The sequence below is a fragment of the Mycobacterium sp. IDUB_5 genome (genome assembly GCF_055419565.1).
In genome coordinates this window covers 449,459-505,083 of record NZ_JBVAXX010000005.1, presented here as the reverse complement: position 1 = coordinate 505,083, position 55,625 = coordinate 449,459, and the positions used below count along the sequence as shown (strand labels likewise).

The window sequence follows — 55,625 nt, the reverse complement described above, 5'->3', positions numbered from 1 at the left end:
ATCGGTTGCGGTCGCTGCCGGAGCTCCTGCAGGCGGGCCCACCGGTGCCGGCGCAGTGCCGGCACGGCAACGTACCGGCCTGATCGGAGCGTCAGTACAGCTTCGGCGTTCGGTTGTCTCGCTCGTGCTACACATGCCTTCGTAGCCGAACATGAGGAGACGTGATGGCACTCGGTCGGACGGCGCGATCTGGTCTCCGTGCTGGGCGCGCGATGATGCGGCTGGTTCTGGCTCCGACCGTGGTCGTCCTATCGGTCATGCTGTCAACTTCGGTGAACGCTCAGCCGGCGGGCGCGAGTTCGTGTGCCTCGGCCGACCAGCAGTGCGAACTCGGGGGTCGTCTGGAGATGGCAGAGAGGTACCTGGCCGGGCGTCCTGGAACGACCGGGTTCGTGCTGCGCGATCGAGCCACCGGTGCCCGGTATCGCAATGGCGCTGCCGGAACACCCATCTGGACTGCCTCGTCGATCAAGCTGGCGATGGTGGCCGATCTGCTCGCCCGGGAGGAGTCAGGTGGGATCCGCCTGACTGCGACGGACAGGCAACAGATGACCGACATGCTGCGCCGCTCCGACAATTCGGCCGCCGACGCGCTGTGGTCTCGCTACGGAGGCCCGTCCGGCGTGTTCAACGCCGACTTCGTCCGATACGGGATGTCAAGCGTGCAGCCGCAGGCCGGCTTCGGTGACGTCTATCCCTACTGGGGCTTTCAGAAAGCGGCGGCGGACGACTTCGACGCGATCATGAATTTCGTTCTCACACGACTCGATCCGACGAACACCGCCGCGGTCGTCGCCGAGATGCAACGAGTCGTCGATGACCAACGCTGGGGAGTGTGGGGAGCCGGTGCGGGCATGACGCCCGGCAGCAAGAACGGATGGTCCTCGGAAGCGGGTGGATGGGTCGTCAACTCCGTCGGTTTCGCCGGACCGCAACAGCGCTACACCCTGGCGATCATGAACAACCTCGCGGGCGAAGGCGGCTACGACGACGGAGTGCAGACTACAACCGGTCTGAGCCAAATCCTTCTGGGCGCAATCTAGCCGACTCGGTCGTCGAGGCCACGTCGCCGCGTCCTGTAACCTACTAAGTGAAATAGTAGATCGAGCGAGGGGCGACGACGTCGATGCAGCAGAAAGCGCGGTGGTGGCTCACCGGCATCGTCGTCGTCCTGATCGTCGTCGTCGGGATAGTCGTGCTGAACGTGCGGAGTTCACCGGCGCCAGGTCGGGTCGAGGCACAGAGCCAGGCTGCAGCCGACCCGCTGCCGCGCGATTCTGCTCCACCGGGGGAAGTGGTTCGCGAGAGCAGCCGTCGGCTCAACACCGTTCCCGACAGTGACGTGACGTTCGTCGAATTCCTCGATTTCGAGTGTGAAGGGTGCAGAGCGCTGTTCCCGGTGATCGAACAGTTACGCAGTGACTACGGAGATCGTGTCAACTTCGTCATCCGGTACTTCCCGTTGCCGGGGCACTTCAACTCGGAGCGAGCCGCACGAGCAGTGGAAGCAGCTGCGCAGCAGGGCAAGTTCGAGGACATGTACAAGAAGATGTATGAGACACAACAGAGTTGGGGCGAGAAGCGCGTCCCTGCCGACGAGGTGTTCAGGGGATTCGCGGCCGATATGGGTCTCGACATGACCGCCTACGACGCTGCCTACAGCGACCCAGCGACAGCCGCTCGTGTTCAGCTCGACGTCGCCGACGGCACAGCACTCGGCGTTGCCGGCACGCCATCGTTCTTCCTCGATGGCGCTCGTCTGCAGCCGAGGAGCTATCAGGATCTGACCGACGCACTGGACAAGGCGCTCGCCAGCTGACTCTGCCGAGTTCTCGTCCGGCAGGCTGCCGGCATGAGCATCTACTATGTGGGTACGTAGATCAACAGGGTTGGCCGACACGACGGAATGCGTGGGATGCACGTGCGATACAAAGGCGGGATCGTGGCCACGAGTATTGCCCTCGCTGTGGGCGTGCTCGTCACGGTGTCCCAGAGTTCCGCGACGCGTGGTGTCACCGGGTCCGGGCAGTCGCCGGAGACCAGTGAACGCCAGCCGTCGATGCCCATCTCGATGCCCATCTCCATCGCCATCTCGCCGCCAGCTGGTGTACTGAACGTCGGAGTCGTCGGAGCGGCACAAGTGACCGCGAGGTCGGGCGCATTGACCGATGTGCGCATGCGCAACGAAACTGGTCGGCTGATCGCGGGGCGGATCATCGGTGGAGGCCGCGAGTGGGAGCCAACGGAAAAGCTCGGATACGGCCGGACGTACTCGATCGTCGCCACCGGCCGCGGCACCGACGGACGCATCGCGACCGCGGAATCGCAGTTCTCCACCCTTACGCCGCGCCAACAGGTGGCCGTGGCGTTGAGGACCACCTCTGGCGCGCAGCTGGCCGAAGGGGGAACATACGGCGTCGGAACCGTCATCGTTGCCGCGTTCGACCGACCGATCGTGGATCGAGCCGCCGCCGAACGGAGTCTGACGGTGCGGACTTCGCCGAAGGTGGAGGGGGCGTGGAACTGGATCACCGATCGCAAGGCTCATTGGCGACCTCAGAAGTATTACCCTGCCGGCACTCGTGTGTCCGTCGACGCGTCCCTATACGGAATCGATGTAGGCGGTGGGACTTTCGGCGCGGCGGACCGCACGGTCGAATTCTCCATCGGCCCCTCCAGGATCACGATCGCCGACGACGCGACCAAGCAGGTGAGCGTGTACGAAGACGGGACGCTGCGGCGCGTGATGCCCACGTCGATGGGCCGCGGAGGCACGGAAGCGGTCGGTGGCAAGACCATCGCGTTCTGGACGCAGCCCGGCGTGTACACCGTGATGGACAAGCAGAATCCGGTCTTGATGGACTCGTCCACCTACGGACTGCCGGTCGACCCGCCGTCGGGGTACAAGATCAGCGTCCCGTACGCCGTCCGCATCAGTCCCGACGGCATCTACCTCCACGAGCGGGAGGCCACGGTGTGGGCGCAAGGCACCACCAATGTCTCCGCGGGATGTCTGAATCTGAGCCTCGACAACGCGAAATGGTTCTACGAGCTGTCCAGACCCGGTGATGTGGTCGAGATCCGGAACACCGGCGGTGCACCGCTGGAGCAATGGCAGAACGGTGACTGGAGTGTGCCGTGGACGCAGTGGGTCGCCGGGAACGCTCTGCGGTCCTGAACGGTGCTGCCGTGTGGCACCCACCGCTACCATGAGCGGAAACGCAACCCAGAACGCGAGGAAAGATCAGGTGCAGCAGCGAGGATTCGGCGACCTGGAAGCTGCGGTCATGGACTGCATCTGGGCATACGACGGTGAGGTCACCGTTCGCGACATCTTCGACGAGATGACAACCCAACGAGATATCGCCTACACCACGGTGATGTCCACGATGGACAATCTGCATCGCAAAGGTTGGCTGGATCGTCGGCGCGTCGGAAAGGCGTACAGCTACTGGCCCACGATGACGCGCGAAGAGCGGTCGGCCAACCTCATGCGTGATGCGTTTCAGTCAGGCGGCGATGCCGATCTCGTGCTGAATTTCTTCCTCCGGCAGATGGACGACGACGAGGCCGCCCGGCTGCGCGCCGCGCTGCGCAAGGTCGCGCGCCGTTCCCGCACATCATGAACGCCGCGCTGTGCGTTCTTCTCTACGGAGCAGTCGTGGTGTGGTTGGCGCCGCCGCTGCTGCGCAGAGTCTCCCGCACGGCAGGCAGCCCTCGGCTGCTCATCTCCATGTGGCTGACCGCCATCGTGGTGGCGCTGGCGTCGTGGGTGGTCGGCGTGGCCGGCATGACCACGGAGGGTCTGGGTCGCCACGCGGCAGGTCCGTTGCGTCACTGCCTCGACGCGCTTCTCGCGGTCAACGATCTCGGCTGGGCGGGCCACCTCGTCGTCCTCGCGGGAAGTGCAGCCGTCCTCGCCGCCACCGTGGTGGTCGCACGCCGTCTCGTTCTGGCCATCAGCAGGTTGGTGGCAGGGAGTCGTGAGCATGCTGATGCCGCGCACATCCTCGGCACTCCATCCGGAATGCCCGGTGTCGTCGTCGTGCACAACGACTGCGCGGCCGCGTACTGCGTCGCCGGGCGCCCGGATGCCATCGTCGTCACCAGTGCAGCGGTGGCCACGCTGGCAGAGCGGGAACTCGATGCGGTGCTGGCGCATGAACGTGCACATTTGGCAGGCCGCCATCCTCAGGTGATGATGGTGCTTCGCGCGCTGGCGGGCTCGCTTCCCCGGCTGCCGTTGTTTCGGTCAGCTAGCGAGAGGGTCGGCTCACTGTTGGAGATGCGCGCCGACGACGCAGCCGTCCGGCGGCACGGCAGTGAGTCCGTTCTGGGCGGTCTCATCAGCCTTGCGGGTGCACCACGCGCATCAGGTGGGGCGCTCGGAGCAGCTGACACTGCGGTTCTCGAGCGGGCTCAGCGTCTGGCCACTCCTGCCGCGGCGCGGGCGCTTCTGGCCGAGCGCGTCGTGTCGAGCGTGACGATGATCGGACTCGTCGTGGCACCGGTGCTCATCTCCCTGGCGTGCCACCCCTGAAGAATCTGCGCCTTTCGGGCGCGATCTAGGTGCGGGCGCTCCACTCCGGTGTCCGCTCAGGAGACGCTTCGGCCAGCGCCGTCACGGTCTTCTCCACATCGAAGTCTTTGCCGTACACCGGAGTTCCGGGCTGTTGCCGCCACGATTGGGAGATCGGGCCGGCATCAACGGGGTCGAAGCCGAGATCGTCGACGATGCCGTGCACGAGGTCGCGGCCGGGGCCCTCGTCACCTGCGACCGGGAGTGCGATCCGATCGGCCACTCCGCTGGGCTTGCCGCTTTCGAGCAGATGCTTCCACCAGATGCCGTTGAAGACCTTGAAGACGGGCGCCCCGATCTGATCGGCGACCCAGGCGCTTTCGACCTGCCCGTCTTCGATGGCGGCGATCTCACCGTCGCGCTGCTGCGGGTAGTAGTTGTTGGTCTCGATCACCGGGGCGTCCGGCTTTCGCGCATCGACGATGCCGTCGGCGAGGTCCGGAACGTTCTTCTGCGGGATGCTGATGATCACCAAGTCAGCATCGCTCGCGGCGTCACGCGCCCAGACTGCGGTGGCGCCCGTCTCGGTCGCGAGGTCCGCGAGAGTCTCCGGTGATCGTGAGTTGGCGACGTACACGTCGTGACCGAGTGCTCTGAGACGGCGAGTCAGTGTTCCGCCGATCAGGCCTGCTCCGATGATTCCGATCCGCACAGTGATCCTCCTGTTTGCGTCGACCTCGTGGCGCAACGTCGGATGGGTGGGCGCTATTCCGTGGGATCGGCCGTGTTACCTACCTGTTGCGGGAAAAGGGTCGAACACGGACCGACGGAAATGCACCCGTATTCCCGTCATAACCAGTGCGCAACAGCTGAGCCGTCTAATGGCTCTCAACCGAATCGTTCTTCGGTCCACGTACCCCGGCGGATCACTGTGACCCGTCGGCAACCTCGACATCAACATCGGAGCGCCCCATGGCTTTTGACGCATCAATCGCAGACAACATCGCCACCTCGCTGGCCGAGATCCCCCATCCGTCACTGCCCAAGGGCAGCAACATCTACGGCGGCACCAAGATCTTCCCGAACTACCAGGCCGAGGAAGGGGAGAGCTACTTCACCCTCGTGCACGGCATCGCCCACGAATCGTCGGTGAGCTTCGTCGCAGTGCTGCAGGCGACCCGCGCGCTGCGCAAAGGATTCGAGTCCGCCATCTACTTCTACGGCCCCGGCGCCATCAACTGCCTGGCCACCCGCGGCTTTCCCACGACCGGTGACTCCGGTTTTCCCGGTGAGCAGAACATCAACGACGCGCTGGCCACATTCATCAAGGAGGGCGGCACCGTGTTCGCCTGCCGGTTCGGCCTGGCCCTGCACGGCGGCCGCGAAGAAGACTTGATCGAGGGTGTCATCCCTGCACATCCCCTGGACGTGCAGGATGCCCTCATCTACTACGCTCGCAAGGGCGCCATCATCAACTCCACCTACATGGTGTGACGACGAAATGACCACTATTGCAGCGGCTTCCGCGAACTTCACCCGGGATCTGGAACAGAACTACGCTCTGATCACGTCGCTGGTCGACGAGGCTCGCGACCGTGGGGTCGATTTCCTGGCGCTGCCCGAAGCGGCCATCGGGGGGTACCTGTCGTCACTGGGGAACCATGGGGACACCGTAAAGACCACCACTCGCTCGCTGCCGCCGGCCATCCGTGTCGACGGACCCGAGATCCGTCGGGTGCAGCAGCTCGCCGGTGATCTGGTCGTGGCTATCGGATTCTGCGAACTCTCCGATGACGGCGAAAACCGTTACAACGCAGCGGCTCTGCTCGATGGCGGCACGGTGTACGGGGTGTATCGCAAGGTGCATCAGCCGTTGGGGGAGGGCATGTCCTACTCGGCGGGAGATCGCTACGACGTCTGGGACACCCCGGCCGGTCGGATCGGACTACAGATATGCTACGACAAAGCGTTTCCCGAGGCGGCACGAATGATGGCCCTCGACGGCGCACAGATCATCGCCAGCCTCTCTGCGTGGCCGGCGGCCCGCACAGCGACCGCTGAGAATCTGCAGGAGGACCGCTGGACGTACCGGTTCAACCAGTTCGACATCGCCCGCGCCCTGGACAACCAGGTGTTCTGGGTGGCTGCCAACCAGAGCGGTACCTTCGGGTCGTTGCGCTACGTCGGCAACGCCAAAGTGGTCGACCCGGGCGGCAACATCCTCGCCACGACGCTGCTCGGCAGCGGTATGGCAGTGGCGGAGGTCGATATCGACGCGACCTTCCGCACGATGCGCGCCGGCATGTTCCACCTGCGTGACCGCAGGCCCGACGTCTACGGTCCGCTGACCGACACCGAGACAGCGAAGTGGGCGGGGCTGGCCCATGCCTGAGATGACGTTCGACATCCGTTGGCCAGACGGCTCCACGCAGTCGTGCTATTCCCCGAGCCTGGTGATGTACGACTTCCTGACCGCGGGCGAGCGCTACACCGTCAGCGACTTGCTGAACCGTGTAGGTGTGGCGCTTCAGGAGGCCAGCGACAGAGTGCGCGCCAAGTACGGGTTCGCGTGCACGTCGGCATCGGCCACCAAGGAGCAGATCGTGCATGCCGGCAGCCGGTTTCCCGCCGACGCAGAGGTCGTCATCACCGAAATGCGTCCTGCATCGGGGTGGGCATGACAACCCCGCCGCATGTGCCGGTCGCCATCATCGGCGGCGGGCAAGCCGGGTTGTCGGTCAGCTGGTACCTGAATCGAGTCGGCATCGACCATGTGGTGCTCGAAGCCGCCACCCCGGTGCACGCCTGGGCCGACAGTCGTTGGGACAACTTCACCCTGGTCACTCCAAACTTGCACTGCAAACTGCCCGGCTACACCTACGACGGTCCGGATCCCGATGGCTTCATGACCCGCGACGAGGTGGTGGCCTGGCTGCACGGCTGGTTGGAGACGTTCGACGCGCCGCTGCGAACCCACACCCGGGTCACCAGGTTGGCGCAGCGACTGGACAGTGGATTCGAGCTCACCCTCCAGACTCCCAGCGGGACAGAGATTCTGACGTGTGAGAACGCGGTGATCGCCACGGGCGGATACCCGCTGCCGGTCATACCGGCCTACGCCGCGTCACTGGCCGAGGGCGTCACTCAGTTCCACTCTGAGCAGTACCGCAACGCCGATCAACTGCCCGACGGCGCGGTGCTGGTCGTGGGGACCGGACAATCGGGAGCGCAGATTGCCGAGGATCTCCACCTCGCCGGCCGCCAGGTGCACCTCGCCGTGGGGAGCGCACCTCGCGTCGCACGGTTCTACCGCGGCCGTGACTGCATGACGTGGCTTTCCGACATGGGGCTCTACGACCGAGCTGCGCAACAGTATCCGGGTGGAAAAGCCGCGATCGAGAAGACCAATCACTACGTGACAGGACGAGACGGTGGCCGCGATGTGGATCTGCGGCAGTTCGCCTTGGAGGGCATGAAGCTCTACGGGGCGCTGTCCGACGGCAAGGACACCTTGCTGTGCTTCGAGCCCACCCTGCGGGCTGCCCTCGACCATGCCGACGCCGTCTACAACTCGATCTGCTCGGACATCGACGCCTACATCGAACGCGAGGGCATCACCGCGCCGCCGGCCACCCGCTATGAGCCAGTATGGGAGCCCGAGGCAGAGCCCACCACACTGGATGTGGCCGCCGAGAACGTCACCAGCATCGTGTGGGCCATCGGCTACCGGCCGGACTACCGGTGGATAGAGGCCAGCGCGTTCGACGGTGGTGGCCGGCCGATGCAGACTCGTGGGGTCACATCGGTGCCGGGGCTGAGCTTCGTCGGTCTGCCGTGGATGCACACGTGGGGATCGGGCCGGTTCCTCGGCATCGACCGCGATGCCTCGCACATCGCCGCCACCATCATCAGCGGCTACCACGAGTCAGTGCTACGACTCGCCGTCGGGAGCTGACGCCATGACATCCGCACCTACGGCACATCGACGTGCCTTCCACGCACAGAAGACCGCACGAGCGTAGGAGGCATTTCATGACTGTATCCACCCGAGTTGATCTTGCGCTGTTGGGTTTTCGGGGCACACCACCCGTGAGTCGCACGGCGGGTGCCGGGCCCAGTGCTGACGGTCACCTGGTCATCGACGGCCTCAATGCCGCCATTCCACGTAACCCGGACAGTCCCTTCGTCTTCGACGGAACGCGAGTGATGCTCGACGGTGAGGACACCGGGCTGGACGTCGAGGTGGTGACTCGGCCACGGTTCTATGACCTGTGCACGGTCGACGGTGTGCCCTACGAGAAGCTGGCCCGCCTGCACGGCCGCGACGTGCTGGCCACCACTGTGGTTCAGACATGCATCCGGTACGCCGAAGACCAGCGGTGCCGGTTCTGCACGATCGAGGAATCGCTGCGAACGGGGGCCACCACTGCGGTGAAACGGCCCTCTGAGCTGGCCGAGGTGGCCGCTGCGGCCGTGCGTCTGGATGGCGTCACCCAGATGGTGATGACGACCGGCACATCGGCGGGCAGCGACCGCGGTGCTCGCCACCTGGCCCGCTGTGTCCGTGCGGTCAAGGGTGCGGTGCCGTCGCTGCCCATCCAGGTGCAGTGCGAGCCGCCTGCGGACCTGGAGGTGTTGACCGAACTGCGCGAGGCCGGCGCCGACGCCATCGGCATCCACATCGAATCGCTCGACGACGAGGTCCGGAAACGATGGATGCCCGGCAAAGCCCAGGTCACTGTCGAGCGCTATCGGGAGGCCTGGCGTGAGGCGGTACGGGTATTCGGGCGCAACCAGGTGTCGACCTACCTGCTCGTCGGACTCGGGGAAGACCCGCAGGAGTTGATCGGTGGCGCAGCAGAACTGATCGACATGGGGGTGTACCCGTTCGTCGTCCCGTTCCGTCCGCAGTCTGGATCGCTTGCCGTCGACGTCGATGGTGCTTGTGCCCCAGAGGCATCGGTGGTCGAGAAGGTCAGCCGCGAAGTCGCCCTGATGCTGCAGTCAGCCGGCATGACAGGAGCCGACCAGCGGGCGGGGTGCGCCGCATGCGGAGCGTGCAGCGTCCTGCAGAACCTGGGGGCGTGATGATCCCGTTCGCAGCGAGCGCGCACGCCCCTGTAGGACTGTCGATCCTGTCCGGCACGCCGCGCCCGGCAGCTCCGTTCCTGATCACCCCGGCGTCGAGCTCGTCAGAGATCACGGCTTACCGGCACCTGCGCCGAGAAGAGTTCGTCTCCGCTCAAGGCCTGTTCACGGGTTCCGACCGCGACGACATCGACGACGATCCACGCACAGTCGTCCTGCTGGCCACCGCCCCCGATGGGAGTGTGCTCGGGGGAGTGCGGCTGGCCCCGGCCACCGACCCCGACATCGGATGGTGGACCGGCAGCAGGCTGGTGGTCCACCCCGGCGTTCGGTCCGACGGTGTAGGGCCCGCGCTGGTGCGGGCGGCCTGCGCCCATGCCGAGTCGGCCGGCGTGCTGCGATTCGAGGCGACCGTGCAACGGCGGTACTCCCGGTTGTTCGAGAGCCTGGGATGGCATCTCGTCGGTGGGCGGGTGGTCGCCGGACAGGAGCACGCCTGGATGCGATGGCCGATCACATCGATCCAACGAGTCGCCACCGCCACCAAGTCGTTTCTCGGTGATGCGTTGGCGCCCCTACGAACTGTGCCGGGAGCACTCGGGCCCGCGGGTTTCGTCGGTGACGACGGCGTGCCGGTGCCGGGAAGCGACCTGATTGCCGCGTGCGACGCGATCATCCCGTCCATGGTGGAACGGGACCCTGAATGGGCCGGCTGGTGTTCGGTTCTGGTCAACGTCAACGATCTGACCGCCATGGGAGCGCGCCCGATCGGTCTCCTCGATGCTGTGGGCGCTCCTACCCGGGCCCTGCTCGACAAGGTGATCGCCGGCGTCGCCCGGGCGTCGGCGGCCTGGCAGGTACCGGTTCTCGGCGGACACACCCAGCTCGGTGTGCCGGCAGCCCTGTCCGTCACTGCGCTGGGACGCAGCAGTGCCCCCGTTCGAGCCGGAGGAGCCGCAGTGGGGGACACGGTGCGGTTGACCGCAGACACCTCGGGTCGATGGCGGCCGGGATATCACGGGCGGCAGTGGGATTCGGCCGGCAGACGCAGTAGCGCCGACCTGGTGGCCATGACGGGCCTGGTGGCGCAGGCGTCGCCGAAGTCGGCGAAAGACGTGAGTATGGCCGGCATCGCCGGCACCCTCGGCATGATGGCCGAAGCGTGCGGCACCGGAGCGGAGATCGACGTTGCGTCGGTCCCTCGGCCCACTGATGCGGCGATGGGGGACTGGCTGACCTGCTTCCCGGGGTACGGGATGCTGACCGCGGGACCGCAGTCGGTGCACGCCCCGCCCGCCGGCGTCGACAGCGCCGAATGCGGTGTGCTGACAGCCGAACCCGGCGTGCGGCTGCGGTGGCCCGACGGAATGGTGACGAACGCGCTCGCGCCTGCGGTGACGGGGCTGGGGCCGTCGTAGGCTACAGCCGATGACATCGGTGACCCTGGCTGCGGTGGCCGCGCACTTCGGGCGCGACCTCCCTCGCTGTGTCGAGAAAGTCGTCGGCATCATCGCATCCGCCCGACAGGACGGCGTCGATCTGCTTGTCCTGCCCGACGCGTGCCTGGGTGGGTACATCGGCGACTTCCGTGCCCCCGACCCGGCGGACCCGCCGCCTGCGCTCGATCCTGACGGTCCCGAGATCGCCGACGTCATCGCCGCGGCAGGGCCGATGACCGTCTGCTTGGGATATGCGGAGGCAGCCGCCGGTGGCGGCCGGTACAACGCCGCCATCTGCGTCACCGGCGACGGCGTCCTGGGCACCTATCGCAAGGTGCACCAGCCGGCAGGCGAATCACTGACCTACCTTGCAGGTGAGGACTTTTCGGCATTCGACACCCCTGTGGGGAGACTCGGGATGTTGATCGACTACGACAAGACCTTCCCGGAAGCGGCGCGCACCCTGGCGGCCGAAGGCGCGCACGTCATCGCCGCTCTGTCGGCGTGGCCGGCCAGTATCACCGATCGCGCCTCTCGGCTGCCCGCCGACCGTCAGTCACGTCTGTTCGACTTGTACGATTGCGCTCGCGCCGCCGAGAACCAGGTGGTGTTGGTGTCGTCCAATCAGACTGGTGTGATGGGCAATCTGCGTTTCCTCGGTCAGGCCAAGGTGGTGGGGCCGGGCGGGGACATTCTGGCGACCACCCGAGCAAAAGGGGGGCTCGCGAAGGCGGAGATCGACGTGGACGCCGAGATCAGTCGCGCCCGCAAGGTGCTCAACCACCTCGCGGAACTGCGCCCGGACACCTACCGGAGCGGGTCGTGACGATGCGTGTCGCCCTGCTGACGTACTCGACCAAACCGCGCGGCGGTGTGGTGCACACGCTGAACCTGGCCGAAGCGCTGGCGCACCGCGGGGTCGATGTGACGGTGTGGTCGTTGGCGCGCGCCGGTGATCGCGGCTTCTTCCGTGCCGTCGATCCTGCCGTGACCGTCAATCTCGTCGAGTTCACCGATCTGCCCGGCGACACCGTCACCGATCGGATCGTGCGTTCGATCGCGACACTGCGAGACGCGTTCTGTGCGAATGATTTCGACATCGTGCACGCGCAGGACTGCATCAGCGCCAATGCGGTGGGGCGGTGTATCCGCACGATCCACCATCTCGACCAGTTCACGACCCCCGTCCTCGCCGAATGCCACGAGCGCGCCATCGTCGAGCCATACGCCCGGATCTGTGTCTCACAGGCGGTGGCCGACGAAGTCCGCGCCTGCTGGGGTCTGTCGCCGACGGTGATACCCAATGGTGTTCAAGCGCAACGGTTCATCGATGCATCACACGATGTGGCGGCGCAGCAACGGTGGCACGCAGAGCTCGGTCGGTATGTCCTGGCGGTCGGGGGGATCGAGCCCCGCAAAGGGACGGTAGATCTGGTCGAGGCGATGGCTGTGCTTCGGGCGCATGAACCGACAGTCTCGCTGGTGATCGCTGGTGGTGAAACGCTTTTCGACTATCGCGACTACCGGTCCGCATACGACGAGCGCTGCGCTGAACTGGGCGTCTCCCCAGTGATCCTCGGTACCGTCGAGAACGACGCACTACCGAGTCTGGTGGCCGCATGCGAGGTGTTCGCCTTCCCGTCCACCAAGGAGGGGTTCGGTCTGGCCGCCATGGAGGCGTTGGCCGCGGGCAGACCCGTGGTGGCACGGGACCTTCCCGTTCTGCGTGAAGTGTTCGGAAGTACCGTGACCTACGCGTCCGAACCGGTGGGTTTCGCCACTCGGCTCCTGGAAGCAATCGCCACACCACCCGACGCGGCGCCGGGTCGTGCGTTGGCGTCGAGCATGACGTGGGACGCCGCGGCTGCCGCGCATGTCGACTTCTATCGGCGTGCGGCATCATGATGGTGGACGTGACGTCCACACCGACATGAAGGAGACCACCATGAGACTCGACGCCGACGCGCGCGCCATCATCGGCGACGGTGCCGACGCCACGCTGGTCACTCTCAATTCCGACGGCAGTCCACAGGTGTCGGTCGTGTGGATGGTGCTGCAGTCGACGCCCGACGGGGACGAACTGGTCACCGCTCATCTGGCGGAGTATCAGAAGACCCGCAATATCCGTCGGGACCCGCGCGTGGCGGTGACCATCTTGTCCAGGCAGCCCCATCCCGGAGCTCTGACCTCGTATTTGACCGTGACGGGTGAGGCCAGTGTCGTCGAGGGTGGCGCCCCCGAACTGTTGACCGAGTTGGCGGAGGTCATGCTCGGCTCCAGCGAACATTTCCCACCGAAGGATGCCCCGCCCGGCCTGCTGACCAGAATCCGTATCACCAAGGCGCGCATCATCTGAGCTCGGTGTCTCGAGTGAGCAAGACGGCCCCACTTGACTGATGAACGACACCGTTCGCTGACGAGCCGGTGCCTGCGTGGGCAACGGGTTTCGGAATGTCGTGCAGAAGGGCTGACCGGACGCGGTCAGCATCGGCGCCGCTCCGAGCAGTCCGACGTCGCGCTCACGTGCCGAGAGGGCAGGTGGTCGCGGTCGGTGTGATGCCCCTAGTGCCATGATCTTCGGGTGACCGAAGAGGCTTCTGCACGCGCGCCGGGCCAGGCGAGCGCCATCGCACCGCTCGACATCGCAGGCTCGGGTGTGTTGCCGCCGGTCGATTCCAGGGTGCGCCGGGCGTTCCGGTGGTTGGAGCGGCTGGCGCCGTGGGTGGGGTCGCGCTGGGCGGTCGAGCTGTGGTGCACACCGCCGGTGCTGGAATCAGCTCTGCGTATGCCTCCCGGCGTCGGTCCGGGTGAGCCCATCGACGCCTACTGGGGTGACGGACACCGGGTGGTGGGCGAGCAGTGGGGCGACGGGCCGCCGGTGTACCTGGTGCATGGCTGGGGCGGGCAGCGCGCGCACCTTGCGGTATTCGTCAAACCGTTGATAAAGAGTGGCTTTCGAGCTATTGCTTTCGATCTACCCAGCCACAACGCATCCGAGCCGGGGGAGCTGGCGCCCGGGCGCACCACCGCCACTGAGTGCGCCGACGCGATTGCGGCGATGATCCGGGCACACGGTCCCGCCCACGCGGTGGTGGCGCATTCGTTGGGGGCCAATGCGACTGCACTCGCTGCGGCAGACGGTGCACCCGTCGGGCGACTGGTGTTGTTGGCTCCCATGGGTGACTTCCCTTTGTACCTGGATCTTTTCGCTGCGCGACACGACTTCGGTCCCCGGATTCGTGGCGGTTTACACCGTCGTCTGGAGAGGCGGATCGGCATGCGGCTGGCCGAGACCAACATGTCGCACCTCGGCCGCCGCGCGAACTATCCGCCGTTGCTGCTCATCCACGACCCCGATGACCCGGATAGCCCGTACGCCGCGACGGCGCGACTGTCGACCATCTGGCCGGGCGCTCAATTGATGACGACCCGGGGGCTTGGCCGGCTGGCGCACTACCGAATCCTGCGGCACCGTCCGGCGATCGACGCCGGGATGGAGTTCATCGGCTCGCCCGGCTAGGCCCGTCGAGGATGGACTGACAAACCGGTCACTGGGGAGCGTTCTCCCATGTCGCGGGTGTTGTCCTCGACGTGTATGACACTGCAGCATTCGCGATGACCAGTTGCGTGCACCGCGGGATGCAGAGTCCTCGCTGCAGAACGAGAATGGAATACTCGCTGGATATCCAATTCAGTTGTGATTCAACGTGGTTTTGGAGGGGCGGGCGTCAAGACTTGCCGGGGGCTGTTCGAGCCGGCACCGGCGCGGCGAGCTGCCAGATTGGCGCGATAGCCACGCTGGCCCAACGCCCTTCAGGCCGGTCCCGAGGCGCCGGCCTCGCCGCTGCTGCGCAGGCGGACGTCGGGGCGCACACCAAAGATGACACCGGCCCCGATCGCCAAGGCCGAGCGGATGTATGACTCGCGCCAATTAGCCGTGGGTGAGATCGCCGCTTCCTGCTCGGTCACCCCGACGATCAATTATCGCCGCTTCAAGGCCGACCAAGTCGGCCCAAATCCGCGAAATCCGATCAAGTTCAACAATGTCGGCGACAAGCATTCAGCGCAAGTCGACGCGCATGTCTAGCGACTAACCGCGGCCTAGAGTGTCTGCCACCGACAACCTGCCCTATGGGCCGTGCGTGCGCAGTCGAAGCTTTCGCGGACGTCGTCTCGGTGCCTGCGCCGGATGTCGCTCGCGGCCGTGTGCAGCTACCCCCGGAGGAGCTCGTCGAGGCGACGCAGCGGAAGGGCTGGAAGTCGGTGGCCGTCGCGGCCCGTCATCTCCTCGTTGACCACCATCGAATTGATAATGGCTTCTTCGACCGCTTGCACGGCGGCGGTGTAAAGATCGTCCATACGTCCCCAGGGGATGAAGGACAACGATTTCACATCCGGTTCGCCTCGCGGATAGTCGCTCGACAGTCCCGGCGCCGGCGCGGTTGAGAAGGCCAGGAAAATGTCCCCTGAGAAGTGGCTGCCCGTGGTCCCGGTCCTAGCTATTCCCAGGGGGACTCGTCGCGCCAGAGCCTTGCACTGGCCAGGGAGCAGCGGCGCGTCGGTTGCCACTAGGACGATGAGTGACCCTGCGCCGGGTGGAACAGGTGTTGTGGGATCTGCTCCGTGCCACGGCTCGGCGATCGGATTGTCCTGTGCGAGAGAAGGACCAACATGCGTTCCGGAGATGGTGAGTTCGGTGCGGACCCCGAAATTCGTCTGGGCGAACACCGCGACCGTGTAGGACGTGGTGCCGTAAGCCACCAGCCGCGACGAGGTGCCGTTACCGCCGCTGTAGTCATAACAGCTCATTCCCGTACCGCCGCCAACGGACCCTTCGGCGACCGGTCCGCTTGTCGCGCCATCGAGTGCTGCGCGAACGTGCGCCTCGGTCACGTGGTGTCCGTTGATGTCGTTGAGGTAACCGTCGTAGGTCTCGGCGCAGATTGGAAGCAGCCACCGCCGTGACAACCGCGGATCGACGTCGTTGGCCCAGGCGATGACGGCCGCGTGGCAGGTACCGATGGCATGCGTATTGGAAAGCACCACCGGCATGTCCAGGTAGCCTGCCTCGTCGACCCATGTAGTGCCGGTCATCTCGCCGTTGCCGTTCAGGGAGTACCAGCCGGCCGCGCAGGGTTCTCCAAGGCCGGATCTGCCGCGCGGCAGGACAGCGGTAACGCCGGTTCTGACTGGGCCCTTGCCTACCACCAATGAGCCGTCCCCTTCGATCAGGGTGGTGGTACCCACCTCGATGCCGGGAACGTCGGTGATGGCATTGAGGGCACCGGGATCGCCTCCGAAGGAGATGCCCAGTGCGCGGGCGCGCGGACGTCCATCGGGGGAGTGCGTTGCTGTCACGATCGGTCCTGACTCTTGGTTCGGAGTGGCCCGCGCGGTCCGCGAGGGGCGCAGTCCTTGACGGCGCGGATTCCATGATGCAGCATAAAGGCTCCGAACAAGAGCCAAAGAGCCTTTGTTTATAGGGGAGCGTGACGATGAATCTTCGAGCTGTCGCGACGGTCTGTCTCGCGATGGGGCTGGCCTTATCGGGCTGCAGTCCAGCATCCATTCGCAGCGGTGGCGCGGGGGACACCCTGACGATGTCACTCGCCGCCCCGGTCGACACACTGGACCCGTCTGTGGCCTATCAGACCGGATCGTTCGCCGTTCTAGCCAACATCTTTCAAACGCTGGTCGCGCTCGACCCCAAAGGCGCCATCGTTCCCGGGCTCGCCACCAAGTACGAAGTCGACGCGCCAGCGCACACCATCACCTTCGCCCTGGACCCCGCGGCCAAGTTCTCCGACGGCAAGCCGGTCACTTCGGCCGACGTCGCTTTCTCGGTCGACGTGTGGAAGCAAAGCGCCTCCTACGGTTCCTGGTACGCATCCATCGACCGGGTTACCACTCCGGATCCGCACTCGGCGATCCTGCACCTCAGCTCCACCGGCCTGGCGTCATTGGGGGTCTTGGCCATCGGCACGGCGTCGATCCTCCCCAAGGACTTCGCGGGGATGTCGCGGGAAGACTTCTTCCGAAAGCCGGTCGGATCCGGCCCCTACGCAGTTGAATCGGCCCGATTGTCCGAGCAGGTCGTAGTCGTTGCCAATCCCCACTACGGCAGGCGCGACGACATGTTCTTCAAAAGGGTCGAGTTCGACGTAATCCCCGATGCCAATCAGCGCCTGGTGCAATTTCAATCGAAACAGCTCGACATCGTGAGCGAGATCAGCCCGACCGACGCGGTGCAGTATCCGCAGGAGGTTTTGCGGCGTTCTCCGTCGTTCTGGCAAGATCTGCTGATTGTCAACGTGCGCGATGCGGTGCTGGCCTCACCGGATATGCGCCGAGCCATCTCGTTGGCGGTCGACCGCGAGGCCCTTGTTTCGAGCGTTTACAAGGGTGAAGCGGTATCCGCGACAACCGTTGCGCCACAGATCGTTCCCAACGTCATGCCATGCCCGACGTGCGACTGGGGTCGTCATGACGTTCCAGAGGCGAAGCGACTCGTCAGCTCAGCCGGCTACACCGGCCAGCCCATCACCATCCTCACCGGCGGCGGATCGACCGATCTTGCCGGCCAGGCGTTGGTCCCCATGCTGGCATCGGTGGGCATCAACGCGGTGATCGAGAAAGTCGAAGGTGCGACGCAAACTGACAGGTTGACCAAGGGGGAGTACCAGCTGGCACTGTTGGAGAACACCGCGCTGGCGCCCACCCCTCTGGACCCGGTCGGATTCTTGGCCGATACGGAGAACTATTACGCCGGTGACGACGCCACGGCGGCCCGTGCTGCTGTTCAGATGCTCTACGACGCCCAGAATCAGAACGAGCTACAAGCCGCGAGCGAGTTCTACGAGCGGTGGGCCTACGACAGCGCTTCGGTGATACCGCTGGTCTCCAAGAAACAAACCTTCGCGGTGCAGGCTGGCATCGAGGGTTTCGAAGCACCTGTGTCAACAGGCTTTTCGGTCGCTCCGCTCAGCCGCGCCTCCTCCTGACCGCATCCCGCCCTAGTTCAGAGTCGCGGCGCGGGCAGCACACAGGCCACTTGGTGGTCGGATCCGGCGGAGCGCAAGACCGGGTCGTGACTGTCGCATCCTGTGATGGCTTCCGGGCAACGAGGGTGGAAACGGCATCCGCTCGGGATGTCGAACGCGCTCGGCAATTCACCGTGCAGGACTTCCGAGGCCGGCGCATCAGCTGTGGTGCGGATCGTCGGTGCAGCGCGCAGGAGCGCTCGAGTGTACGGATGTCCCGGCGACCGGAAGATTTGATCGGCCGGCGCCACCTCGACGACGCGACCCAAATACATCACGGCCACGTCGTCACACACCGCGCGGACGACACCCAGATCGTGCGAGATGAATACTAGTGTCAATCCCAACTGCTCCTGTAGTTCGACCAGGAGATTGACGATGGTTGCCTGAACCGACACGTCGAGGGCCGCCACCGCCTCGTCGGCGACCAGCACGTCGGGCTCGACTGCGAGGGCCCGCGCAATCGACACTCGCTGTCGCTGTCCCCCGGAAAGCACTCTGGGCCTTTGCTCGAGCACGTACTGGGGTAGCCCCACCAGGTCGACCAGTTCACGAACGCGTGTGTGGAGAGCGTCGCGGCTTCGATGGCCGTGTGCGACGAGCAGTTCGCGCAGCATAGAGCCCACGGTCATGCGTGGGTTCAACGAGGAGGTCGGGTCCTGGAACACCATCTGGATGCGGCGACGTTGCTCCCTCGAGCGGTGTGCGCCTGCAGGACTACCGTCTATCAGCACCTCGCCCGCGCAGGGTTTCTGTAGACCGACCATGACGCGCGCCAAAGTCGATTTGCCACAACCAGACTCGCCGACAATACCGATGGCCGTTCCGCGGTCAACCGCAAAGCTGACCTCGTCCACCGCGGTGAGTCCGCTAAAGCGCACGCACACGTCGTTCAGCTCGATTATCGGAGTCATCGCACCGCCTCTGAGACGACTTCCTGCCGCCGGCAGGCTGATTGGTGCCGTTCTGCAACAGTGCGCAACGGCGGCCTCGCGGTCGTGCATTCCTCCTCGCTCATCGCACAGCGGGGAGCGAAGACACAACCCGGGGGCCGGGAACCGACATCGGGCGGAAGGCCGGGAATGGTGGTCAAGCGGCCCTTGGGTCGACCGGCGTCCGGAGCCGCCGAAAGAAGACTCCGGGTGTACGGATGGCGGGGGAGGGTCAGCAATTGCGACGCCGCACCGACTTCCACGAAGCTACCGCTGTACATGACCGCCACGTCGTCGGCGATGCGGGAGATCACCGCCAGGTCATGGCTGACGAACACCATGGCCAGGTCGCGCTCGACACGGAGCCTCTCCAGCAGCGACAGTACCTGGTCCTGGATCGTGACATCGAGCGCCGTGGTCGGTTCGTCACACAGCAACACCTGCGGCTCCACCGACAACGCCATTGCGATCATGACGCGCTGCCGCAGACCGCCCGAAAGTTCGTGAGGCCAGCTGTTCGCTCGCCGCCGCGGGTCGGGTACGCCCACCTCGGCCAACAGTTCCAGTGCTCGGGCACGCAGCTTCGATCTCGGAACCCGTTGAGCACGAAGACCTTCAGCCACCAATTCACCGACACGCATGGCCGGATTCAGAGCGCTCATGGCGTCTTGGAAAATCATCGAGAGCGTCCCGGCCGCGACCGTCCCGGCGGTGATTCGTGCCGGCGCCAGTCCCATGATCGCGCGCAGGGTCATGCTTTTGCCGCTGCCGGACTCACCCACGATGCCCAGGCAGCGGCCCGCATGCAGCTCGAATGTCACGTTCTCGACGATTCGGGCGCGCCGAGTTCGACCAGCCGCGACCGTCAACCCCCGCACGCCCAGCACCGGCACGGTCATACGTTCAGCTTCCTTTCAGCCGGTCGTCGAGGCCGTCGCCGATGAGCGCCAAAGCGACACCGAGAACGCAGATCACGATGCCGGGGGCGACGACGAGCCACCAACTGGTCACCATCGCCTGACTGCCGTCGGCAATCATCGATCCCCATTCCGGCACTCCGGGCGGCACGCCTAGGCCGATGAAGGACAGGGTCGACAGGGCCAGGATGGCAAGGGCGATGTCCACGCAGGCGTAGACCAGAACTTGTCCGATGCTGTTGGGCAGGACGTGCCGGGCGATGATACGAGGAACCGGCAGCCCACCCGCTCGGGCTGCTTCGTAGTAGCCCAAGGACGTGACCCGTCGCACTTCTGCGTTCAAAAGTCGCGCATAGACCGGCCATCCCACCAACGCGAAGCCCAGGAGCACAGGCGCCTCACCTGGCCCGAGGAAGAGAACGCCGTCACCAGGCCCCATCAGACCCACCAGCACCATGAACAAAACGAGAACAGGGAAAGCAAGCACGACGTCAGCGAGCCGCATCAGAGCGGCACGAACCCACGGGTGAGCCATCCCTGCGATCAGGCCGACGGTACTGCCGATGACCATCGGCAACACCGCACCCAGCACCCCCACCCGCAAGTCCACCCGGGTGGCGTATACCAGGCGCGAGAACACGTCTCGGCCGAGGCTGTCGGTGCCGAGCAGGTGCTCGCCATCCGGTGCTACCAGCGCATTGGCGAGGTCCTGGTGCATCGGGTCGAAAGGCGCGATCAGGCTCGGCGCCGACGCCACCACCAGGAACGCCGCGACGACGAGTCCGCCGGCGAGCAACTTTCCCAGTCCCCGCGAGCTGCGGCGACTTTCGGGCACCATCCGCCGAGGCCCGGTGGTGCGATCTGCGGTTGTCGTCATCGCGTCCTCTGTCGGGGGTCCAGCCACTTCGCCGCGCCGTCGGCTAGGGAGTTGGCGATGACGACGGCTACGGAGAACAGCAGCGCGAGTCCCTGGACGACGGAGACATCTCTGTGGCGGGCTCCGTCGATCAGCGCCGAGCCCAGCCCGGGAATGTCGAAGGCGTATTCGATGACGACCACGTCGAACAGGAGCAGACCGAAGAGCACGGCAAGAATGGCGATCGACGGTCCCACGGCATTGCGCAGGATGTGGTGCGTGGTCAAGCGCCACCGGCGGACCTTGAGAGCACGCGCCACTGCGACGTAGTCGGATTCAAGGATTTCTATGAGACTGCTCCGCAGACTGCGAACCAGCAACGGAGCGGTGGTGAAGCCGATAGTCAGCGAGGGAAGTACCAGGGAGCGAACGAGGTCGTCGGGCGTCGAACCCAACCCAGAGACGGGAAACCATCCGGTCTGGAGGGCGACGAACCGAATGGCGATGAACGCCACCCAGAACGATGGTAGGAAGAGGGCCACGAGAGCCAGCGCTCGAATAGTTTGGTCTGCCATGCGATCTCGCCGCGCGGCGGAGATCAGGGCAAGGGGAACGGCGATCGCTACACTAGCCGTTAAGCCACCGGCCAGCAGCATCAGGCTCAGCGGTGCACGTTCGGCGATCAGAGCCGCCACCGACCGGCCATCCCAGGACTGACCGAGATCACCGCGAAGAACGCCGGCCATGTAGCTCACGTACTGCACGAACAAGCTTCGATCGAGTCCCATCTGCGAACGAAGCTCTGCCAGCGCCGGCAGGCTGGCGCGGGGACCGAGTTTGATTTGGGCCGGATCGCTGGGCAGTACACGGGTCGCCACGAATACCGCGACCGACACGATAAGCAGAACCACCAGCAGCTGGGCGAACCACCGCGCCACGGCGATCGATGTGCCGCTGCTGACCGTTGGCCGGAAGGCGCCAGCTCGGGCGCGGCCCGCAGGCGATGGTGAGACGGTGTGCACGCTCAATTTCCTAACAGGGTTCCGAAGAATCACGAGGCGCTGGCGATTAAAGGCTCCAATGCAAGTCCATTAAACCTAGGATAGGAGCGGCCGTGCGTCAACCTTCGAACAGTCAGCCGTGTGCCGCGCCCGATGCAACGACGGCGCCGATGGATGCCTGCAGAGTGTCCAGTCCGCGATGCAGGTCGGTCTCGGTGATGGTCAACGGCGGGGCGATGCGGAAGATGCCGCCCATCCCCGGAAGTTGCACGATGTTCATGTGCAGACCACGCGACAAGCATTCCGCGGTGATCGTGGCTCCGAGCCGATCTGCAGGAGTCTTGCTGTGCTTGTCGCGGACCAGTTCCACACCTTGGAGAAGTCCACGACCCCGTACGTCGCCGACGACTTCGAATCGGTCGCGGATCTCAATCAGCCGTTGAGTCAGCTGCGCACCAAGCTGCGCCGCGCGGGCCACCAGCCCCTCTCGCTCGATGACGTCGAGAACAGTGAGTGCGACCGCGCCGGCAAGCGGGTCGGACACGTGTGTGGTGAAGAACAAGAAACCCCGGTCATGGCAGCTCTGTTCGATCTCTGCCGTGGTGATCGTGGCCGCCACCGGTAGGCCGGCCCCCAACGTCTTTGACAGCGTCAGGATGTCGGGGACGATACCGTCCCGCTCGAAGGCGTACATGGAGCCGGTCCTGCCGAGGCCGGTCTGGGCTTCGTCGACGATCAGCAGCATTCCACGCTGCTCGCACATCGACTTGAGCTCGCGGAAGTAGCCCGCAGGCGGTTCGATGATTCCGCCCGACGACAGGATCGGCTCAACGATGCAGGCCGCCAGACTGCCTGACGACTGGCGGTCGACCAACGCGAATCCGTAGGCGAGTTCGGCTTCCCAGTCGTAGGACTGGTCGGGCTTGCGGAACGGCGACCGGTAGGCATTCGGCGTGGGCAGCGTGAGGTTTCCCGGGACCGGTGGGCCGTAACCTCGGCGCCCAGCAGAGAAGGTAGCCGCCGCCGCCCCGGAAGTCATGCCATGCCAAGACCGGTCGAACGAGACCACCTCGTACTTTCCGGTGTAGAGCTTCGCAATCTTGAGCGCGGCTTCGTTCGCTTCGGCGCCGGTGGTCAACAGCATGGACTTTTGCAGGGGAGCGGGAAGCGTCGCCGCCAGTCTGGTGGCCAACTGCACCACCGGCGCGCTCAACATGCCGCTGTAGAGATGGTCCAACGACGCAATGGCACTCGAGGTGGCAGAGACGATCTCCGGATGGCAATGGCCAAGAATGGAACTCATCTGGCCGGAGGTGAAGTCGAGGATGGCCTCGCCCGCCGAGTCATAGACGTACGAACCCTGTGCCCGTTCGATCACACGCGGAGTAAATGTAGCCCCGTAGCGAATGACGTAGTCGTCGACGGCGTTCCAGAATGATCCCTCGGCCACCAGATGCCACCTTCCAAAGTCTCTCCGCGGTTCAGCAGCATTCCGCCTGCATGGGCACAGGAGCTCTGCCAGGCCCCTGGCTTTGCGGTACCAATTGCGTACCATAAACGGATGTCTACTGTGGACGAAGGCGGCGCACCGACACAGAACAGGGAGCCGTTGATGGCTTTCACGCCGATCGAACCGGTGCGTGCGCATGAGTACGTGGCCGAGCAACTGCGCCACCACATCCTGCTCGGGCTCATTCCGGTCGGTGCAGCACTGCCAACGGAACGTGACCTCGCTCAGATGCTGCGAGTCGGTCGCAACACCATCAAGGCAGCCCTGCACATCCTCGAGTTGGAGAAGTTGATCGAGACACGCCGCGGCCGCTCTGGGGGGACCTTCGTCACCGACCCTCGTCTAGATGGCGACGGCCACGAGCGGCGGTTGCTGGAGATTCGACTGGCAGGCGACGAGCTCGAAGATGCTGTCCGATTCCGCAGGATCATTGAGGAAGGCGCAGCTGCCGAAGCCGCACGAACCGCAGACTCGGACTGCCTCAATCGGCTCAGAGGGCTGATGACGCGGATGCGCGAGACCGACGATCCTCTCCAATTTCACCAGCTGGATACGGAATTCCATATTTTGATCGCCAAATCTACTGGCATCGAACACCTTGCGGCAGCCGTGCGGCAAGTGCGCATCACCCTCAACCAAGCCATCTGGGCGCAACCCGGAACTGCCATGTGGCACGAACGGATCAACAGCGAGCACGAAGCGATTCTCGACGCCATCTACGCCTCCGATCCGGTTCGGGCAGCGCGAGCCATGGGCGAGCACCTCGGACCAACCGAAGCCGGGGTTCGGGTCCTGATCGGCACCTCCAGCTCCTACCGCGCCAAGGGCAGCTGAGCACCGTCAGCCCGGGCTCGACCGGAGATGCCGTGAGCTGCGTTAGTCTATGGCTTTAATAAGGAGCCATAGAAAGGTATTCATGTGCCTCGCCCCGGAGCCGTCATCGCCGTCTGCACGAACCTGGAACGCGCTCGTTGGGGCTTCTGGGACGCCGAGGCGGCCATCGCGCCCGGCAACTACCTGCGCGCCATATCCAGGTCCCACGCACTGTCGGTGCTGATTCCACCGACATCCTCATCCAGCGCACACGTCCATACCGTGCTGGATCGGGTGGACGGCGTGCTGCTCATCGGTGGTGTCGATGTGGACCCCGCGATCTACGGCGCGCGGCGCGAAGAACACACCGAAGCGAGCAATCCAGAAAGAGACGAACACGAACTCGCCGTCGCAGCGGCTGCGCTGCAACGTGACATTCCCCTGCTCGGAATCTGCCGGGGCATGCAGATTCTGAACGTCGCCCTCGGAGGCACACTGATTCAGCATCTCGACAACGCACAGCGTGCTGTTCACCGTCGGGCACTGGGCACTTTCTCGGGAACGGAGCACACGGTGGCGGTGCATGCCGGGTCTGCCCTATTCGACGCTATCGGCGAGGCGGACCACCAAGTCCACTGTCACCATCACCAAGCTGTCGACCGCCTCGGCGATCATCTGCGTGCCGTCGCGCACGCTGGCGATGGGGTCATCGAAGCGGTCGAGTCGAGCAGGCACACCTACGCCGTTGGCGTGCAATGGCATCCGGAAGCCAATGACCGGAGCCGAGTCATTGGGAGCCTGATCGACGCCGCGCGACGCCGTCGTGGCATCGGTTCCCCGCTTTCGTGGCGGGAAACGCCGGGCAGCTGACAGCCAACTCCTTCTAATGTTGACACCCTCGCCGGGCCATCGTAGATTTGGCCTCGTTACGAGGCCATAAAGCCGAGCTGTGGTGCGTATCGATTGCGCGACCGGCCCAACGATGGGAACAACATGACGCGGCCAGAGCACGCTGCGCTCTTCGAACCACTTGCCATTGGACCGAAGATCTTGCGAAACCGCTTCTATCAGGTACCCCACGGGCCTGGATTCGGTACGGAAAAATACCGAACGCGCGCCCGTTACGCCGCCACCCAAGCCGAAGGGGGCTGGGCCGCAGTGTCGACGGGCATCTGCACGATCAGTCCCGATGCCGACATCACGCCCGTGCGTACCGAGCGGATGTGGGACGACGAAGACGTCGCGCGGCTGGCTGTGTTCGCTGACGGGGTTCATCAGCACGGAGCCTTGGCGGCGATCGAACTCGGCCACGGCGGTGCCGACGCCAGTGCCAGGGAATCACGGTGGCCGTTGATCGGACCGAGCCAGCTGGCCAGCGATGCCCACGCCACTCGTGTACCCAAGCAGATGGAACTCACCGACATCCGCCGGGTTCAGCATGATTGGGTCGAAGCAGCGCGCCGGTCGAGGGAGGCCGGCTTCGACATCGTCTACGTCTACGGTGGCCACACCCATCTGCCGACACAGTTCCTGTCCCGGTTCTACAACCACCGCACAGACCAGTACGGCGGGAACCTTCGCAATCGCGCACGATTCTGGCTCGAGACCACCGAGATGGTACGCGCCGCGGTAGGCGAGGACTGCGCGATCGCAATTCGCATGGGGGTAACCCCGGAAGGGCCGGTCGGAGTCGGTATCGAAGAAACACTCGAATTCGTCTCGCTGACAGATCATCTGGTAGACCTGTGGGACATTCACGTCGGAACCCAGGTCACCTGGTCCCTGGATTCGGGGCCGTCTCGCTTCGTCACACAGGGTTCCCAACTGCGCTGGTCTAGCCAGGTCCAAGCAATTACTCCCACGCCCGTCGTGGGTGTGGGGCGGATGACCAACCCCGATGAGATGGCTCGCATCATCCGCACGGGTGAACTGGCACTGATCGGCGCGGCCCGCCCCTCGATTGCCGACCCCTTCCTACCTCGCAAAGTCGAGTCGGGTCATATCGACGACATCCGCGAGTGCATCGGGTGCAACGTATGTATCGCCACTGGGAACCTGGGTCACCTCTCGTGTACGCAGAACCCAACGGCAGGAGAGGAATACCGCCGCGGGTGGCACCCGGAGACGATGGTGTCCATCGCCGCACGGGACACGCCGGTGCTAGTAGTGGGCGGCGGTCCTGCAGGGATGGAATGCGCGATGGTGCTCGGCAAGCGCGGGCTTGATTACGTCCATCTTGTCGACGCCGGTGCGCACCTCGGTGGAGCGCTTCGATGGATGTGTCGGCTACCGGGCCTCGGAGAGTGGGCTCGCGTGTGGGAGTGGCGGGAAACCCAGCTGCGTCAACTGCGCAACGTCCAAGTGGCCTGTGGAAATCGGCTGGAACTGGCGGACGTCCTTGACTACGGTGCGCAGATCGTTGTGATCGCCTCGGGTTCTCGCTGGGCCACTGATGGAATGAATCATTTGACACACGAAGCGATCCCCGGCTGCGACGCCCGGTGCGACCACGTGCTGACACCCGAACAGATCATGGTGCAGGGCAAGTTACCCCCAGGGCGTCGGGTCGTGGTCTATGACTCCGAGGGATACTTCATGGGCAGCGCGCTCGCCGAACTCCTGCACGATGAAGGCTTCGACGTGCAGTTCGTCACGCCGTTTGCGACAGTGGCGCCTTTCGCCGACGAGACGCTTGAAGGTGGCTACGTACGGCAGCGACTGCGCCGTCTTCAGATCGAGGTGCGGCGAGACTGCCAGCTGCGTCGAGTCACGCGCTCTGGAGTCGTGCTCGACGAATATGGTGTGCATTTTGCTGTGCCCTCCGACGCTGTTGTCCTGGTGACGCAACGACTTTCCGAAGATGCCCTTTACCATGAGTTGGTCGGCGATGATCAACGGTTGGCCCGCTGCGGCATCACTGCGGTGTACCGGGTGGGGGATTGCGTGACTCCGCGACTGATCGCCGATGCGGTCTTCGATGGGTCCCGGCTAGCCCGCGAGATCGACACCGCCCGACCCTGGTTGCCCAGTCCCGTCCGTCGCGAAGAGGCGGCGGCGAGCCCCGTCGGCCGTCGAGGCACAGCGCTGACCGCACCGGGGCAAAAGTGATGAGTCAACATGGCGTCGTCAATCCGGCCACCGAGGAGGTGATCACCACCGTGCGCTGGGCCGACCGTGCCGCCACCGATCGTGCTATCGACCTAGCCGCCCAGGCGTACATCGGGTGGCGAGGTACGCCAGCCGCCACCCGCGGCAGACTGCTGCGCCGATTTGCCGCCGCGGTCGACGCCCATACCGACGAATTGGCTGATCTCGAAGTCGCCAACGCTGGCCACGTTCGCCGAAACGCAGTCGCCGAGGCAGGGCTCGTCCGAGACATCCTCGACTACTACTCGGGTGCTCCTGAACGCAATATCGGACAACAGATTCCGGTGCCAGGGGGTGTGAATGTCACCTTCCGCGAACCTCTCGGGGTGGTCGGCATCATCGTGCCGTGGAACTTTCCCATGCCGATCGCTGCGTTTGGGTTTGCGCCAGCCTTGGCTGCTGGAAATGTCGTCGTTCTCAAGCCGTCTGAACTGACGCCGTTGACAGCGATCAGGTTGGGTGAGCTCGCCGAGGAGGCCGGGATTCCCGAGGGTGTGTTCACGGTGCTCCCCGGGGAAGGAGCGGTCGTCGGTGAACGGTTCGTGTCGCATCCCGCCGTACGGAAAGTGTGCTTCACCGGGTCCACCGCCGTGGGCAGGCGAATCATGGCGGGATGTTCCGATCAGATCAAACGTGTCACGCTCGAACTTGGCGGCAAGAGTGCCATGATCGTCTTCGCCGATGCCGACTTAGCCGCTGCCGCGGCGAGCACCCCGTCCGCCGTCTTCGACAACGCCGGCCAGGATTGCTGCGCGCGGTCGCGGTTACTGCTGCAGCGCAACGTGTTCGATGAGTTCATGACCCTACTCGAAGCGCGTGTCGGGCAAATGCGCGTCGGCGATCCGGCCGATCCGGCCAGCGACATGGGTCCGTTGATCTCATCGGCGCACCGAGACCGGGTGCGCAGCTTCTTGACCGACTGTGCTGTGGCGTTTCAGGGATCAGCCCCGGACGGAGCGGGATACTGGTGCCCGCCGACGGTGGTCTCAGTACACGACCCCGCCGAGCGAGTCTGGCGCGAGGAAGTGTTCGGGCCGGTCCTGGCGGTCATGCCCTTCGGCGATGAGGCTGACGCCGTCGCGATGGCCAACGACACCGAATACGGACTGTCGGGTTCTGTGTTCACTCGCGACGTCGGCAGGGCGATGCGAGTTGCGCGGGCGGTGGAAACCGGCACGCTGAGCGTCAATTCGAACTCCTCGGTGCGTTATTGGACACCGTTCGGGGGCGTCAAGCAGTCGGGCATCGGCCGCGAGTTGGGACCCGAGGCGTTGATGTCGTTCACCGAGGAGAAAAATGTCTTCATTTCCGACCAATGACGCGTCACCCGGGTGCCGATCGGGGCGGGCTTTCGATCTCGCGGCGGGACAGTCGCCCTGTCCTCGAATGGAGAACACATGAGCTTCACATTTCTGGGCTTCACCGATGTCAACGGCGTCATCCGCGGAAAGTCTTACACGTACGCGGCATTCGATCGTCTCTGCGAGCAGCCACATGTGGCCACCCCTGACATCATCCTTGCCATTGACCCCGTCGACGCCCCGATCACGACGTTGCAGAACATCGGGCCTGCTGCGGGATCGGGCGACGTGCTGTTGATTGCCGACCAGTCCACACTGCGGCCCGTGTCTTGGCGGACCGATGGTCGGATCTGCCTTGGCGACCTGACCTGGTCCGATGGGTCTCCCTGTGATCTGTCCAGTCGTCAGGTTCTGCGAGCGGCACTCGGGCAGCTGGAGGAACTGGGGTTGCGGACCGTCGTGGCGTTCGAATATGAGTTGCGTTTGCGACGACTCGAGGATGGCAAGGCCGCGACGGGACCCCAGTGCTACAGCGCCGCAGGCGTCGATCAAATCGCCGAGTTCTGCGACCAACTGCACGCGGCCAGCGAAAGCCTCGACCTGGGCTTGTCCGTCATCCACACCGAGGGCGGAGCCGGGTTGGTCGAGGTCAACCTGGACCCGGCGCAGGGTCTGCGCGCGGCAGACAACGCCATATTGCTCAGATACGCGATACACGCAGTGGCACGTGAAAATGGTTTGCAAGCAAGCTTCCTCGCCAAACCCGTCCCTGGCGAGGAAGGATCGAGCGGGCATGTGCACCTGTCACTGTGGTCCGGTGACAACAATGTGATGATCCCGGATGACCCGATGACGCCCAACGTCACCATGCGTCATGCCATCGGGGGCATCTTGCGACATCTGCCCGCAATGTCGGCCATCATGAACCCGACAATCAACTCTTACAAGCGGCTGGTCCCTGGATTCTTTGCCCCCACCACGGCCAGCTGGGGTGTCGACAATCGCTCGACCTCAGTGCGCGCGGTGGCCTTGGCCGAACGCAACGCTCGAATCGAGGTACGCAGACCAGGAGCTGACACGAATCCCTATCTCGTCTTGTCGGCTCTCGTGGTGGCCGTCTGCGAAGGAATACGTGAGGCTGTCGAGCCGCCGGCGCCGGTGGCAGGCGACGCATCGACGCCTGCAGACGATCGTCACCTGCTACCCGCCAGTCTTGAATCGGCTGTCGCGGCGTTTCGCAACGATCCGGCGTTCACGACCCTGCTGGGAGACGATTTCGCCGAATACTACGCCCAGACCCGAGAATGGGAACTCCAGCAATGGCAGAACGCCGTGAGTGACTGGGAGTGCGCGCGTTACCGCTCCATCACGTGACACCAAGTCGGATCGTCGCCCCGGCCAAGGCCAGTCCGATGCCGCTGGTCGATCCAATACTCGGTTCCTGATCGCCTAGAGGGTCAGCTCAGCCGGGCTGGCCAGGACGAGCGCTTTCATCCGCCCGGCAACGTCGGACACCAGCGGTTCATAGGTCGCCATCAGGTTGCTCCGAGCGATCTTGCAGGCGGCAGCGCCATCGCCAGTCTCAACCGCGGCGAGGATCGCGCTGTGGCGCTCGATGGCCTTGTCTCGCGCATCCGGCCAGCCCAGCGACGGCAACCCGACATTTATGGTTGCTTTCGTGACGTCCCGCATCGCGGTGACCATCAGGGCGATCAACGGGTTGCCGCTGGCTGCTCCCTGAGCTTCGTGAAACATCACATCCGCTTTCTCCAGCTCGGCGAGGTTGGCGGCATGCCGCATACGGTCGAGTGCATCGCGCATCGATTCAATCGCTTCGCCACCCTGCTGCGCTGCATAGTAGGACGCCTGGCCTTCGAGTAGCATCCTCATCTCCACGACGTGGGCCAGCGATGCTGCCTTCCCCCGAAGCACGCCTTCGATGACGCGCGCGAGCCCCTTGGGGTAATGCGCGGTGATGATGCTTCCGTTCGGATTGCCCGGCCGGACCTCGATGAGACCGAGGCTCTCCGCCACGCGGAGCCCCTCACGTACCGTGGGCCGACTGATGTCGAACTGCTCGACCAGTTCGCGTTCGGACGGAAAACGGTCGCCGGGCGCGAATGTGCCGTCGGCAATGCTCTGTTCGATCTGCACGACCACGCGCTCGTGGGCGCGCCGTTTCTCGATCGGCTCGAAAGCCATCATCACCTCCGGGACGGTGCGGGACGCCATGGCCTATACTGGCCAGGCCAGTATAGGCCATATGGCTCGGTTACGGGATGATGCTGGGAAGGACGCCGCCGTCCACCCGCAGCGCGGCGCCCGTCGTCGCCGACGCAGCGGACGACCCCACGTAGCAGATCATCTTCGCAACCTCTTCCGGTTCGATGAGGCGCTGAATCAGGGAAGTCGTGAGTTCCTGTGCGACGAATCGTTTTTCGGCGTCAGCATAAGTCACGCCAGCGCCGAAGTTGTCCGTAATGAACGTCTTGACGCCGCTGGTGCGCGTGGGACCCGGCAGCACACTGTTGACGGTCACGCCGGAGCCGGCAAGTTCCTGCGCCATCCCCCTGGCCACCGTCAGCTGGGCGGTCTTCGTCGTCGCGTAATGGACCATCGCGGTGGGCACGAAGACCGAGGAATCGCTGCTGACGAAGATGATGCGTCCCCAACCGCGTCGTTTCATCCCCGCAACGTATTGGCGCGCGAGGCGTATTCCGCTCAGGACGTTTACGTCGAAGTAGGTCATCCACTCGGCGTCCGACACGTCGAAAACCGGTTTCGCCTCGAAGATCCCAGCGTTGTTGACCAGGACGTCGACATCAGGGACGGCGTCGAGAAGCGTGGCGGCACCGTCCGCGGTGGCAATGTCCGCGGCCACCCCGACGACATCTACGTCGCCCTCGGCTGCGTGACGGATACGGTCACAGGCAGCGCGAACGCGGGACTCGTCTCGGCCGTTGATTACCACACGTTCGCCGCACGCCGCGAACGCGGTGGCGGTGGCTTCGCCGATCCCGGTGGTCGACCCCGTGACCAGAACGGTGCGCTTCATGACGCAACCTCTCTCGCTGATTGCAGTTGTAGGTCGAGACGGCGACGGACCTCCTCGGCGCGGCCGTCGGGCCACGACAGGAATCCAGATCCGGACCGAGTTCCGTTCTTTCCCAACTTGTTACGCTCCACCAGGCCGTGCGGGGGCACCGCACTGTTCGAAAGATGGGGGAGCACATACGACATGATCTGCTCGGTCAGGGGCAGGCCGATGTAATCAGCGTTTTCCAAGGGGCCGAGCACGGGAAGGCGCCGTCCGAACGTCTCGCGGACGATCAGGTCCACTGTTTCGGCGTCGGCGATGCCGGAATCGACGATGTGCATGGCCTCACGCCACAGCGCGAACTGCAGCCTATTGCCCACGAAACCCGGTGCGTCGGCCACCGTGACGGGGCGTTTACCCAGCGCCACCAGCAGGTCGGTCACCCGGTCCACAGCGGCTTGGCCGGTTCTGCGGCCGGGCACCACCTCGACCACCCGGATCAGGTGGGCAGGGTTCCACCAGTGGGTGCCGACGAGCGTTGCGGTGGTGGGCAATTGCTCTTCGATGTCGCGGACGGGGATCACAGAAGTGTTGGTGGCCAACACCGCAGCCGGGTTGGCGGCGTACACCGCACTAAGCAGTTCGGCCTTGAGCGTCAGGTCTTCGGGGACGGCTTCGAATACGAGGTCGGCGCCCTTGACGGCGTCTGTCAGCATCGACCCACGTGAGACGTCTCGATACCCCCGCCCCGCGGCATCAGCACACGCCTGCAGGCGTTCGTCGAGGGAGCTGAGCGCGCGTTCGGACGGGTCGTAGACATGGACGGGGATGTCGTGTGAGGCGACAACATACGCGATGGCGTGACCCATCAGTCCGGCGCCGAGGACGGTGATCGCCCGCGGTGCGTCGATCTCAGGCGCGGACACGGGACCGGACTCCGGCCTTCTCCAGATAGGGCATCACCAGTTCGTCGAACTGTCGAATGCCCTCGTGATAGTGCGGCCAGCTAACGACCATCCCGTCGAGGCCCTGTTCGGACAGGGCGATCAATCCGTCGGCCACAGTGGTGGGGCTGCCGACCAGGGGATAGCTTCCCCACCCGGCGATTATCGCCGTTCGCATGGCGTTCCAGTCCGCGCTGCCCGAGTTCGGCACGAATGCGTTGAGCAGATTGTCCGCCCCTTCCTGGTCGCCCTGGACACCGGCGATCGTGTCGTAGACGTCGCGAGCCTCGGCGTCGGTGTCCCGGCAGATGATGTAGGCCTGGCTGAATACAGCCAGTTCCTTGCCGAACTGTTCCCGCGCTTGGGTTTTCACCGAGCGAGCGGTGGCTCCCGCCTCTTCGATGGAGGGGGCCGCGACGAAGTTCAGGTCGCACCATTCGGCGGCGAACCGTACGCCACGGGGGCTGTTCCCGGCGCTCATGACCACCGGCCCGTCCTGCTGGATGGGTTTGGGATCGCTGACGGCCCCCGGCGCGCGGAAGTACTTGCCCGCGAAGTCGAACTCACCGTCGGTGGTCCACAGCTTCGAGGTGAGTTCCATCCATTCCGATGCAACGTCGTAGCGTTCGTCGTGGGGAAGCTGATTGTCGGCGAACATGCCGATTTCCTTCTCGTTCCAGCCTGCGACGACGTTCAGCCCGAACCGACCGCGCGAGATGTGATCGATGGTCGCGCAGGTCTTGGCCAGCCGGACCGGATGAATGGTCGGGACGTGAACGGTGGCGAAGACGCCAATGGTGTTGGTCGCCGCCGCGATGCCGGCGGCCCAGGTGAGGGTCTCGAAGCTGCGGTACTGGAAGTTCGTCTGGCCACCCATCCCACGCCAGCGGCCGATGGGCACCATCGCTTCCAGTCCAGCGGCTTCCGCGGCACGGGCGATCTCCACCGACTCGTTCCAACGGGCCTCTACAAGCCCGGGATGAGTGCTCATCGTGGTGCCGCCGCTGCAGTTCGCGCCGAAGACGCCGATCTTGAGCTTGTTCGGGCTGCGGAGCAGGGGGTTCTCGTGTCGCGGAATCTGCTCTCGGTACGGGTCGATCATTTGTGTCCTCCAGAAATCGGGCAGCGGCAGTAGTGCCGCCGATGAGGTCTCGTCTACTGGCCTAGCCAGTTGACCTAACTGGCCAAGCCAGTTAAATTGCTCACATGCCCAATGTCAAGGAAGAACACCGACAGGTGGCGGGCACGACGCCCGCCGAGTGGTTACGCAGACGGATCGCCTTCGAGGAGCCGCTGGTCCTCCCGGGTGCCTACGACGCCGTAACGAGCAGATTGGTTCACCAGTCCGGAGCCGAGGGCGTCTATGTCGGCGGTTTCGCCTCGATCGCCAGCAGCTTCGGCCTTCCGGACGTCGGACTGATCACCGGAACAGAGTTGATCGGCACGTATCGCAGAATCAAAGCGGCCACTGAGCTGCCGATGGTCGTCGACATCGACACCGGTTACGGCAACGCTGCCAACATCCGCAGGACGGTCGAACAGGTCGTCGAACTCGGCGTTGCCGGTTTCCACATCGAGGATCAAGCCAATCCGAAGCGCTGTGGACATCTCGAGCACGATCCCGTGGTGCCGGTGAAGGAGGCAGCTGCCCGGGTGTCGGCGGCCATCTCTGCGGCCGAGTACTTCGGTCGCGACGCCCCCGTCGTCATCGCCCGGACTGACGCACTGCATACGGAGGGGCTGAACGCCGCGATCGAACGCGCGCGCGTCTACCGTTCGGTCGGGGCTGACATGACATTCGTCGATGCGGTTCCCAGCATCGATGCGATGAAGCGCATTCGCGACACCGTCGACGGTCCGTTGCTCTTCAATGCCGCGACGACGGGGCGTAGCCCGGCGCTGACCGTCGACCAGATGCGGGAGCTGGGTTATTCGACGGCCATTTATCCCATCGAATTGCTGCTCAGCGCGCTGGCGGCGAGCAGATCGGTTCTCCGTGAACTCGGAAAATCCCACGACCCTTCGCAGTGGTACCAGTTCGGCGATCTCAACGAGCTTCTCGGCCTCCGCGAGGTCGAGTCATGGGTCGCACGTTTCCCGACCTCGTAATTGATCGACAGCACGCACCTCTCAACGCAGAAAGCGAACGGACACATGGAATCTCAGAGTTTCACCACCAGCGCCATCACCCTTGCTGCGGCCAATTCCGCGATCGACGCCGGCTTGGCCAAGGCGCGAGAGATGAACATCGCGGTGACCATTGCCGTCACCGACCCCAACGGTGTGCTCAAGGCCTACCAGCGGATGGAGGGCGCTTCTGTCCTGTCGACCGACGTCGCCGTCCGAAAAGCGCGCACTGCCGCGACATCCGGATTCAACACCGGCGAATTCTTCGAGTTCATCAAGACCGACCCCGCGCTCCTATACGGGATGACCAACGTTCCCGGATACGCGGTGTTCGGCGGCGGTGAGCGCATCAGCGACCCCAACCTCGGCGTCATCGGCGCGGTCGGCGTCAGCGGTGCCCACTACAGCGAGGACGAACAGGTCGCGCTGGCGGCGGTGAAGGCGGTGTTGGTATGAGCACCCGACCCTTGGCCCTCGTGACCGGCGCGGGCGGCGGAATCGGCAGGGCGACCTGCCTCGCGCTGGCGGCGCGGGGGTACTCCTTGGTCATCACCGATGTCACCAAGGCCTCTCTGGATGGGACGCGAGCGGCCGTCGACCATCTCGATGTGCCTGTCGAGGCAGCTCTTGGCGACGTCACCTGCGACGAATTCCGTTCGCAGCTCGGACAACTCGTCACCCAACAGGGCGCCGCGCTCGCGGGCCTGGTGAACAATGCAGGCGTCATCTCCGGCCTCCCTCTCACCGAGACCACGTACGAGGTGTGGGACCACCTCATGGGGGTCAACGCCAAGGCGATGTTCTTCCTGATCAAGGACATGCTGCCGTACCTACGCGCCGCGCGGGGCAGCGTCGTGAACCTGTCGTCGACGGCGGGCCTCGTGGCGTTCCCGTCAATGCCTGCCTACGTGGCATCGAAGACCGCATGTGTGGGACTAACGCGCGCGCTGGCGATGGATCTCGCCGAGGACCACATTCGGGTCAACGCTGTCTGCCCCGCGACGATCGACACGCCGATGCCCCGGGCATACCTGTCCGGAGTGCCTGAGAGCGCGCGCGATGATGCCGAAAAGGCTTTCTTTGCAAGGAACCTCATCAAACGCTTCGGAACGCCAGACGAGGTGGCGTCGGCGATTTGCTATCTGTTGTCACCTGACTCGTCGTTCGTTACTGGTGTCGCCTTCCCGGTCGACGGTGGGGTAACGGCATGGTGATTACCGCTCACGCGCTCCGGAGGGCGTTCGCCCACTACCCGACCGGAGTCGTTGCCGTTGGCGCTGTCGTCGGCGACGCACCGGTCGGCATGACGGTCAGCTCGTTCGTGTCGATGTCGCTCGACCCACCACTGGTTTCCATCTCCGTTGCGAACTCGTCGACGACGTGGCCGATCCTGCGCGATGCCGCGTTTCTCGGTCTGACCGTCCTGACCGAGGGGCAAGAGCACGCCAGCCAATCCCTTTCCACGCGAGGCAGCGACCGCTTTGCCCATGTCGAGTGGCAGGCCGGCGAGGACGGTGCTCTCTTCATCGTCGGCGGCTCCTTGCACATCACGGTGGGTATAGAAGATATCGTGCCCGCGGGCGATCACCAGCTCGTGCTGCTGCGCATCGTCGATATCAGCGCCGACGAGAACGGCCGCAGACCATTAGTTTTTCACGGATCGTCGTATCACCGCCTCCTGCACTGACCACACATCGTCGTCAAACTCATTGGGACAGGGAACAACCGCTATGAGCACAGCTGTCATCGCCGGATATCAAGTGAGTTCAGCGGCCGACTTTCCGCCGGGCCTCGTCGCTGAATTCATCGGCCGGGGTGTTGCAATAATGATCACCGAACCCGTTGCTGCACTCGTCTTTCCAGCTTCTGCGGCCACACCATCGCAGGTCGGTTTCGCGGTCCGGCATTCGACCGGACTCATCCACGCCGTGATGCAATCGTCGAGACTGGACCGCCTTCGCATCCCGGATCAACCCGTTCTAGGCTCCGAGAACAACGGGTGCAGATTTACCGTCGCCGTCGACGCCGCCTGCAACATCGGCACGGGAATATCGGCCCGCGACCGCGCGCGCACGCTACGGGTCCTCGCCGATCCCGAATCAGTGCCGGCCGATGTGACCCGGCCGGGCCACATCTTGCCCATCCGATGCGCTGACGACGACCCAGCGGACGCGACGGACCGCTGGAGCATCGCGATGAGATTGGTCGCGATGGCCGGCTACCAACCGGTCGCCGCCGCATGTGAACTCGTCACTGATGAGGGAGACGTCCTCGCAGGGGACGCCGCCCGGCACTTCGCCGCACGGCACGCGTTCCCCGTGGTGGAGATCGCGTCAATTATGTAGTCGAACAACAACTTGCGCCTCATTTACTCGATGTCATGGCGACTGCGATCGACGACGAGATTGTGCACTGGAGAGGCGTACCTGGTCGAACGCCCGTCACTATCGCGACGCATTGAAGGTGTTGTTGGCCAACGGCAAATCGACCCAACGCTGACCGGGGCTTCGCCTCCCGGCGGCGTTCAACACCCGCTCGTCGGTGGCCAGGCCAGCACCCTGGCGACTTGCGCCACCCCTACGCCCGCATGCTGCCCGGTATCCGCGGGTCGCGGCTGGCGGTGGTGCGCGCGGAGGCGAAGTTCAAGTACGACGACCACAACCCCGTCGAGCACCGCCAACGCGTCATCGCCAACCTCGAGACCCGCGACCGCGGCCTTGACAGCGGTGCGGCAGTCCAGCAGCGACGGCGCCTGGCGGCGATCGGGGACTGGAAGTCCTTCCGCCGCCCCTGATGACCGCCTCGTCTCGGACGGGTTGCCGGTTCTGTTTCCCGTGTTGCCATTCGCGTTGGAGATGTGGACGCTGCGGCGGATGAAGCCCGCCGTGATTCGGCACCTCCACAGGCACGCGGCCGCGGCGCGAACAGCGGAACGGGCGGTCGGACGACGCTCAACGCAGATCGGGCGTCATCGAGGTCGCGGAAGGCGGTGGCTCGGTCGGCTTACCGGGGGAGGCCGGGTATGCACACGCAGCCGACCACGGCATGCAGGATCAGGAACGCCGATCCGTGCGCTCTCGGTCCTATCGGTGCCACATCGTGCCAAAAACGAGTAGTTGACTACTCACGCCCGCGAGCCGTCAGCCGTACACGCTTGAGAAAGTCAATGACCTAGCGAAAGGCACACTCGTGGCGCCGCAACAACGAACCCTATCCTTCACTGACGGCATGGCACTTGGCCTCGGTATCAACGACCTGACGGGCGAGGTGGGCACGCTCGAGTCCGTCACCTTTGCCGACATCGAGGTTGCCGCCGGCGATGAGGGCATGGAAGCCCATTACGACACCACTTTGATCTACTCCGCCGAACAGATGTATGAGTCACTCGGCGTGAGTGTGGCTGTGGAAGGTCGCTATGGATTGTTCAGTGCAGAAGGAAAGTTCAAATTCGCCGAGGAGTCGCGCTTCAACTCGACCTCGACATTCCTGGTGGCCAGGGCCGACATCCAAAACGCTTTCAAGCGCATCAAGGCCCCGGTCCCTGTCGCGGACGCGGCGCAGCTGATCGCCGACGGCAAGCAAGACATATTCCGTAACCGGTACGGCGACATGTTCATTCGCGGAATCAAGACCGGCGGCGAGTACATCGCCGTCCTCTCCATCACGTCACAGGAGCAACAGACTCAGCGCGAACTCGCCGTTTCCTTGAAGTCCAGCTTCGATGGACTGTTGGCCTCAGGCTCGATCGACGCCAGCGTGCAAACGAAGATGTCCGAGCTGAGACAGCGCTCAGAGGTCCGCGTGTCGATCTACCAGAAGGGTGGGTCCGGCGACCAAATCTCCTACACAGGAACGATTGAAGAGGTCATGGCCCGCTTGAAGACCTTTGCCAACTCAGTGCAACAGAGCCCCAAGGCGTACTCGGTGCAAGCCGCTTCCTACGACACCCTCGTATTTCCCTCGGCGCCAAACTGGTTCGACCTCAAAAAGCAACAGCAGGTGCTCGAAGACAGCATGAAGAAGCGCCTCCAGCTCCTACAGATTCGCAACGATCTGGAAATCATTCAGTTGCACCCGCAATACTTTGCTTCCCCTCCCGACGCCGCTACCGTCTCCACGTGGAACACCGCGATCACCGACGAACTGAATGCGTTGGATCGTCATGTATCCGAGGTGGTCGACAGCATCTCCGCCGCCGAGTACTTCACCCTTACCCTTCCTGACGGCCTGAAGATCCCGGAACGGATCGAACACTCCAGCGAGCAGGTCGAGGTGTTCACCCACGCCGACTTCGCAGCGGACTGGCAAGGCATTCCTGGCCGATCGCAGAAGCTCTCTTTAGGACGCTATGACGACTCCAGGGGACAGATTCTCGTCGGCAACGATGCGATCAGTGCACTCAAGGTTCCCGACGGTCTCGCCGTGCGCGGTTACGACCACGCGTGGTTCCAGGGCGCGTTCATCGACTTCACCGCCGATACCCCCGCGGTCCCGATGGATTGGAACGATCGCATCTCTTCGCTGATTGTCTATAAGGCTGCAGACGGGCCACCCGTGATCGACTACATCGTCGCCCTGGATTACACGTGGTCACGTCCGGCACTCTTGCTGAAAGCGGGCAAGTATCCCGACTTAGCGGCCAACTCACTAGGAGTGGGCACACTTTCGACGATGCTCATTCCCACTGGCATGAAAGTCCAACTCTGGGAGAAGCCGAACTTCGAGGGTGAGACCGCCGCGTTCTTTGCAGATGTCCTGGAGTTGCCTCCGCAATGGAACAACCGGGCAGCCAGCCTCGAAGTGAGCACCTACACCGAATGAAGCCGGGCGTCCGCGACCCTGAAAATACATTTCTGAGCCTGTCGTAAACGCATGGTCGCACGAGCCGAAACCCATGCTCGCTTAACGATCAGGCCGTCATCCACAACGTCGAACGCGCGACAACAACCCTCACTGGCGCCCCCTCTCAGCAGGGAGGATCCCCGCCCGCCGCGGGTAAGGCACCGAACCATCGAGCCCGCATTTGCGCCACACCACGACACGCACTAGCACCGACAGGAGACAACAAAGGCCGCAGGGTTTGACACACTCGCATGTGGCTGGTCGCCTTCATACCGATGCCGTCCGTTGAGGCGCTCGGTTACTGCTTCACTGGCGACGACCGCGGATTCCAGCAGTACTACAGTGAGTTCCGATACCGGTTGCGATCGGAGATCACCATCTCGGGCTTCCAGCTATCGGATCTTTGCTGTGACACAACGGCTTCAGTCGACATGGCCGCCTTCAGACGACCCCGTCGATGCAGACTATGCGGTCGAACGAAGGACCCCACGGTGTCGCTCTGGCTTGTCTGGAATCTGTGCTCCAGGCCATCCGAGGGGGCTAGCGTGAGAAGATGCCATCACTCAAAGTGATCCTGCCGGATCAGACCACCGCTGAGGAACTCGAGTCGGACATCCTCTCGACCGTTTACCAGGAGCTTCAGCGCTACAACTACGAGGCAGTCGCGGTGAGCGATGCTACGGCGACCGGTGAGTACACCCCACTGAATCCCCATGGACGGGTCCACCTCGAATCACAACAAAACACGCGCGTCGTCCGGGTCACTGGTACCACCATCGATACCCACGATCTCTACACCGCCGTGCTGGCGGATCTCGAGCAGCGCCACGTGGGACTGACCGGGGAGATCGACTAGAGCGCCGCGCGGGAGGCTGGGGTGCCTGATGAGCGTGATCATGGCCGAATTCAGATCCGGGTCACAACCGCGTGACATGAGTCCGAAGATGTGGGGCAGTCGTACAGAATGGACTACGTAGACGGCGGTCCGGGGGCCGGCTGGGATGGACCGGATCCATACATCCGTGTATACGCATCCCGGGTACACAACCTGAAAACCGTAGACGTCGCCGCGCCGCGGGACTCGTTCGTGGCGTTCACCGGGGTGTCGGGGTCGGGCAAATCGTCCTTGGCATTCGGCACCATCTACGCCGAGGCCCAGCGCCGTTACTTCGAGTCGGTGGCACCCTACGCCCGCCGACTGCTCCTACCCCAGGATGCGCCGAAAGTCGATGACATCACAGGACTGCCGCCGGCGGTCGCCCTGCAGCAGCGACGAGGTTCGGCGACGTCCCGCTCGACCGTCGGCACGATCACCACGTTGTCGAATCTGCTGCGCATGTTGTACTCCCGCGCAGGAAGCTACCCGTCGGGAGCCACCGAGCGGCTCGACTCTGATGCGTTCTCACCGAACACCACGATCGGCGCGTGCCCGGCGTGCCACGGTCTCGGCCGCATCCACGAGGTCACCGAACAGACACTGGTGCCCGACCCGTCGCTGACCATCCGAGAAGGCGCGGTGGCGGCATGGCCCGGAGCGTGGCAGGGACAAAATCTACGCGATATCCTCATCACTCTCGGCTACGACATCGATAAGCCGTGGCGCAAACTCCCTAAGCGGCAACGGGACTGGATTCTGTTCACCGAGGATCAGCCCACCGTCGAAATCGATCCGAGCCAGCATCCGGTCACCGCGGACTATTACTACAACGGCACATTCTCCAGCGCCGAGCGTCACGTTCGCCACACGCTGGCCAACTCGCAGAGCACGGCGATGCGACGACGGGTTCTGCAATTCGTGCACAGCACTGAATGCCCAGTCTGTGGCGGCTCCGGGCTGCGACCCGAAGCGCTCGCGGTGACCTTCGCCGGCCGCACCATCGCCGAGCTGGCGGCCCTGCCGCTCACTGCGCTCACCGACGTACTCTCGCCGGCGGCGATCAGGACGGAGTTCGCCGCGGCCTACGAATCCACCGAGTCGGGTGAGTTCACCGAAGTGGCGACCATGATCGCGGCTGATCTGGTGGCGCGGATATCCGTGCTCGTCGAATTGGGGCTCGGTTACCTGAGTCTCAACCGTCGCACACCGACCGTGTCACCCGGCGAACTGCAACGCTTGCGGTTGGCCACCCAACTGCGGGCCGGACTGTTCGGTGTCCTGTACGTCCTCGACGAGCCTTCGGCAGGGCTGCATCCCGCCGACGCCGAGCCGCTGCTCGACGTGCTGGACCGGCTCCGCCGCGCCGGCAATTCGTTGTTCGTGGTCGAACACGACATGGATGTGGTGCGCCGCGCCGACTGGATCGTCGATGTCGGCCCTGGCGCCGGCGAACTAGGCGGCGCCGTGCTGTATAGCGGACCGGTGGCCGGCCTCGCCGACGTCGACACCTCGGTCACCCGGCGATTCCTGTTCCGCGACGGGCCAGCTGCCCGCCGCCCCGCGCGTGGACCGGTCGGCGTGATGCGGTTGCGTAACATCTCGTTTCACAACCTGCGCGGCATCGACGTCGATATTCCCTTGGGTGTGTTCGTCGCAGTCACCGGTGTGTCAGGATCAGGCAAGTCGACACTGGTCTGCAAAGTACTCAGTGATGTCATGGCCAGGCAGCGGGGTACGCACGTCGAACTCGTCGACGATGCTGACGACAGCGACGCCGAACTCCTCGATATCGACATCGATTCGAGTGTGGGGGTATCCGTCGAGGGCGCCGAGGTGCTCGGCCGTCTCGTCACCGTGGATCAGCGACCCATCGGCCGCACTCCGCGCTCAAACCTCGCGACGTACACCGGACTCTTCGATACGGTCCGTAAGGCATTCGCCGATACCCCAGAAGCGCGGCGACGTGGCTGGAGCGCGGGCCGGTTCTCGTTCAATGTCGCCGAAGGCCGCTGCGCCACCTGTCGCGGCGAAGGGTTTGTCGCGGTGGAACTGTTGTTCTTGCCCGGCACCTACGCGAAATGTCCGGCGTGTGGGGGAGCGCGCTATTCTGACGAGACGCTCGAGATCAGGTATCGAGACAACACCATCGCCGACGTGCTCGCTCAGACTGTTGATGAAGCTGCAGAGTTCATGGCTGACTTGCCCTCTGCGTCAAGAAGTTTGGCAGCATTGCGTGATGTGGGTCTGGGATACCTGCGACTCGGACAACCGGCCACAGAACTCTCCGGTGGCGAGGCGCAACGCATCAAACTGGCATCGGAGTTGCAACGCGCCAAGAGGGGGCACACGCTCTACGTGCTCGACGAGCCCACCACGGGGCTGCATCCCTCCGACGTCGAGTTGTTGGAACGCCAGCTGCACGGCCTCGTCGACGCCGGCAATACCGTCGTGGTGGCCGAGCACGACATGTCCGTGGTGGCAAGCGCGGATTACGTCATAGACCTCGGCCCCGGTGGCGGCGAGGACGGAGGACGCGTCGTTGTGGCCGGGGTACCGGCGGTGGTCGCTGCCGATACGGTGAGCCGCACCGCGCCGTACCTCGCCGCGTTCTTCGACGATGGGTCATAGCCGTGACGCTGATCGAATCCGGAATGGTGCGCAGGTAACCGGCGCAACTCGCGCTCGCAGACGCGCCTTCGATGCAAAGGCCTGGTCGTTTTGGCGCCGTAAGAATGGTGGGGACGTCGAAGTGTGCTCACAAACCGAGGTCGGACAAGCTTGGGTGATCGTCCGGTCGAGATGCGCCTCGGCCCCAGAAAAATTTGCGTTCACCTTCGTCGATCTGTATGTCGTTGATGCTGGCGTGGCGGTGCGTCATGAGGCCGTGTTTGTTGTACAGCCAGTTCTCGTTGCCGTAGGCGCGGAACCATTGGCCCGAATCGTCGTGATACTCGTAGGCAAATCGGACCGCGATGCGGTCCTCGCCGTGCGCCCACAACTCTTTGATGAGGCGGTACTCGTGTTCGCGATCCCATTTGCCGCTGAGAAAGTCGATGATCTGGGCTCGGCCTGTGACGAACACAGAGCGATTACGCCAGACGCTATCGATCGAGTAGCCCTGTGCGACGACCTCCGGGTCACAGCTGTTCCAGGCGTTTTCAGCGAGCCGGACTTTCCTGATGGCCGTTGCTTCGGTGAACGGTGGGACAGGTGGCTTCGCGGTGACGGGGGTAGCCGTGGTCATAGTCGTCTTCTTTCTCGGAGGTTGGGTCGAGTGGCTTCTTCCATGTAGACGAACCTGTCTACATAGCCAGTACCGTACGGTATGTAGACAAGTCTGTCTACTGGGCGTGGTGACTATGTGGACAGAACTGTCTACTATGACAGTGTGAGCATCTCTGAGACTCTCGATCCGCAGGTTGATGTGTCGACTTTGCCGGCTCGGGACCGGATACTGGCTACCGCGTATCGACTGTTCTATGCCCAGGGAATCCGAGCTACCGGCATCGACAAGGTGATAGCCGAAGCTGGCGTCACCAAGGTGACGTTCTATCGACACTTCCCGAGCAAAGACGCACTGATTTTGGCGTTCTTGGATCTACGGCATCGCCGTTGGATGGACTGGTTTGTCGATGCGCTTGCCCGCCACGCTGCTAACAGTAGGCGCCGGATTGCAGTGGTCGCCGCGGTGGAGGAATGGCTGACGGCGGAATCCTTCCGCGGGTGCGCCTTCATCAACAGCGTCAATGAGATCGGCACCGACCTGCCCGAGGTCTGTGCCATCGCTACTCGTCACAAAGCGGATATGGTCGCGGCGATCAAGGCGACGATTCCGCCGGGCCCGAACCGCGCCCGGGCGGCACAGGCGCTCGGCGTGGCCATTGATGGTGCTGTCGTGCAAGCGCAGTTCCAGCGTGACGTCACACCGGCAGTGAGGGCGTTGTCGACGATCGCATCAAGGCTGTTGGCGGAGACGTGACGGGCCCCAACATCTCCGCCAAAACGTCACAGTGACGAATTGAGTTGTGTGCCGCTGGACTTGGAGGGTACGGGGTGTGCGGCGCGTTCAAGTAATTGCGGACTGCCGGTCGTCTGTTCCAGCGCTGTCGGGTGGTCGTGGAATCAGGCCAAAGCGCCACCGACCGGTACGTCGTCGGCGAAATCCATGGGTGCCGTCGTGCAGAGACCCAGGACGTGCCGGGGCCAGAAGTCCTCGGCGTAGCGGCGCAGAGCCTCGGAGTCTCTCAGCGTGTAGATGTGTAGCTCCATGGTCGTCTAGCGACCTCGGGAGGCCAGCGGGTCGAGCTGATCGGCGGTGGCGTCGTCGGCGGCGGTCGACACGCTGAGTTGTTCGTGTTGCTCGTCGGCGGCCAACAGGTCGCGCCCCGCCGCGGTACCGTAGCGGAAGGCGTCGGGGCCGACGAGGAGTCTGTGGGGCGGCTCGGCCATGTCGATGATCTCGAGGAGCAGCGCGGCGACCTTCGCGGGGTCGCTGGCGCCGATGGACATCGAATTACTCAGCGCCGCAGCGGCGCCGACAGTGGACTCATAGTCTTCGCGCACCGGGTCGATGCGCATCGAGGAACCGGCCCAATCGGTCCGCATGCCGCCTGGTTCCAAGACGGTGACCTTGATGCCCAACGGGGCGACCTCTTGAGCGAGTACCCCCGAAAAACCGGTGACGGCCCACTTCGACGATTGATACGCCGCGAGGCCGGGTCGCGCCATCCGGCCACCCACCGACGACACCTGGACGATGTGCCCGCTGCGTTGTGTCCGCATGACCGGCAACGCCGCTCGAGTCAACCGCACCACGCCGAAGAAATTCGTGTCGACTTGGGCGCGGAAGTCTTCGAAGTCGACGTCCTCGATGGCGCCCATGTTCGCGTAGCCGGCATTGTTGACCACAACGTCGAGCCGGCCGAAACGGTCAAGGGCGGTGGCGATGGCGGCGCGAACGTGGTCGTCGTTGGCTACGTCGAGCTCGACGATGGCGAGGCGGTCGGGGTGCGCAAGAGCGATGTCATCGAGCGCAGAGAGGGTACGGACGCCGGCGACGACGCGATGCCCTGCGTTGAGGGCAGCTTCGGTGATGTGGCGTCCGAGCCCGCGCGCGGCGCCGGAGACGAGGATGACGTGCGATTCTGTGCTCACCGGTTCTCCCATCGAGTTCCATCGGTATACGACTGTAGACATGAATGAAATATACAGACGTAGACATTGCCCGCGGTATTCCCTACGGTCTGGGCATGCCTACCGACCGTGTGCGCCCGCGCAACGCCGCCGCCACCCGTGAAGCGATATTGGCCTCCGCCATCCGCAATTTTGCGAGTGCCGGGTACGACGGTGTCGGCGTGCGTGACATCGCCGGCGACGCCGGGGTGACCGCCATGCTGGTGAATAGGTACTTCGGGTCGAAAGAGCGACTGTTCGCCGAAGCTGTCGAGACCTCGTTCTCGTCCCCGGTTTTCATCGCCGAGAGATCCGGCGATGTATCGCGCGACGCCGCGGCGGCGCTGGTCGCGCGCTCCGGTCCGGATGCCGACCACCTCGAACCGTTCCTGATCATGCTGAGGTCGGCGTCGAATCCGCGTGCTGCGGAAATCGTCCGCGACGCGATAGAGCGGAATGTGGGGAGGCGCTTGGCCCGGCAACTATCTGCACCGGGGCGCCAGTTGCGCAGCGACGTGCTGCTGTCGGTGATTAGCGGGGTCCTGCTGATGCGGAGAGTGATGGGCACCGCGGCGCTCAACGGCCGCCGTCCCGATCAGCTTGTGCAACTGCTGGAGGCCGTGTTCGACGCGATCGTCGACGCGCCGCTGACCTGACGGGCCGCAGCCGCGGGTGCGCGTCATTCGCGCCGGAACCATGGGGTGGTGGCGGCGGGTGCGGCCCCTGGTCGAACGCACGATGCGACGCATCCGCGGCCTGCCGGGACGATTCTGGGGCAGAAATCACCCCTCGCCGGCTTGACAGCTCTCGGCCGTCGCCGGCTGCTCTGACGGATTCCTCACCGATGAGGCAATCGTCTAGCATGAGGCATGGCACAGGGCAGCCCCGACGCGCTGATCGACGTTCACGCGCACTTCCTCACCGACCGCTACGTCGAATCGGCCAAGGCGGCGGGTGTCACGCAGCCGGATGGGATGCCGAGCTGGCCCAGCTGGACGGTCGAAGACCACCTGGGATTGATGGACGAGAACCGCATCGGCCATGCAGTGCTCTCGATCTCCTCCCCGGGGGTGCACTTCGGTGAGGATGGTGCCGCCGTCGAGCTGGCACGCCACGTCAACCAGTTCGCCTCTGACGTGGTCGCCGAACGCCGGGACCGGTTCAGTTTCTTCGCGTCACTGCCCTTGCCGTGTGTCGAGGCCGCAGTCGACGAGGCGGTCTACGCGATGGACACGCTTGGCGCGTTGGGGCTGATAGTCATGAGCAACAGCGCCGGACTCTATCTTGGGGATCCTGTGCTGGATCCATTGTGGGAGGTGCTGAATCGTCGGCGTGGCATCGTGTTCGAGCATCCCACCTCGCCTCCCGATGTCGACGCGGTGGCGTTGGGTAGGCCGCGGCCGATGCTGGAATTCCTGTTCGAGACCACCAGGACGGTGACCGATCTGATCTTCGCGGGGGTTCAGGAACGCTACCCGGACATCCGCTTCGTGATCCCGCACTGCGGCGCGACGTTGAGCGTCGTGCTCGATCGGGTCGAGCTCTTCCGTAGCATCCTTCCCGGTTCGCACGGGCGCCCGTCATCGACGCTGACGACTCGGGAACAGCTGCAACGGTTTTGGTTCGACTTGGCGGGCACGCCATTCCCCGCGTCGGCGGCTGCCCTCGCCGATGCAGTCGGTTCCGATCGGATTCTGTTTGGCAGCGACTATTGCTGGACGCCCGCGATGGGCGCCGCCTATCAGGTGCAGGTGATGGAGCAGCAGAAGGCGGACTGGCGGTCGTTGACCACCGCGAACGCCCACCGTCTCCTCGCCCGGTAACTGGCCCAACGCGGTGGACCGACGGCCCGCGTCCGCGCCGCGCAATCATCGCGCATTCCGTTCCTCTGCCAACGCCGCTGATGATGTCGAGTTCCTCACGCGCGCTGGAGCGGCGAGATCGTCTAGACGTCAACGAGTTTGATCGATAGCCGCTCATGGCGTCGAATGATGTTGTTGATCGCCCACGTCGGCGCTCCGGCGAGCTCGACGCGGTGCAGTCTGTCGATGAGCGCGGGGAGCAATCGGTGTGCGACAGCTTGCAGCGTCGAGAACATCGGCGGCACGCTCGTCATCCAGCACTACGTCGCCGAAGTCCGCGAACCGCAACACGTCACGTTCGTATCGCTATCGGAAGCGCTGACACTCGGCGGTTGGGCCAAGGTGCAAGCCACGTGGGACATGCGGGTAGAACGCGTCGACGACACCATCAGCGAGCTGGTGGACACGGTCACCACTCGGCCTACGGACGGCGAACCTCGCGACCATCGGGCGCATATGGGAGTGCCCCGAAAGGCGGCGATACCGACCCTCGGTGATGAACAGGGTGGCCATGAAGCACAAGTGGACAGGCTATCCACTAAGGTCGGCTGCAGACGCCACAGCGTCGAACGGGTGCATCGATAGAGGAGTGATGATGGACTACCGCACGTTGGGTCGGACCGGGATGAAGGTCAGCCCCTACTGTCTGGGGGCAATGATGTTCGGCGCCCAGGGCAACCCCAATCACGATGAATCCATCGCCATCATCCATCGCGCATTGGACGCGGGAATCAATTTCGTCGACAGTGCCGACGTGTACTCCCACGGTGAATCCGAGGAGATCGTGGGCAAGGCGTTGAAGGGTCACCGCGACGAGGTCGTCTTGGCGTCGAAGGTGTCCGGCTCGATGGGTGATGATCCGAATCAGCAGGGAGGTTCGCGCCGTTGGCTTGTCACCGAAGTCGAGAATTCGCTGCGCCGGCTACAAACCGACCACCTCGACCTGTTTCAACTTCATCGTCCGGACCCATCGACCGATGTAGAAGAGACGCTTTCGGCAATGTCAGATCTCGTGCACAGCGGCAAGGTCCGGGTGGTGGGCGCGTCGTCGTTTCCGGCCTCGGACATCGTCGAGGCGCAGTGGACGGCCGAGCGCCGCGGTCTGGTGCGATTTCAGACCGAACAACCGCCATACTCGATCCTCAATCGTGGCATTGAACGCGAGGTGCTGCCGGTCTGTCAGCGCTACGGAATGGGTGTACTGGTGTGGAGCCCGTTGGCCCAGGGCATGCTGACCGGCCGCTACCGCAAGGGCCGCGACACCGATAGCAAGCGAGCCAGCGCCGGCTTCCAGCACCTTCACGACGAACGTCGGCTCGACGTCGTCGAGCAGCTCATCCCGCTCGCCAAGGAGGCGGGCATGTCAATGACGCAGATGGCGATGGGCTTCGCAATCGCCCATCCCGCGGTCACGTCCGCGCTGATCGGACCGCGCACCATGCAGCATCTCGAGGATACTTTGACGGGCCTCGAAACCACCCTGGGCGACGACATTCTGGACCGGATCGACGAGATCGTCGCCCCCGGCACCGACATCGGCGCACTGGACATGGCATATCAGCCCCCGGCGATGCAGCACGCCGTTCTTCGCCGCCGACCCATGGGCGAGCGGGCTGCCTCGACCCTCGACCCCTCGAATTGAGAACGACGAGTGACTGCCAAGCTGAATCGGGTTGCGATGCCGAAGTATTCGGTGGGGGAGCGTGAGCATCAGTGGCTTGGCTGCTGACGACGTCGAGCGCCGAGGAACTCGCGGCAGCGCGGCACTGGGCGTGCATCGGTGAGCAGACGGCGCGACCTTCCGAGGATGGCAAAGGCGGGCTGACGTGGCCGTAGATCCGAAGCCGCTCGTCAAGCGTCGGGCGGATGCCAGCCGCAACCGCGAAAGGATTGTCGCAGTAGCCCGTGCCGCCTTCGATGGTACGAACGCCGCCGACGTGTCGATGGCGGAGATCGCCCGACGTGCCGACGTGGGCATGGCCACGCTGTACCGCAACTTTCCCGGAAAACGACAGCTGATGGAGGCCATATTCACCGACGAGGTCGACGCACTCTGCGCAGCCGCCAGACCAGCCCGCGGATGCACCCCTGGCGAATCCTTGGAGATCTGGCTCACCCGCTTCTTCGACTTCGCCTTCGCCCGCAACGCCATTGCAACTGAGCTGATTATCCAGTCCGGGGGCGTGGACAATCCGCTGTTCACCACCGACCGCCGAAAATTCTGTACCGCGGCACAGCCCCTGCTCGCTGAGGCGCAACGGTCTAGTGAGTTTCGCAGCGACCTCGACATCGGCCAGATGCTCGACTTGATGGTCGCTGTCGCCCGCATTCACGGTGATGCCCACCATGTTAAGCCCATCGCACAGGCTGCCCTCGACGGCCTGCGAGCGAAGTAGAACGGTGAAAGGACGACCTGCGCTGCTGGCCCGGAGTTCTCGTCGTCTCGGGATAGACGCAGCGGTGCGTCGCAGTTGAATGGTGAGCGCATTACTGGTTACGCGTACCGGTCGCGTCTGCCAATTCACCTTTACAGCAGCTGAATTCATTACGGGCCTATCATCTCCACAATGAGGTTAACGTCACAGTGACGAATTCAGCAGTGCTTCAAAGTGTTTCAAGGCGCGCAGTGTTCGCCGGTGCCAGCATTTATGGATCGTCAAACGTCCCGGTCCGCGCATTCAGCTGGTCGGAGCTCGAGGCCCAGCGCCATCACGGAGGCAGCCTCAACCTTTTTCACACTATCGCTATCTGCACGGCTGTGGGCTGGGCAGGCGGGAGGCCGCCGACCATGGCGATAACGTCACAGTGACGAATTAGGCATGGGGCGCAGAGTTTCGATGCCGCGGGGTGTCGGCGCTGTCGGGTCGTTCTGGGCCAATAACCGTGAGCATGGGCTGGGCGGGTGGCACTGTCGGTCGGATAGTTCTGGAACGCAAGGGCGATAAGTCGGACAGCTGTCAGGTATTCCCGGATTGCTCCCAACTAGTTCCGGATTGGGCTCAGATCATCAGCGTTAAAGCTGCAACGGTGATCTACCGATAAGCTGACGACGTCGAGCGCCGAGGAACTCGCGGCAGCGCGGCACTGGGCGTGCATCGGTGAGCAGACGGCGCGACCTTCCGAGGATGGCAAAGGCGGGCTGACGTGGCCGTAGATCCGAAGCCGCTCGTCAAGCGTCGGGCGGATGCCAGCCGCAACCGCGAAAGGATTGTCGCAGTAGCCCGTGCCGCCTTCGATGGTACGAACGCCGCCGACGTGTCGATGGCGGAGATCGCCCGACGTGCCGACGTGGGCATGGCCACGCTGTACCGCAACTTTCCCGGAAAACGACAGCTGATGGAGGCCATATTCACCGACGAGGTCGACGCACTCTGCGCAGCCGCCAGACCAGCCCGCGGATGCACCCCTGGCGAATCCTTGGAGATCTGGCTCACCCGCTTCTTCGACTTCGCCTTCGCCCGCAACGCCATTGCAACTGAGCTGATTATCCAGTCCGGGGGCGTGGACAATCCGCTGTTCACCACCGACCGCCGAAAATTCTGTACCGCGGCACAGCCCCTGCTCGCTGAGGCGCAACGGTCTAGTGAGTTTCGCAGCGACCTCGACATCGGCCAGATGCTCGACTTGATGGTCGCTGTCGCCCGCATTCACGGTGATGCCCACCATGTTAAGCCCATCGCACAGGCTGCCCTCGACGGCCTGCGAGCGAAGTAGAACGGTGAAAGGACGACCTGCGCTGCTGGCCCGGAGTTCTCGTCGTCTCGGGATAGACGCAGCGGTGCGTCGCAGTTGAATGGTGAGCGCATTACTGGTTACGCGTACCGGTCGCGTCTGCCAATTCACCTTTACAGCAGCTGAATTCATTACGGGCCTATCATCTCCACAATGAGGTTAACGTCACAGTGACGAATTCAGCAGTGCTTCAAAGTGTTTCAAGGCGCGCAGTGTTCGCCGGTGCCAGCATTTATGGATCGTCAAACGTCCCGGTCCGCGCATTCAGCTGGTCGGAGCTCGAGGCCCAGCGCCATCACGGAGGCAGCCTCAACCTTTTTCACACTATCGCTATCTGCACGGCTGTGGGCTGGGCAGGCGGGAGGCCGCCGACCATGGCGATAACGTCACAGTGACGAATTAGGCATGGGGCGCAGAGTTTCGATGCCGCGGGGTGTCGGCGCTGTCGGGTCGTTCTGGGCCAATAACCGTGAGCATGGGCTGGGCGGGTGGCACTGTCGGTCGGATAGTTCTGGAACGCAAGGGCGATAAGTCGGACAGCTGTCAGGTATTCCCGGATTGCTCCCAACTAGTTCCGGATTGGGCTCAGATCATCAGCGTTAAAGCTGCAACGGTGATCTACCGATAAGCCACATTATGTCAAGTTAACCACTGCATATTGCACTGCACGGCAACGGGTTTCAACTCGACCACGCCCTGCCCAGACCTAATTGATAGCGCCCCGTTCCAACGCCCACCGATGCTGGAAGGGCAATACCTCGGCAGCGATCTCGAAATCAGCGTCGTAGTGCAGCAGTGTCACATCATGGGCTTTGGCAAGGGTGGCGATCAGTAGGTCGGCCATGCCGACGGCACGATGACGACCAGTGCCGGCCAGCGATCGCTGCGCACCCAACGCCGCCTGCCAGTGTTCATCGTTGGTCGGCAGGTATTCGTATGCGAGGCGGCGATCTGACCATATCTGCGCGTAGTCCGCGGCGGTCCGGGCGCTGTAGAGCGCCTCGGCATCAAGCTGAGCGGTCGTTGCGACCAATCCGGCCTCGATAAGCGGAGCAAGTCGGTCGGCGACCTCGGGGTTTGTCATCCGTGCCGCGGCACTGGTGTCGATGAGATACCGCGCTACTACCGCCACACATCACCTCGTTTACCGGGGTCAGTCATCTCCCCCATACCGCCAGACTTCAGCCATGCGATCTGGCGAGCGCGTGCAGACGCCGCTGCAGCCTGCTGCAACGCTATGCGGACGGTATCTGATACGCCGGAAGTCTGAAGTTCCTTTTGCGCGGCAGCCAACAGGTCGTCATCGAGGTCAATCAAACGCTTGGTCATCTCGCCACCCTCACGTATATACGAATTCTTGATTAAGTATATACGCACGCGTCGTCAGCCGGCTACATCAGCCGCGAACGGAGAATATGCAGCAATCGAATAGGAAGGATTACCAGTAAAGTACGCCGTTTTCATCAGATGGTGCGTGCGGACAGCGGCCCTTGGATAGTGCTGATCTGCTCGCAACTACACCACGTCCGAGATCTCGTCCCCGCGAGGAATACGACCAGATCGAATATGGCGGGCTACCACTAAGCCACTTCGTATTGTGTTGCTGACCAACGTTTTTCAATACCGAGCTGAGCAACGAAGTAGCAACTTTCCTACAAGTGATCAGGATGCGTGACGGTCCGGAGCTCGAGCCGAGGGATTCCTGCGAAGTCGGCTGCATTGCATGTGTAGAGCGGCAACGCGTGCGCGATCGCGCTAGCCGCGATGAGCGCGTCATACGCTCGTGCCGCAGGCTTACGGCCTGATGCGCGCAGTGCCGCGGCGACGGCGCCAAATGCCCGCGCGCAGTCGCCATCGAACGGAAGAACATCGAAGTCCGCCTCGGCCTGCTGCAGGTGCTGCTGACGGGCACTGCGCTCGGTGTCGTCGTGCGCCACATGCGGACCCACCGAAAGTTCGGCCAGAGTTATCGCGCTAATCACCGATTCGTCCGGAAGCTCGGTTGGGTCGGATATTTGGCCGAGGAGGATCACCGTGGAGGTGTCCAGCATCCCCTGGCTCGATGATCCAGTCACAGCGACGGGTCGATCAGGTCGTCGATATCGCGCCGGAGCGTATCTGGACTTACACGCGGAAGGTTCTTGCGGCGACGAATGAGTTCAGCTGGGCCGGCGCTGGATCGGCGCAGGGGGCGCAACTCCGCCACCGGCGCGCCGTCGCGAGTAACGACGATGCGTTCGCCGTGCTCGACGCGGCGTAGAACTTCTCCCCCATTGTTCCGAAGATCGCGCACCGTCACCTTGTCCATGCGAGCAAGTGTATCACCGGTGATACGACGTCGGGCGTTGCTGCCGCTAACTCACCTGGAGGACATCGGGACGGGCTTCGAACGACAGGCAAGACGGCACGGTTCCTCCGCTGTGCTGTTGTTCAACAACCGATCGATCGTGGCTCACATCCTCAGCACTACGCGGAAACGGGCTTGATTGCGCATCATCCGGTCATATCCGGCTGCCGCATCCTCCAGCGGAATTGGTTCGGTCCACGGGCGAATGCCGTGTAGCGCGGCGAAGTTCAACGTATCTTCGGTGTCTGACGCCACCCCTGCGGGGTGGCCGTGCACCGTACCGGAGCTGTTGATCAACTGCAGCGGCGTGACATGCAACGATTCATCGAGGACCGCTAAGGTAAGAAGCTCGCCGTGCGGGGCCAGTCCGTCGATTGTGGCGCTCATTGCGTCCCGGTTGGTCGCCGTCGCGGCCACGACTCGGGCACCACCGAGGCGGCGAAGTGCTGCGGCGACATCTTCGGTTGTCGCGTCGATGTAATGGTGGGCACCTAGTTGGTGTGCGAGTTCGGCCTTCTCGCTTCCGCGTGCGATCGCGACCGTTCGGAAACCCATCTTCGCGGCGAACTGCACTCCGAGATGACCGAGGCCACCGATGCCCAGAATGGCCACCACATCGCCCGGGCCAGCTCCGGTATGGCGCAGGGAATTGAACATCGTCACTCCGGCACACGCCAACGGAGCTGCATCGACGGAGTCGAGACCCTCCGGGATGCGCGCCAGCGCCGACTCCGGCACCACCACCACTTCGGCGTACCCGCCGGGAAAGTTCGCACCGGTGATCAGCGCATGCTCGCAGTGGACGAAATCGCCTCGCCTGCAGCGGTAGCAGCGCCCACAGTAGAACCCCGCCCATCCGACGGCGACACGGTCGCCGACCTCCCAGTCCTCAATGCCGGCCCCGATGGCGTCGATTCGCCCGGCGATCTCGTGGCCGGGGGTGACCGGGAACGTCGTTCCTGGCAGCGCACCCGCGGCGATCTGCGAATCCGAGTGACACACCCCGCATGCCTCGACTCGTACACGGACCTGGGCAGGCCCTGGTTCGCGCAACGGATGATTGGTGAGTTGTAGCGCGCCGCTTGGCTCGGTGACTTCCACCGCTCGGTATGTCATGGACATGGCAGGGCTGCCTTTCGGAATATCGACGTGCAGATTTGACTGCCGATCGGCGAGGACCGTCGGCGAAAAGGCGTAACAACATTCACTAGAACACGCCCAGCGCGCTGCCGGTATCCGCAGAATGACCCCTGATGAGAGCTGATTATCCGGTGGATCGGATGGTCGTGGGACCACGGGCCGATCTTTCCTTTCCCGCCAAGATGTAGTCATTCGACCTATAACGCAGCAGTGGTCAACGCAGCAGTATCAGTCATACGAGATCCACCTGAAGTGCTACCCGCGTCGATCGGACTCCAGCCATGAATGAAATCGGCAGCGCCGAAACCGCTTTGGCGGCAATAATTCCCGTATTGACGGCTATCAGCGAAGACGATCTACACAAAGCGACGCCCTGCCCGGGATTCGACGTCGCTACTTTGGGAGAACATCTCGTGGGGACAGTTTCTCTGGTCGGTTCGTCCATCGGACTCGTGATGGCTCCGCCGCCCGCGTCCACCGTGGAGGCGCGGGTAGCTAACGTAACCCGCAACGTCGTGGACGCGTGGCGGCGACGCGGCACCGAGGGCACTGTCATCTTCAGCGGTCGGGAGATGCCGGCTCACCTTGCTCTGGGCGTGCTGTCGGTGGAACTCGTAGTGCACGGATGGGATTTCGCGCAAGCGGTCGGGCAGCCACTATCGGTGGGCGCCGTCCACTGCGACTACGTTCTGGGTTTAGCGCGCCAGATCATCACGCCCCAAAGCCGTCTCAGCGCCGGCTTTGATGACCCCGTACCGATTGCGGATGCCGCTGCGGCACTTGACCGACTCGTTGCATTCACAGGTCGCACACCGCGGCCGAACTTCCCACCAACGACGCGCTTACCGCTGGGCGCGCTGCATTCAGAACCAAGACGCTGAAAGAAAGACCGTTGCCAAGGCACCAGAGCCGAGCCGGCCGCATGTGGCGATATGGCCAGCAGGCAACACCTCTCCCCCGTCGCGTTCAGTCAGATTCGCTG

Annotated in this window: 60 protein-coding genes (1 of these 60 cut by a window edge); 41 read left to right on the top strand and 19 right to left on the bottom strand. The window is 64.0% G+C overall.

What is annotated here, in order from left to right; all coding sequences use genetic code 11:
* From ACZY1G_RS19230 to ACZY1G_RS19205, 6 genes are all read left to right on the top strand, one after another.
* Positions 1-83: the end of a ribonuclease T2 family protein gene (locus ACZY1G_RS19230; RefSeq protein WP_463823330.1), read on the top strand. It extends 673 nt beyond the left edge of the window; 83 of the gene's 756 nt are visible here — the last part of the coding sequence; its start codon lies off the left edge, out of view; it ends in the stop codon at positions 81-83.
* Positions 84-257: 174 nt separating this feature from the next.
* On the top strand, positions 258-1,043 hold the full coding sequence (locus tag ACZY1G_RS19225; protein WP_463823329.1) for a serine hydrolase: 786 nt from the start codon (positions 258-260) through the stop codon (positions 1,041-1,043).
* 83 nt (positions 1,044-1,126) lie between these two features.
* Complete coding sequence (locus tag ACZY1G_RS19220; protein ID WP_463823328.1) at positions 1,127-1,819, top strand: DsbA family protein; 693 nt, start codon at positions 1,127-1,129, stop codon at positions 1,817-1,819.
* A gap of 87 nt (positions 1,820-1,906) precedes the next feature.
* The gene (locus tag ACZY1G_RS19215) at positions 1,907-3,178 is read left to right on the top strand and encodes a L,D-transpeptidase (protein ID WP_463823327.1); all 1,272 of its coding nucleotides are present in this window, start codon (positions 1,907-1,909) and stop codon (positions 3,176-3,178) included.
* A 31-nt stretch (positions 3,179-3,209) separates the two neighbouring features.
* Entirely contained in the window at positions 3,210-3,626 is a 417-nt protein-coding gene (locus ACZY1G_RS19210; RefSeq protein ID WP_463823326.1) for a BlaI/MecI/CopY family transcriptional regulator, read from the top strand.
* Positions 3,623-4,540: a M56 family metallopeptidase gene (locus ACZY1G_RS19205; RefSeq protein ID WP_463823325.1), complete on the top strand. Its 918-nt coding sequence runs from the start codon at positions 3,623-3,625 to the stop codon at positions 4,538-4,540. Before ACZY1G_RS19210 ends, ACZY1G_RS19205 begins: the two co-directional genes overlap by 4 nt.
* A 25-nt stretch (positions 4,541-4,565) precedes the next feature.
* Here ACZY1G_RS19205 and ACZY1G_RS19200 read toward each other — a convergent pair whose 3' ends face one another.
* Entirely contained in the window at positions 4,566-5,231 is a 666-nt protein-coding gene (locus tag ACZY1G_RS19200; RefSeq protein ID WP_463823324.1) for an NADPH-dependent F420 reductase, read from the bottom strand.
* 260 nt (positions 5,232-5,491) lie between these two features.
* Between ACZY1G_RS19200 and ACZY1G_RS19195 the strand changes: the two genes are divergently transcribed.
* The 11 genes from ACZY1G_RS19195 (at position 5,492) to ACZY1G_RS19145 (ending at position 15,133) form a co-directional block, all read left to right on the top strand.
* Positions 5,492-6,013, top strand: a complete 522-nt coding sequence (locus ACZY1G_RS19195) for an MSMEG_0572/Sll0783 family nitrogen starvation response protein (protein ID WP_463823323.1) — start codon at positions 5,492-5,494, stop codon at positions 6,011-6,013.
* A 7-nt stretch (positions 6,014-6,020) separates the two neighbouring features.
* Positions 6,021-6,911 carry a carbon-nitrogen hydrolase family protein gene (locus tag ACZY1G_RS19190; RefSeq protein WP_463823322.1) on the top strand — a complete coding sequence of 297 codons (891 nt, stop codon included), beginning with the start codon at positions 6,021-6,023 and terminating at the stop codon, positions 6,909-6,911.
* On the top strand, positions 6,904-7,200 hold the full coding sequence (locus ACZY1G_RS19185) for an MSMEG_0570 family nitrogen starvation response protein (protein ID WP_463823321.1): 297 nt from the start codon (positions 6,904-6,906) through the stop codon (positions 7,198-7,200). The genes ACZY1G_RS19190 and ACZY1G_RS19185 overlap by 8 nt, the downstream gene beginning before the upstream one ends.
* Positions 7,197-8,474: an MSMEG_0569 family flavin-dependent oxidoreductase gene (locus ACZY1G_RS19180; RefSeq protein ID WP_463823320.1), complete on the top strand. Its 1,278-nt coding sequence runs from the start codon at positions 7,197-7,199 to the stop codon at positions 8,472-8,474. The genes ACZY1G_RS19185 and ACZY1G_RS19180 overlap by 4 nt, the downstream gene beginning before the upstream one ends.
* A gap of 77 nt (positions 8,475-8,551) precedes the next feature.
* Positions 8,552-9,607, top strand: a complete 1,056-nt coding sequence (locus ACZY1G_RS19175) for an MSMEG_0568 family radical SAM protein (protein WP_463823319.1) — start codon at positions 8,552-8,554, stop codon at positions 9,605-9,607.
* Positions 9,607-11,025 carry an MSMEG_0567/sll0787 family protein gene (locus tag ACZY1G_RS19170; RefSeq protein WP_463823419.1) on the top strand — a complete coding sequence of 473 codons (1,419 nt, stop codon included), beginning with the start codon at positions 9,607-9,609 and terminating at the stop codon, positions 11,023-11,025. The genes ACZY1G_RS19175 and ACZY1G_RS19170 overlap by 1 nt, the downstream gene beginning before the upstream one ends.
* 10 nt (positions 11,026-11,035) lie before the next feature.
* Positions 11,036-11,872 (top strand): carbon-nitrogen hydrolase family protein, encoded by an 837-nt coding sequence (locus ACZY1G_RS19165; RefSeq protein ID WP_463816330.1) that lies wholly within the window; start codon positions 11,036-11,038, stop codon positions 11,870-11,872.
* A gap of 2 nt (positions 11,873-11,874) precedes the next feature.
* The gene (locus ACZY1G_RS19160; RefSeq protein ID WP_463823418.1) at positions 11,875-12,951 is read left to right on the top strand and encodes an MSMEG_0565 family glycosyltransferase; all 1,077 of its coding nucleotides are present in this window, start codon (positions 11,875-11,877) and stop codon (positions 12,949-12,951) included.
* Between the two features lie 40 nt (positions 12,952-12,991).
* A complete protein-coding gene (locus ACZY1G_RS19155) occupies positions 12,992-13,402 on the top strand; it encodes a PPOX class F420-dependent oxidoreductase (protein WP_463823318.1) in 411 nt (136 codons plus the stop codon).
* Between the two features lie 225 nt (positions 13,403-13,627).
* A complete protein-coding gene (locus tag ACZY1G_RS19150; RefSeq protein ID WP_463823317.1) occupies positions 13,628-14,566 on the top strand; it encodes an alpha/beta fold hydrolase in 939 nt (312 codons plus the stop codon).
* 360 nt (positions 14,567-14,926) lie between these two features.
* Positions 14,927-15,133 carry a hypothetical protein gene (locus ACZY1G_RS19145; protein ID WP_463816328.1) on the top strand — a complete coding sequence of 69 codons (207 nt, stop codon included), beginning with the start codon at positions 14,927-14,929 and terminating at the stop codon, positions 15,131-15,133.
* Positions 15,134-15,258: 125 nt separating this feature from the next.
* Here ACZY1G_RS19145 and ACZY1G_RS19140 read toward each other — a convergent pair whose 3' ends face one another.
* Complete coding sequence (locus ACZY1G_RS19140; protein ID WP_463823316.1) at positions 15,259-16,404, bottom strand: DmpA family aminopeptidase; 1,146 nt, start codon at positions 16,402-16,404, stop codon at positions 15,259-15,261.
* A 137-nt stretch (positions 16,405-16,541) separates the two neighbouring features.
* Here ACZY1G_RS19140 and ACZY1G_RS19135 point away from each other — a divergent pair, with 137 nt between their 5' ends.
* Positions 16,542-18,047, top strand: a complete 1,506-nt coding sequence (locus tag ACZY1G_RS19135; RefSeq protein WP_463816326.1) for an ABC transporter substrate-binding protein — start codon at positions 16,542-16,544, stop codon at positions 18,045-18,047.
* 17 nt (positions 18,048-18,064) lie between these two features.
* Here ACZY1G_RS19135 and ACZY1G_RS19130 read toward each other — a convergent pair whose 3' ends face one another.
* The 5 genes from ACZY1G_RS19130 to ACZY1G_RS19110 all read right to left on the bottom strand — a co-directional run bounded on the left by ACZY1G_RS19130 (position 18,065) and on the right by ACZY1G_RS19110 (position 23,242).
* Positions 18,065-19,000 carry an oligopeptide/dipeptide ABC transporter ATP-binding protein gene (locus ACZY1G_RS19130; protein WP_463816325.1) on the bottom strand — a complete coding sequence of 312 codons (936 nt, stop codon included), beginning with the start codon at positions 18,998-19,000 and terminating at the stop codon, positions 18,065-18,067.
* Positions 18,997-19,917 (bottom strand): ABC transporter ATP-binding protein, encoded by a 921-nt coding sequence (locus tag ACZY1G_RS19125; RefSeq protein WP_463816324.1) that lies wholly within the window; start codon positions 19,915-19,917, stop codon positions 18,997-18,999. Before ACZY1G_RS19125 ends, ACZY1G_RS19130 begins: the two co-directional genes overlap by 4 nt.
* Positions 19,918-19,921: 4 nt before the next feature.
* On the bottom strand, positions 19,922-20,812 hold the full coding sequence (locus tag ACZY1G_RS19120; RefSeq protein ID WP_463823315.1) for an ABC transporter permease: 891 nt from the start codon (positions 20,810-20,812) through the stop codon (positions 19,922-19,924).
* Positions 20,809-21,813, bottom strand: a complete 1,005-nt coding sequence (locus ACZY1G_RS19115) for an ABC transporter permease (protein ID WP_463823314.1) — start codon at positions 21,811-21,813, stop codon at positions 20,809-20,811. Before ACZY1G_RS19115 ends, ACZY1G_RS19120 begins: the two co-directional genes overlap by 4 nt.
* Positions 21,814-21,925: 112 nt before the next feature.
* Entirely contained in the window at positions 21,926-23,242 is a 1,317-nt protein-coding gene (locus tag ACZY1G_RS19110; RefSeq protein ID WP_463823417.1) for an aspartate aminotransferase family protein, read from the bottom strand.
* Positions 23,243-23,353: 111 nt separating this feature from the next.
* Between ACZY1G_RS19110 and ACZY1G_RS19105 the strand changes: the two genes are divergently transcribed.
* The 5 genes from ACZY1G_RS19105 to ACZY1G_RS19085 all read left to right on the top strand — a co-directional run bounded on the left by ACZY1G_RS19105 (position 23,354) and on the right by ACZY1G_RS19085 (position 29,937).
* A complete protein-coding gene (locus tag ACZY1G_RS19105; RefSeq protein ID WP_463816321.1) occupies positions 23,354-24,136 on the top strand; it encodes a FadR/GntR family transcriptional regulator in 783 nt (260 codons plus the stop codon).
* Between the two features lie 84 nt (positions 24,137-24,220).
* Positions 24,221-24,985 (top strand): gamma-glutamyl-gamma-aminobutyrate hydrolase family protein, encoded by a 765-nt coding sequence (locus ACZY1G_RS19100; RefSeq protein ID WP_463816320.1) that lies wholly within the window; start codon positions 24,221-24,223, stop codon positions 24,983-24,985.
* A 93-nt stretch (positions 24,986-25,078) separates the two neighbouring features.
* Complete coding sequence (locus ACZY1G_RS19095; RefSeq protein ID WP_463823313.1) at positions 25,079-27,223, top strand: oxidoreductase; 2,145 nt, start codon at positions 25,079-25,081, stop codon at positions 27,221-27,223.
* Positions 27,223-28,581, top strand: coding sequence for an aldehyde dehydrogenase family protein (locus ACZY1G_RS19090; RefSeq protein WP_463816318.1), 1,359 nt, complete (start codon positions 27,223-27,225; stop codon positions 28,579-28,581). The genes ACZY1G_RS19095 and ACZY1G_RS19090 overlap by 1 nt, the downstream gene beginning before the upstream one ends.
* Before the next feature lie 78 nt (positions 28,582-28,659).
* Entirely contained in the window at positions 28,660-29,937 is a 1,278-nt protein-coding gene (locus ACZY1G_RS19085) for a glutamine synthetase family protein (RefSeq protein WP_463823312.1), read from the top strand.
* Between the two features lie 75 nt (positions 29,938-30,012).
* Here the strand turns inward: ACZY1G_RS19085 and ACZY1G_RS19080 are convergent, their stop codons facing one another.
* From ACZY1G_RS19080 to ACZY1G_RS19065, 4 genes are read right to left on the bottom strand one after another with little or no spacing between them, the layout of a single operon-like run.
* Complete coding sequence (locus tag ACZY1G_RS19080) at positions 30,013-30,795, bottom strand: FadR/GntR family transcriptional regulator (protein ID WP_463816316.1); 783 nt, start codon at positions 30,793-30,795, stop codon at positions 30,013-30,015.
* A gap of 40 nt (positions 30,796-30,835) precedes the next feature.
* Positions 30,836-31,618: an SDR family NAD(P)-dependent oxidoreductase gene (locus tag ACZY1G_RS19075; protein WP_463823311.1), complete on the bottom strand. Its 783-nt coding sequence runs from the start codon at positions 31,616-31,618 to the stop codon at positions 30,836-30,838.
* Positions 31,615-32,526, bottom strand: coding sequence for a 3-hydroxyacyl-CoA dehydrogenase family protein (locus ACZY1G_RS19070; protein ID WP_463823310.1), 912 nt, complete (start codon positions 32,524-32,526; stop codon positions 31,615-31,617). Before ACZY1G_RS19070 ends, ACZY1G_RS19075 begins: the two co-directional genes overlap by 4 nt.
* Positions 32,513-33,646 carry an LLM class flavin-dependent oxidoreductase gene (locus tag ACZY1G_RS19065; RefSeq protein WP_463816313.1) on the bottom strand — a complete coding sequence of 378 codons (1,134 nt, stop codon included), beginning with the start codon at positions 33,644-33,646 and terminating at the stop codon, positions 32,513-32,515. The genes ACZY1G_RS19070 and ACZY1G_RS19065 overlap by 14 nt, the downstream gene beginning before the upstream one ends.
* Positions 33,647-33,750: 104 nt before the next feature.
* On the opposite strand from ACZY1G_RS19065, the gene ACZY1G_RS19060 reads away from it, so the two are divergent.
* From ACZY1G_RS19060 to ACZY1G_RS19020, 9 genes are all read left to right on the top strand, one after another.
* Positions 33,751-34,653, top strand: a complete 903-nt coding sequence (locus tag ACZY1G_RS19060) for an isocitrate lyase/PEP mutase family protein (RefSeq protein WP_463816312.1) — start codon at positions 33,751-33,753, stop codon at positions 34,651-34,653.
* A 45-nt stretch (positions 34,654-34,698) separates the two neighbouring features.
* A complete protein-coding gene (locus tag ACZY1G_RS19055) occupies positions 34,699-35,127 on the top strand; it encodes a GlcG/HbpS family heme-binding protein (RefSeq protein ID WP_463816311.1) in 429 nt (142 codons plus the stop codon).
* The gene (locus ACZY1G_RS19050; RefSeq protein ID WP_463816310.1) at positions 35,124-35,885 is read left to right on the top strand and encodes an SDR family NAD(P)-dependent oxidoreductase; all 762 of its coding nucleotides are present in this window, start codon (positions 35,124-35,126) and stop codon (positions 35,883-35,885) included. Before ACZY1G_RS19055 ends, ACZY1G_RS19050 begins: the two co-directional genes overlap by 4 nt.
* A complete protein-coding gene (locus ACZY1G_RS19045) occupies positions 35,879-36,358 on the top strand; it encodes a flavin reductase family protein (protein ID WP_463816309.1) in 480 nt (159 codons plus the stop codon). Before ACZY1G_RS19050 ends, ACZY1G_RS19045 begins: the two co-directional genes overlap by 7 nt.
* Before the next feature lie 43 nt (positions 36,359-36,401).
* Entirely contained in the window at positions 36,402-37,016 is a 615-nt protein-coding gene (locus tag ACZY1G_RS19040; RefSeq protein WP_463816308.1) for a 3,4-dihydroxy-2-butanone-4-phosphate synthase, read from the top strand.
* 221 nt (positions 37,017-37,237) lie between these two features.
* On the top strand, positions 37,238-37,465 hold the full coding sequence (locus ACZY1G_RS19035) for a hypothetical protein (RefSeq protein WP_463816307.1): 228 nt from the start codon (positions 37,238-37,240) through the stop codon (positions 37,463-37,465).
* A 434-nt stretch (positions 37,466-37,899) separates the two neighbouring features.
* On the top strand, positions 37,900-39,492 hold the full coding sequence (locus ACZY1G_RS19030; protein ID WP_463823309.1) for a hypothetical protein: 1,593 nt from the start codon (positions 37,900-37,902) through the stop codon (positions 39,490-39,492).
* A gap of 574 nt (positions 39,493-40,066) precedes the next feature.
* On the top strand, positions 40,067-40,369 hold the full coding sequence (locus ACZY1G_RS19025; RefSeq protein ID WP_463823308.1) for a hypothetical protein: 303 nt from the start codon (positions 40,067-40,069) through the stop codon (positions 40,367-40,369).
* 108 nt (positions 40,370-40,477) lie between these two features.
* Positions 40,478-43,018: an excinuclease ABC subunit UvrA gene (locus ACZY1G_RS19020; protein ID WP_463823307.1), complete on the top strand. Its 2,541-nt coding sequence runs from the start codon at positions 40,478-40,480 to the stop codon at positions 43,016-43,018.
* Positions 43,019-43,145: 127 nt separating this feature from the next.
* Here ACZY1G_RS19020 and ACZY1G_RS19015 read toward each other — a convergent pair whose 3' ends face one another.
* Positions 43,146-43,634, bottom strand: a complete 489-nt coding sequence (locus ACZY1G_RS19015; protein WP_463823306.1) for a nuclear transport factor 2 family protein — start codon at positions 43,632-43,634, stop codon at positions 43,146-43,148.
* Positions 43,635-43,778: 144 nt separating this feature from the next.
* Between ACZY1G_RS19015 and ACZY1G_RS19010 the strand changes: the two genes are divergently transcribed.
* Positions 43,779-44,369, top strand: a complete 591-nt coding sequence (locus tag ACZY1G_RS19010) for a TetR/AcrR family transcriptional regulator (RefSeq protein WP_463823305.1) — start codon at positions 43,779-43,781, stop codon at positions 44,367-44,369.
* Between the two features lie 143 nt (positions 44,370-44,512).
* On the opposite strand, the gene ACZY1G_RS19005 is transcribed toward ACZY1G_RS19010, so the two are convergent.
* Both ACZY1G_RS19005 and ACZY1G_RS19000 read right to left on the bottom strand, forming a co-directional pair.
* On the bottom strand, positions 44,513-44,659 hold the full coding sequence (locus ACZY1G_RS19005) for a hypothetical protein (RefSeq protein WP_463823304.1): 147 nt from the start codon (positions 44,657-44,659) through the stop codon (positions 44,513-44,515).
* Between the two features lie 6 nt (positions 44,660-44,665).
* Positions 44,666-45,544 (bottom strand): SDR family NAD(P)-dependent oxidoreductase, encoded by an 879-nt coding sequence (locus ACZY1G_RS19000; RefSeq protein ID WP_463823303.1) that lies wholly within the window; start codon positions 45,542-45,544, stop codon positions 44,666-44,668.
* 95 nt (positions 45,545-45,639) lie between these two features.
* Here ACZY1G_RS19000 and ACZY1G_RS18995 point away from each other — a divergent pair, with 95 nt between their 5' ends.
* The 7 genes from ACZY1G_RS18995 to ACZY1G_RS18965 all read left to right on the top strand — a co-directional run bounded on the left by ACZY1G_RS18995 (position 45,640) and on the right by ACZY1G_RS18965 (position 51,138).
* A complete protein-coding gene (locus tag ACZY1G_RS18995; RefSeq protein WP_463823302.1) occupies positions 45,640-46,218 on the top strand; it encodes a TetR/AcrR family transcriptional regulator in 579 nt (192 codons plus the stop codon).
* Positions 46,219-46,431: 213 nt separating this feature from the next.
* Positions 46,432-47,385, top strand: coding sequence for an amidohydrolase family protein (locus tag ACZY1G_RS18990; RefSeq protein WP_463823301.1), 954 nt, complete (start codon positions 46,432-46,434; stop codon positions 47,383-47,385).
* 225 nt (positions 47,386-47,610) lie between these two features.
* Positions 47,611-48,009 carry a hypothetical protein gene (locus tag ACZY1G_RS18985; RefSeq protein ID WP_463823300.1) on the top strand — a complete coding sequence of 133 codons (399 nt, stop codon included), beginning with the start codon at positions 47,611-47,613 and terminating at the stop codon, positions 48,007-48,009.
* 10 nt (positions 48,010-48,019) lie between these two features.
* Positions 48,020-49,066, top strand: a complete 1,047-nt coding sequence (locus ACZY1G_RS18980; RefSeq protein ID WP_463823416.1) for an aldo/keto reductase — start codon at positions 48,020-48,022, stop codon at positions 49,064-49,066.
* Between the two features lie 71 nt (positions 49,067-49,137).
* Positions 49,138-49,260: a hypothetical protein gene (locus ACZY1G_RS18975; protein ID WP_463823299.1), complete on the top strand. Its 123-nt coding sequence runs from the start codon at positions 49,138-49,140 to the stop codon at positions 49,258-49,260.
* Positions 49,251-49,820 (top strand): TetR/AcrR family transcriptional regulator, encoded by a 570-nt coding sequence (locus ACZY1G_RS18970; RefSeq protein WP_463823298.1) that lies wholly within the window; start codon positions 49,251-49,253, stop codon positions 49,818-49,820. The genes ACZY1G_RS18975 and ACZY1G_RS18970 overlap by 10 nt, the downstream gene beginning before the upstream one ends.
* A gap of 748 nt (positions 49,821-50,568) precedes the next feature.
* Positions 50,569-51,138: a TetR/AcrR family transcriptional regulator gene (locus ACZY1G_RS18965; protein ID WP_463823298.1), complete on the top strand. Its 570-nt coding sequence runs from the start codon at positions 50,569-50,571 to the stop codon at positions 51,136-51,138.
* Positions 51,139-51,862: 724 nt separating this feature from the next.
* On the opposite strand, the gene ACZY1G_RS18960 is transcribed toward ACZY1G_RS18965, so the two are convergent.
* From ACZY1G_RS18960 to ACZY1G_RS18940, 5 genes are all read right to left on the bottom strand, one after another.
* Positions 51,863-52,288 (bottom strand): PIN domain-containing protein, encoded by a 426-nt coding sequence (locus ACZY1G_RS18960; RefSeq protein WP_463816259.1) that lies wholly within the window; start codon positions 52,286-52,288, stop codon positions 51,863-51,865.
* Positions 52,279-52,485, bottom strand: coding sequence for a DUF2191 domain-containing protein (locus tag ACZY1G_RS18955; RefSeq protein ID WP_463816258.1), 207 nt, complete (start codon positions 52,483-52,485; stop codon positions 52,279-52,281). Before ACZY1G_RS18955 ends, ACZY1G_RS18960 begins: the two co-directional genes overlap by 10 nt.
* A gap of 323 nt (positions 52,486-52,808) precedes the next feature.
* A complete protein-coding gene (locus ACZY1G_RS18950; protein ID WP_463816257.1) occupies positions 52,809-53,207 on the bottom strand; it encodes a PIN domain-containing protein in 399 nt (132 codons plus the stop codon).
* A 20-nt stretch (positions 53,208-53,227) separates the two neighbouring features.
* Positions 53,228-53,464, bottom strand: coding sequence for a type II toxin-antitoxin system Phd/YefM family antitoxin (locus tag ACZY1G_RS18945; protein ID WP_463823297.1), 237 nt, complete (start codon positions 53,462-53,464; stop codon positions 53,228-53,230).
* 144 nt (positions 53,465-53,608) lie between these two features.
* The gene (locus ACZY1G_RS18940; RefSeq protein ID WP_463823296.1) at positions 53,609-54,625 is read right to left on the bottom strand and encodes an alcohol dehydrogenase; all 1,017 of its coding nucleotides are present in this window, start codon (positions 54,623-54,625) and stop codon (positions 53,609-53,611) included.
* A 299-nt stretch (positions 54,626-54,924) separates the two neighbouring features.
* On the opposite strand from ACZY1G_RS18940, the gene ACZY1G_RS18935 reads away from it, so the two are divergent.
* Positions 54,925-55,524 (top strand): TIGR03086 family metal-binding protein, encoded by a 600-nt coding sequence (locus ACZY1G_RS18935; protein WP_463823295.1) that lies wholly within the window; start codon positions 54,925-54,927, stop codon positions 55,522-55,524.
* Positions 55,525-55,625: the final 101 nt, after the last annotated feature.

Excerpts from the sequence above, each read along its gene's own strand:
- ACZY1G_RS19225 (WP_463823329.1), top strand. The coding sequence starts at position 258 with ATGCTGTCAACTTCGGTGAACGCTCAGCCGGCGGGCGCGAGTTCGTGT.
- ACZY1G_RS19220 (WP_463823328.1), top strand. The coding sequence starts at position 1,127 with ATGCAGCAGAAAGCGCGGTGGTGGCTCACCGGCATCGTCGTCGTCCTG.
- ACZY1G_RS19215 (WP_463823327.1), top strand. The coding sequence starts at position 1,907 with ATGCGTGGGATGCACGTGCGATACAAAGGCGGGATCGTGGCCACGAGT.
- ACZY1G_RS19210 (WP_463823326.1), top strand. The coding sequence starts at position 3,210 with ATGAGCGGAAACGCAACCCAGAACGCGAGGAAAGATCAGGTGCAGCAG.
- ACZY1G_RS19205 (WP_463823325.1), top strand. The coding sequence starts at position 3,623 with ATGAACGCCGCGCTGTGCGTTCTTCTCTACGGAGCAGTCGTGGTGTGG.
- ACZY1G_RS19195 (WP_463823323.1), top strand. The coding sequence starts at position 5,492 with ATGGCTTTTGACGCATCAATCGCAGACAACATCGCCACCTCGCTGGCC.
- ACZY1G_RS19190 (WP_463823322.1), top strand. The coding sequence starts at position 6,021 with ATGACCACTATTGCAGCGGCTTCCGCGAACTTCACCCGGGATCTGGAA.
- ACZY1G_RS19185 (WP_463823321.1), top strand. The coding sequence starts at position 6,904 with ATGCCTGAGATGACGTTCGACATCCGTTGGCCAGACGGCTCCACGCAG.
- ACZY1G_RS19180 (WP_463823320.1), top strand. The coding sequence starts at position 7,197 with ATGACAACCCCGCCGCATGTGCCGGTCGCCATCATCGGCGGCGGGCAA.
- ACZY1G_RS19175 (WP_463823319.1), top strand. The coding sequence starts at position 8,552 with ATGACTGTATCCACCCGAGTTGATCTTGCGCTGTTGGGTTTTCGGGGC.
- ACZY1G_RS19170 (WP_463823419.1), top strand. The coding sequence starts at position 9,607 with ATGATCCCGTTCGCAGCGAGCGCGCACGCCCCTGTAGGACTGTCGATC.
- ACZY1G_RS19165 (WP_463816330.1), top strand. The coding sequence starts at position 11,036 with ATGACATCGGTGACCCTGGCTGCGGTGGCCGCGCACTTCGGGCGCGAC.
- ACZY1G_RS19160 (WP_463823418.1), top strand. The coding sequence starts at position 11,875 with ATGCGTGTCGCCCTGCTGACGTACTCGACCAAACCGCGCGGCGGTGTG.
- ACZY1G_RS19155 (WP_463823318.1), top strand. The coding sequence starts at position 12,992 with ATGAGACTCGACGCCGACGCGCGCGCCATCATCGGCGACGGTGCCGAC.
- ACZY1G_RS19145 (WP_463816328.1), top strand. The coding sequence starts at position 14,927 with ATGACACCGGCCCCGATCGCCAAGGCCGAGCGGATGTATGACTCGCGC.
- ACZY1G_RS19135 (WP_463816326.1), top strand. The coding sequence starts at position 16,542 with ATGAATCTTCGAGCTGTCGCGACGGTCTGTCTCGCGATGGGGCTGGCC.
- ACZY1G_RS19130 (WP_463816325.1), bottom strand. The coding sequence starts at position 19,000 with ATGACTCCGATAATCGAGCTGAACGACGTGTGCGTGCGCTTTAGCGGA.
- ACZY1G_RS19125 (WP_463816324.1), bottom strand. The coding sequence starts at position 19,917 with ATGACCGTGCCGGTGCTGGGCGTGCGGGGGTTGACGGTCGCGGCTGGT.
- ACZY1G_RS19120 (WP_463823315.1), bottom strand. The coding sequence starts at position 20,812 with ATGACGACAACCGCAGATCGCACCACCGGGCCTCGGCGGATGGTGCCC.
- ACZY1G_RS19105 (WP_463816321.1), top strand. The coding sequence starts at position 23,354 with ATGTCTACTGTGGACGAAGGCGGCGCACCGACACAGAACAGGGAGCCG.
- ACZY1G_RS19090 (WP_463816318.1), top strand. The coding sequence starts at position 27,223 with ATGAGTCAACATGGCGTCGTCAATCCGGCCACCGAGGAGGTGATCACC.
- ACZY1G_RS19085 (WP_463823312.1), top strand. The coding sequence starts at position 28,660 with ATGAGCTTCACATTTCTGGGCTTCACCGATGTCAACGGCGTCATCCGC.
- ACZY1G_RS19080 (WP_463816316.1), bottom strand. The coding sequence starts at position 30,795 with ATGGCGTCCCGCACCGTCCCGGAGGTGATGATGGCTTTCGAGCCGATC.
- ACZY1G_RS19075 (WP_463823311.1), bottom strand. The coding sequence starts at position 31,618 with ATGAAGCGCACCGTTCTGGTCACGGGGTCGACCACCGGGATCGGCGAA.
- ACZY1G_RS19065 (WP_463816313.1), bottom strand. The coding sequence starts at position 33,646 with ATGATCGACCCGTACCGAGAGCAGATTCCGCGACACGAGAACCCCCTG.
- ACZY1G_RS19060 (WP_463816312.1), top strand. The coding sequence starts at position 33,751 with ATGCCCAATGTCAAGGAAGAACACCGACAGGTGGCGGGCACGACGCCC.
- ACZY1G_RS19055 (WP_463816311.1), top strand. The coding sequence starts at position 34,699 with ATGGAATCTCAGAGTTTCACCACCAGCGCCATCACCCTTGCTGCGGCC.
- ACZY1G_RS19050 (WP_463816310.1), top strand. The coding sequence starts at position 35,124 with ATGAGCACCCGACCCTTGGCCCTCGTGACCGGCGCGGGCGGCGGAATC.
- ACZY1G_RS19045 (WP_463816309.1), top strand. The coding sequence starts at position 35,879 with ATGGTGATTACCGCTCACGCGCTCCGGAGGGCGTTCGCCCACTACCCG.
- ACZY1G_RS19040 (WP_463816308.1), top strand. The coding sequence starts at position 36,402 with ATGAGCACAGCTGTCATCGCCGGATATCAAGTGAGTTCAGCGGCCGAC.
- ACZY1G_RS19030 (WP_463823309.1), top strand. The coding sequence starts at position 37,900 with ATGGCACTTGGCCTCGGTATCAACGACCTGACGGGCGAGGTGGGCACG.
- ACZY1G_RS19025 (WP_463823308.1), top strand. The coding sequence starts at position 40,067 with ATGCCATCACTCAAAGTGATCCTGCCGGATCAGACCACCGCTGAGGAA.
- ACZY1G_RS19020 (WP_463823307.1), top strand. The coding sequence starts at position 40,478 with ATGGACTACGTAGACGGCGGTCCGGGGGCCGGCTGGGATGGACCGGAT.
- ACZY1G_RS19015 (WP_463823306.1), bottom strand. The coding sequence starts at position 43,634 with ATGACCACGGCTACCCCCGTCACCGCGAAGCCACCTGTCCCACCGTTC.
- ACZY1G_RS19005 (WP_463823304.1), bottom strand. The coding sequence starts at position 44,659 with ATGGAGCTACACATCTACACGCTGAGAGACTCCGAGGCTCTGCGCCGC.
- ACZY1G_RS18995 (WP_463823302.1), top strand. The coding sequence starts at position 45,640 with ATGCCTACCGACCGTGTGCGCCCGCGCAACGCCGCCGCCACCCGTGAA.
- ACZY1G_RS18990 (WP_463823301.1), top strand. The coding sequence starts at position 46,432 with ATGGCACAGGGCAGCCCCGACGCGCTGATCGACGTTCACGCGCACTTC.
- ACZY1G_RS18985 (WP_463823300.1), top strand. The coding sequence starts at position 47,611 with ATGAGCGCGGGGAGCAATCGGTGTGCGACAGCTTGCAGCGTCGAGAAC.
- ACZY1G_RS18980 (WP_463823416.1), top strand. The coding sequence starts at position 48,020 with ATGGACTACCGCACGTTGGGTCGGACCGGGATGAAGGTCAGCCCCTAC.
- ACZY1G_RS18955 (WP_463816258.1), bottom strand. The coding sequence starts at position 52,485 with ATGACCAAGCGTTTGATTGACCTCGATGACGACCTGTTGGCTGCCGCG.
- ACZY1G_RS18950 (WP_463816257.1), bottom strand. The coding sequence starts at position 53,207 with ATGCTGGACACCTCCACGGTGATCCTCCTCGGCCAAATATCCGACCCA.
- ACZY1G_RS18945 (WP_463823297.1), bottom strand. The coding sequence starts at position 53,464 with ATGGACAAGGTGACGGTGCGCGATCTTCGGAACAATGGGGGAGAAGTT.
- ACZY1G_RS18940 (WP_463823296.1), bottom strand. The coding sequence starts at position 54,625 with ATGTCCATGACATACCGAGCGGTGGAAGTCACCGAGCCAAGCGGCGCG.
- ACZY1G_RS18935 (WP_463823295.1), top strand. The coding sequence starts at position 54,925 with ATGAATGAAATCGGCAGCGCCGAAACCGCTTTGGCGGCAATAATTCCC.